Raw genomic sequence first — 55,703 nt, forward strand, 5'->3', positions numbered from 1 at the left:
CACCTTGATGCGGGTGCTGATCTTCTCCGAGAAGACCGGCTCGCAGCCCGCTGCCGCCAGGGCGTCGAGCTGGCTCTGCAGCTCCTGCTGTTCAGGGGAGCAGCGGGCGTAGCCGACCCGGGTTGGTCTGGCCCCGGCGTCTGCGAGGGCGGCCTCGCGTGCCGGGCCCGCGCTCCAGGCCCGGCCCGGACCGCGATCGACGGGCGCGCGCACCTCCAACTCGGCCCGTAGCTGGGGTGCCGGCATGAAGCGCGGCGTGTGGTACTTCGGCGCGACCTTCCCACCCCGGGTCCGGCAGGCGCTGCCCGCCGGTGCCTGGCACGTGGGACAGTCGAACGCCTCGACCGCGGCGGCCGGGTCGGCAAGATCGCTCATGTCGCAAAGCCTGTCGCGAACGCTGTTGTGAGAAAACGGTTTTGCGAGAGGTTGTGAGAACGGCGGCCAGGGACAAACCGGACAGCTCCGGGCGACGGGGCGAGGTCTGTCAGAACTCCTCATTTCTGAGAACGAGATCAGCCTGGCGCGGAGGCTCGCGGCGTCGCTCTCGTCCAGATGAGTTCGGAAGGGAACGTCACGCCAAGCCGCATCCGTGCGGCGCTCGTTGGGTACCGCTATCCACTTGCCAGCCATTAAACATACGTTTAAACTCCTAAACATGTGTTCAGCATCGTCGGACTTGACCACCCAAGCCAAGATCCGCAACGCGGCCATCGCACACTTCGCCCGGGACGGCTTCCAGAAGGCCAACCTGCGCGCCATCGCAGCCACCGCCGGAGTGAGCCCCGGCCTGGTCATCCATCACTTCGGCAGTAAGGAAAAGCTCCGGAGCGTCTGTGACGACCACGTCCTGCGCATCTTGATCCAGCGGGCCGACAACGCCCGGCCCAGCGGCATGCAGGACCTCTTTCGCGAATACCTGTCCAACCCGGAGGAATACCGCCTCCAGGTGCAGTACATGCTGCGCGCGATCGACGAGGACACACCAGCCGCGGCCACGTTCGTCAACACGCTGGTGGACGAGTCCGAGGAGATCCTGCGGGCTGGTATCGCCGACGGCTCGATGCGACCGTCCTCGGACCTGCGGGCGCTGGCGGTGCTGACCGTGCTCAACAGCGTGGCCACGCTGACCATGCCGCCGCCCCTGGCCCGGGCGCTGGGCTACGAGCGGTTCGGCCCCGACCTGCTGCGCCGCCTCGCCCTGCCCACGCTGGAGCTCTACACCCACGGACTGTTCACCGACGACACCGCGCTGAAGGCAGCCCGGACCGCGCTGGATGAGTCACCACAGAAAAGGGACTGACACGATGGCCATCACCCTCCCCGACCTCACGCCGCTGGAGAACACGCTCTGGCTGACCCTGGCCGGCAAGGCGCTCGACTACCAGGCCAAACACTCGATCCTGCACGACAAGACCGCATACGACATCGTCAGGAAGCTCGACTACGACGCCGGGCAGTTCAAGCTCTCCGCCAGCCCCGTCGTGGGCATCGCGCACCGCTCACTGGTCATGGACAACATCGTGCGCCAGTTCATCGCCAAAAATCCCGACGCCGTCGGGCTCGACCTGGGCGCCGGGCTCGACACCCGCGTCTACCGCGTCGCCCCGCCCACCACCGTCGAGTGGTACGACGTCGACCTGCCCGGCGTGGCCAAGACCAGGCAACTACTACTCCCCGAGCGCCCCCACCTCCACACCATCGGCTCCGACCTCAACGACCCCCGATGGATCAGCGAAGTCCCCGCCGACCGCCCCGCCGTGATCGTCGCCGACGGCCTGATCGGGTTCCTGTCCAAGGAGGAGCTGGCCACGCTCCTCGACCGCCTCATCCGCCACTTCCCCGCAGGCGAGATCTGCTTCAACGGCTACACGAGGTTCCACGTCTGGGCGGCCAAGAAGTACGCCGGCACCCAGTCCGTCGTCCCCTTCCTGCGGTCTCCCGGCTTCGACACCCCGCAGGACATCGAGCGCCTGGAACCCCGCCTGACGCTGGTACGCGAAATCCTGCTGGGCCGCGAGCCCGAAGTCGCCGACTACCCGTGGACCACCCGCCTGGCCAGTGCCCTGACCGCTTGGAGCACCTCCATCTCGCGCAAGGGCACCGCCATCCAGCACTACCGCTTCTAGGGACTCCAGAGGCACCGAGGTGACCGCCGAGGACCGGCGACTGCTGGAGGATCGTGTGCGCTTCCTGACGGGCGGCGGCGGGGACCGACCGAAGAGCCGCATCGCCCGGCCGGCCGATCCGACATCGACCAGGCAAGTCACAGCTAGATCAACGCTGATCTGGGCTCAGTCGGGTCGGGGCAGGGCGCGGTGCTGGTCTTGCGATCAGTCCGTTTCCTTGACCCACCCGCCTAACCAGGCATGCATGTTTCCAGGCACCGAGCTCTCCGCGTGTCTTGCCGGGGGTCAACCGCCTGCGGTGGTGGTGTCCACGGCGTCGGAATCCTGGGTCCGCGACAGCCGCTAACGCGAACTTCTCGCTCAGATACTGCTCGACATCCTTGCGGGATGGCGCCAAAGTTCGGTCCGATCCTCCCCAAAGGCCTTTCGTGATCGCCCGTTCGTCGGGGAGTGGGCACAAGATTGCAAGCGCTTGCCTACATTGTCAATAGATGATGTGAATGATGCAGGTTAGGGCACATGGTCGCGTGGCAATCGCTTGCCACTGTTGCGCATCCTCTGGGACGTCGGCGCTTCGCCGCTCCGAGCGCCCGGCAGCCACGATCCGTAACGTATTCGTCACTCGAATGACTATGGTCACGGTTGGTGATGCCTCGACAGCATTGAGTCTTCCCAAGAGTGGAGGCAGAAGTGGCCAGTGAGTTCCAGCGCAAGAAGGTCGGCGGAGTCTTCCGGGCGATGGACCTGGACGGCGACGGCCGGCTGACCCAGGCCGACTTCCAGGCGCTCGCCCACCGCTGGACGGCCGTCGCGGGGTCCGTGCCGCCGGAGCGGCTGGTCTCCGTCATGACGGGCTGGTGGCCGGTGCTGCGGGCCGCCTCCGGCCCCGACGGCGACGAGGCCGTCTCGCTCGACCAGGTGCTCCACGTCGTGGACGGGCTCGGCGACCTGGCCGACGCCGTCACCGGCACCGCCGACGCCATGTTCGAGGCCATCGACCTCAACGGCGACGGCCTGATCTCCCGTTCGGAGTACGGCGCGCTCATCGAGACGTGGAACGGCGCGCCCTCGGCGACCGACGAGATCTTCCCGCGCCTCGACCTGGACGGCGACGGCCACCTCACCCGCGACGAGTTCCGCGTCCACTGGACGGAGTTCTGGGCCGGCGACGACCCGGACGCCCCCGGCTCCTACGTCTTCGGCGCCCTGGCGGAGTAACGCGCCCCCGGTTGCCGGACGGCAGGGAAACGCCCCGGCCCCCTTCTCGGGGCCGGGGCGCGCTGTCAGCTCACCCCCGTCGCCCGGTCTCCGTCAGTGAGCGTTCGGGGGTGGGCCGCCCAGCAGGTGGGTCGCGCGGTCCGTGCGCAGGTGGAGGGCGGTGCGGCCCCTGCGTTGCGTGGACACCAGGCCGGCCCCGCGCAGCGCCCCCAGGTGTTGGGAGACCGCGCTCGGCGTGATGCCCAGGCGGGTGGCCAGCGCCGCGGTCGCCAGGGGTTCGGCCAGGGCGGCGAGAATCTGCGTCCTGGTGTGGCCGAGCACGGGGGCCAGGCCCGTCAGCGCCGGTGGGGGCGACTCCCAGAGCAGGCCGACGCCCGTCGCCGGGTAGCGGATCGACGCGGCGGTGACCGGGGCCTTGTCGACGCCCACGTCGGGCCAGTTGAAGACGCTGGGCTGCAGGACCAGGCCGTGCCCGCCGGTGTCGACCGTGTGCACGGAGTGCGGGGCGCGCCGGCCGTGCACCACGAGCTGGCCGTCGTCCCAGGCGATGTCCCGGTGCAGCTCGGTGAACAGCGCCTGCACCCCGCCCTCCACCAGGGTCAGCGCCCGCCGCCCGATGTCGGCCTCCAGAACGGCGCACATCCGGCCCCACTGTGGCGCGATCAGCAGCTCGTGGCAGCGACGCAGCGCCTCGGCCAGCCGCGGCAGCACGGTCGCGGGCTCGGGGGCGCTCTCGGCCGGCATGCCCAGGACCGCGCCGTACTCCTGCCGGAAGAAGTCCTCCGGCGTGGCCCGTACCAGGTCCAGTTCGGACGCCATCGAGGGCAGGCGCTCCCTCGGCGCGGGGAACAGGAACGACGGTAGCGGTCCGGAGATCAGCGCCCGCAACAGCGGCAGCTCGCGTTCGCCCGCCAGCGGCGGACGCGCCTGGCGCACCCAGGGCCGATGGACGGCGTGGCCGCCCGTGCCCAGCAGGATCCGCAGCGCCAGCACCGTCTCGCCCAGCGGTGAGACGGCGAATCGCACCTTGGCGACCGACGCCGCGGTGAACCTGATCTCGACCGCCATCCGACCCTCATCATGTAGCTGTGGCTAAACGATAGCCGAGCCGTGCCGGTCTCCCGCAGGCTGCGGAGCATGCACTTCTTCACCTCCTACGACGGCACCGAGCTCGCCTTTCACACGTTCGGCGGCGGCGCCCCCGTGATCTGCCTGCCCGGCGGGCCGATGCAGGCTTCCGCCTATCTCGGCGACCTCGGAGGTCTCCCGGCGCACCGGCAGCTCGTCATGACGGACCTGCGGGGCACCGGACGGTCCGCCGTGCCGGACGACACCGCCTCCTACCGTTGCGACCGCCTGGTCGAGGACGTCGAAGCCCTGCGCGAGCACCTCGGACTCGACCGGATGGACCTGCTCGCCCATTCCGCGGGCACGAACCTGGCCCTGCTGTACGCGACCCGCTTCCCGGAACGCGTCGGCAGGCTCGCCCTGATCGCCCCGAGCGTCGCCGCCGTCGGCATCCCGATCAGCGCAGACGTCCGGAAGGAGATCGCCCGGCTGCGCGAGGACGAGCCCTGGTTCCCGGCGGCGTCCGCGGCACTGGAGAGCGTCATGGCCGGACAGGCCACCGGCGACGCCTTCCGGGCCATCGCGCCGTTCTGGTACGGCCGCTGGGACGAGACGGCCCGGGCGCACAGGGCCGCCGAGGACGAGCAGCGCAACGACGAGGCGGCGGCGGTCTTCGGCTCCGAGGGCGCCTTCGACCCCGACGCCACCCGCGCCGCCCTCGCCCGCTTCACCTCGCCGGTGCAGGTGGTCGCGGGGGAGGTGGACCTGAACTCCCCTCCCGTCGCGGTGACCGAGCTCGCCGGGCTGTTCCCGCACGCGGAGCTCGTCGTCCAGGCGCGGGCCGGGCACTTCCCGTGGCTCGACGACGCCGACCGGTTCGTGGCCACCACGTCGGCGTTCCTGCGGTAGGGCCGGCAGGTGTCGCGGAGGGCGTGAAAGCAGAACACCGCATCGGATGAGTAGGGGATGTGACTGCCAATTCGACGGCTCCGGATCTCGCCGATCCGCGGGAGACGATCAGCGACGAGGCTCTGGTGGAGCTGTCACGCCGGTCACCCGACCGCTTCGGCGAGATCTACGACCGGTACGTACGCGAGATCCACGCCTACCTGGGCAGACGGCTCGACGGGCAGGCCGCTGACGATCTCACGGCCGAGGTGTTCCTGGCCGCGTTCAAGAAGCGTGGGACGTTCGATCCCCGGCGTGGCACGGTCCGTCCCTGGTTGTACGGCTTCGCCGGCGTCGTGATCGGGCTGCACCGGCGGGCCGAGGCCCGGCGGCTGGCCGCGCTGCAACGCGGCGCCGGCGTGGACGACGACCGGGAGCACGGCCACGAGGACCGCGTGGTCACCCGCATGGACGCCGCGAACGCACAGGGGCGGCTCGCGGCCGGGCTGCGGGCGCTGTCCGACGGCGACCGGGACGTGCTGCTGCTGAGCGCGCTGGCCGAGTTGAGCCACCAGGAGGTGGCCCAGGCGCTCGACATCCCGTACGGGACCGTCGGATCCCGCCTGTCGCGGGTCCGCAGGAAGCTTCGTGCCGCCCTGGGCGGTGTCAATCCGCTGCTTGGAGGGTCTGATGGATGATTACCGGGCGGTGCGGGACCTGCTGCCCCCGCCGCCGTTGTCGCCCGAGGTCGAGCGGGCCGGGCGCGAACGGCTGGCAGCCGCCTTCGCCCGGGAGCGTCCACGGCGTGGCCGCCCCAGGTGGAGTGCGCTGGCGCTCGGCCTGGCCGGGGCCGCCGCGGCGGCCGCGATCGTCGCGGTGATCGTCGCGGTGAACGTCGTGCCCGCCTCTCATGGCGTGGCCGTCCAGGCCGACGGCAAGCGGTTCCTGCTGGTCGCGGCCGCCTCAGTGGCTGCCGTGCCCGACGAAGGCGGGTGGTGGGGCAGCACGGAGGTCCGCGGCCGGCAGTTCCACGAGCCGGGCGGACGGTACGTCCTGCGGGAGAGCGAGTCGGTCGAGACCTGGATGCCCGCGGACCCCGAAGGGCTCACCTGGTACCGCTCGACCCCCCAGGGGATCAGGCCCGCGACGCCCCAGGACGAGGCGGCGTGGGCCGCCGACGGCTCGCCGACGTCCTGGACGTACGACAAGCCCTCGGAAACCGGGCGCTCCGGAGTCGTACGGTCCGGACCCGGCGAGCGGCGGACCTGGTCGACCGAGGACTGGGACTTCCGCATCCTCACGGCGGGCAAGCCCCTGACCAAGATGAGCGAGGTGCCCGACACCCCTGAAGGGCTGAAGGCGTTCTTCGCCGCCGACGACCGTACGACCATCGACACCGCGGCGCGGCTGCTGTTCTTCGCGCCGGTGACGAACGCGACCAGGGCCGCCGCGTACCGGCTGCTCGCCTCCCTGCCCGGGGTCGCCGCCGTCGGGCAGGCGACCGACGTGCTGGGCCGGGCCGGGCAGGCGGTCGAGTACGAGTCCGGCGAGTTCGCGCCGCCGGACCACCGAGGGGCGACCAGGACCCGGCTGGTGATCGACCCCGCCTCCGGCAGACCCCTTTCCCTCGAAGTCCGATCCGCCGCGGACGGCCTGCTCCTGACGTACACCGCGATCCAGGACAGCCGCTGGGCGGATGCCAACCCGTTGAAGGAGAACGCATGAGAATCACCCTTGCCGTCGCCGCCGGGCTGCTGTTCGCCGGTGTGGCCGCTGTCCCGGCGTCCGCCGACGCGCCGAAGGGGGCGTACTGGCGGGTCGAGACGATCTACACCACCACCCACCCCCGCCCGGTCGGCAGCGGCTACCACCTGACCCAGCGCAACGTCACCACCGAGTGGCTGTCGCCGAACGGCAAGGCCTGGACCGGCATGCGTGAGCTGGGAGCCAGGCCCGCGACCAAGAAGGACGAGGCCGCCTGGCGCGCCGACGGATCTCCGACCACCTGGGACTACCGCACGGAAGGCATGAAGATCCACCTGACCACCCGGCCGGGCAAGGGATCCGTCAAGGCGCAGGAGGACCGGCCCGACGGGTTCCGGCTGGGCGAGAAGTACGTTTCCTACCAGCAGCTCCAGGAGCTGCCGACGGACGCCGAGGCGCTCAGGAAGCAGCTGACCGCCGAGGTCGAAGCCTGGATCGACGAGGCCGCCGAAGAGGCGAAGACCACCGACCCGAAGGCCACGAGGAACGACTGGCTGGTCAACCTCGACCGGTATGTCGCCGAGCGGGCGGTCGAGCTCCTGTACGTGAACCCGGTGCCCGACAAGGTCCGGGCCGCCGCCTACCAGGTGCTGAAGACCACCAAGGGCGTCGGCGATCTCGGCCGGGACAAGGACCCGCTGGGCCGCTCGGGCCAGAAGCTCGCCCTGCCCGTCTCGTCCAGGAAGGGGACGGTGCTCAAGCAGCAGCTCCTTGTGGACACCACGGCCATGACGCTGCTGGCCGAGTACACCGACCTCAAGGACGGCGGCAAGGCGGTGCTCGGCAAGTCCGGCGTGACGACGTACAAGGCCGGCTGGACGGACGACAAGCCCGCCGTTCCGGCCGCGAGCTGACCGGTCCACGGCCGAAGACGTCGACGTGACGCGTCGCGGCACGCGGCGCGTCACATCAGGGGCTGTGCTGTCGGGTACCTGTGCTGTCAGGGGCTGTGCGGTCAGGAACGGGCGGCCTGCGCCTGCGTCAGGCGCGGGCGCAGCGTGAAGCGGACCTGGACGGCCGCCGCAGCCCCCAGCACCACCGCCAGGAGCGCGCCGGCGGCGAGCAGAGTGGTCCCGTCGGGGTGGATGAGCGCCTGGCCGCGCTGTGCCTGCCAGATCAGCAGCCCGGTGAGACCGGCGTAACCGAACGCGGCCACGATCACCAGCGGAACCCGGCGCACCCACAGCGCGATCAGCGGCAGCACCTGCAGCGCGTGCAGCCCGACGAAGTGGGCCGCCCGCAGGTCGCCGCCGCCGGTCGCCCAGCCGAGCAGCGGCATCCCCGCGCCGCCGTCCGCCGCGCCGACCGTGTGCGCGCCGATCGTGATCAGCTTGAGGCCGCCGGCCAGCGCCTGCGCCTGCTCCGGCGTCGGCGCGGTCATCAGGTAGCCGACCGACATGCCCGCCAGCGAGATCGCCACCCCCAGCGGGATCGCCCAGGCCATCGCCCGGTTCACCCGGCGCTGCATGACCAGGAAGATCCCCAGCGCCAGCGTGAGCGCCCAGCCCAGGTAGGCGGCCCCTCCCATCAGCATGAACACCGACTTGTCGAGCGTGGTGGCGAAGTTGAAGTGGCTGCGCACCCCGCGCACCGCCTGGAAGGTGATCGCGGAGATCTCCGGCAGCACGAACAGCGCCACCGTGACCGTGCCCAGCCACCACAGGGTCCGCTGCCACCGTTCCACCTGGCTGATCATCCAGGCGAGGGTGAGCGCGTACAGGGCGAAGGAGGCGGCGAACTTGAACGGCTTGAGCCACACCCCTTCGCCCATGACCGTCCGCCCGTCGACCACCAGGCCGACGCCGCTCACCAACGCGAGCGCCGCCATCGCGAGGGCACAGGCGACGAGCGGGCCGTGCCAGGTTCTCCAGCGCAGGGAAGTCATGACGTCTCCTTCAGATCGACTGAAGACAACCCTGCTGGCCAGGGACGACACGAACCAGAGACGTGATCATCGGCTGCACATGACATCGTCATGAATCGGGCAGACGGGTCGCGGAGACGTCCGGACCGCCCGGGCACGGGCCCGCGCCGGCAGCAACCGGCCTTGCTCGGGACGGCAGGACGTCACGAAGCCCGCCCGCCGCGCGACCTCGACCGCCCGCTGCACCAAAGGCGGCAACCGTGCGGGATCGGCGTACCCTGCCGTGCCCTCAGTGACATCGGTCAAGGCCGAGCCGGCCGACCGCCTCACGGCACTCGGCGGTCGAAGCGGCCGATCGAGGGGCCGTAGACGAACTCGCGCGACATCTCGATGAAGTTCTGCGGGAACCCGAGCGGGAAGGCGCTGGCCTCGTCGAGCCGCTCCACCACCTCCGGCGGCAACCGCAGCTCACAGGCGGCGAGGTTGTCGGTGAGCTGGTCGAGCGTCCTGGCGCCGGAGATCGGATGGATCCAGCGGCGGTGCGCCCGGGTCCAGGCGAGGGCGACCTGGGAGGAGGAGACGCCGAGCTCGTCGGCGACGGCGTCGACCTCGGCGGCGATCGCCAGATGGCGGTCGGGTACGGCGTCGCGGCTGATCCTGGACCCGGCGGTGGCGTCGGTGCGGGTGAACTTCCCGGACAGCACCCCGCGAGCCAGCGGCGCCCACGCGGCCACCGACAGGCCCAGCGTCTCGGCCATCGGCAGCAACTCGCGCTCGATGTCGCGCTCCAGCAGGCTGTAGGACAGCTGCAGTCCGATGAACGACGTCCAGCCGCGCAGCTCGGCGATGGTGTCGGCGCGCGCGATCACCCAGGCGGGCACGTCGGAGAAGCCCAGGTAGAGCACTTTGCCCGCGCGTACCAGGTCGTCGAGGGCGCGTAACGTCTCCTCGATCGGGGTGGCGGGGTCCCAGATGTGCACCCACAGCAGGTCCAGGTAGTCGGTGCCCAGGCGCCGCAGGCTCTCCTCCACCGATCGCCTGAGGCTCTTGCGGTGGTTGCCCGAGGCGTTGGGGTCGTCGCGGTCCATCGACAGCGTGTACTTGGTGCTGAGCACGTACCGGTCGCGTTCCTTGCCGATCAGCTCGCCGACGATGCGTTCGCTGGAGCCCTCGGTGTAGCTGTTGGCCGTGTCGATCATGTTCCCGCCGGCCTCGGCGTACGCGGTGAACATCCTGCGGCACTCCTCAAGGGGAGCGCCCCAGCCCCAGTCCTCGCCGAAGCCCATCGTCCCGAGGATCATCTCGGAGACCCGCAACCCGCTCGTTCCGAACGTCGTGTATCTCATGGCGAGGACTGTACATAGCGTCTAGACAGACTGTCTAGACGCTAGGATTCCGAGAATGGAGGCGAGAGCGGGCCGGCGCGCCCCACAGCCGAAGGACGACGGCCGCGACCTGCGCGAGGTGATCCTGGCCGCCACGCGCGGGCTCCTCGACGAGCGGCGCTTCGACGAGCTGAGCGTGGCCGACATCCTGGCCGCCGCCCAGGTGGCGCGCGGCAGCTTCTACTTCTACTTCGCGAGCAAGCACGAGGTCCTGGCCGAGCTCGTCCGTCGTGCCATCGCCCGTGGTCACGAGGTCGCGCAGCCCTGGCTCACGCACGACGAACCCGACCAGCGGCGGGCCTCCGTACGGCACGGCATCAGCCACGGCGCCCGCCTGTGGCGCGAGGAGGCGCCCGTGCTGCGAGCCATCGTGGAGAACTGGCGCACCGACCCCGAGCTCACCGCGCTGTGGCGCGACCAGATGGCGGGCTTCACGGCCGCCACCACCGAACGCATCACCACTGACGACGCCACCGCGCCCGGCGTCGATCCGGCCGCCCTGGGCGCGGCGCTGACCTGGCTCGGCGAACGCCTCTACTACCTCGCCGCCCTCGACGTGGCCCCCTTCGCCGACGAGGACACCCTCGTCGAGGTCCTCACCCACATCTGGATGACCTCCCTCTACGGCGAGTCGGCCCGGTAGGCGGTGCGGGCACGCGGAAATCGGGGTGCCGGAGCCGGGCGCGCATCCCTACGCTCACCCCATGCGCCACGAATCCGCCCTGCTGAACGTCATCGATGTGGAAGCCACCTGCTGGGACGGGCAACCTCCGCCCGGCTCCGTGAACGAGATCATCGAGATCGGCCTCACCGTCGTCGACGTGCCGGCCCGGCGCCGCGTCTCCCGGCACCGCATCCTGGTCCGTCCTGCCCGGTCGGCCGTGAGTGACTTCTGCACCGAGCTGACCGGCCTGACGCGATCCGAGGTGGACCAGGGCGTCACCTTCGCCGAGGCGTGCCGGATCCTCGTCGAGGAGTACGAGGCCGGGCAGCGCCCCTGGGCGAGCTGGGGCGAGTACGACCGCCGGCAGTTCGCCCGGCAGAGCAAGGCCGACGGGGTGGCCTACCCGTTCGGCCATCCGACGGAACGCACCCACACCAACGCCAAGGCCGTGTTCGCGGCGGCGTACGGGCTGCCCAGGAAGCCCGGCATGGATCACGCCCTGCAGATCGCCGGACTGCCCCTCGAAGGACGCCATCACCGCGGCGAGGACGACGCGTGGAACATCGCGGCACTCGTCCTCGACCTGCTGGACCGCGGGGCATGGCCCCTCGCGGCCACGGTCATCTAGCGGCTTCTAGCGGTGCGCCCGGCCTTGGCATGATGAGAGACGTGACTGCCATCGACGGCCCGGACGTTCCTCTTCGGAGTCGGCTGACCGAGTTGCTGGAGGGCGTCGTCCCCTGGGACGAGCAGGAGCGCGCGCACCTCACCACGGCGGCGGAGTGGATCGCCAGCGGCGCTCCGCTGTACCGGCTGCGGAAGCCCGATGTCCCGCCGATGCACCTGGTCAGCTACTTCGTGGCCCTCGACGAGGCCCGCGCGGAGCTGCTGCTCGTCGCCCACCGCAAGGCCGGCCTCTGGCTTCCCAGCGGCGGCCACGTCGAGCCGATGGAGGACCCGTGGGACACGGTTCTGCGCGAGTGCAGAGAGGAACTGCACACCGAGGCCCTCCCGTCGGCGGTCTCCGGAAACAGGCCGTTCTTCCTGACCGTCACTCGAACCCGCAGGTACGAACAGCACACCGACGTGTCGTTGTGGTACGTCCTGCGGTCCACGGCAGGGGCCGTCACCTCCTTCGACGAGGGTGAATTCGAAGCGATCAAGTGGCTGCCGCTGCGACAGGTCCTCGCCGAGCCCGGCGACACCCTCGACCCCCACATGCACCGGTTCACCGGCAAACTCATGGCTGCCCTGGCCCGGTAGCCGTCCTCTCCCCGCGGCGCCGCCTCAAGGTCGCCGTGAAGAGCGCTTGAGCTGGAGTGAATAGACTTGTCGTCATGTTCGACGACAAAACGCAGGAGACCCTGCGGCGCCTGCTGGACCTCGCCGAACACCCTTCCACCCCGGACGCCGAACGGGCGCTGGCGTTCACGCGGGTCCGCGCCCTGGTCGCCATGCCGGCCGACGACACCCGCCGCAGGGCGCCCGTGGCCGGAATGGACGCCCAACTGCTCGGCAAGCTCAAGCCCCTGCTCCGGCACGTGGACGAGGACCTGGTCGACGACGTGCACGGCGACCTGCACTCCTTCGGCATCCGCTACCGGGTGGTCTCGGAGGTGGCCGGGGAGCTGGCCCACATTCTCGACCTGCGCTCCCGCCTCGCCCCCGACAAGCGGCACCGGCACGACGACGGCGTACGCCAGACGGCCGCCCGGCTGACCTTCCTGCTGGAGCGCTCCGACGGGTTCCGCACCTCCCGCTGGCGCACCAAACGAGGCTGACCGGCCTCCGCCCCCCCACGAGCCACGCTCGGGGAGCGGAGGGCCTCAACGTCGCGCCCTCGGCGACGGTCTCAGGCGGTCAGAGGCTGTTGGTACGGTCCCCGCAGTGCGGGTCCTTGCCGCTGCGGTCGAAGACGAAGTTGAAGTCGACGTGCACCTTGTCGCTCCGCTTGACCCTGAGGTTGGGGACCGGCCTCCCGCCGCTGCCGGGCGACACGTTGTCCCCGGACGTGTACGACCAGATCGTCTTGTCCGGCAGTCCACGCCGCTCCAGCCGGATCCGCAGCCGGACGTTGTTCTTGTTCCGCAGGCCGGGACCGCCGAGGAACCAGTTGATCCGGTTGAAGTAGTCGTACTTGCCCTGGGTGTAGTAGTAGGCCTTGATGTTCCCCCAGTTGCTCTTCGCGGCCTGGCAGCCGCCGGCCAGGGAGGCCGCGGCGCTCGCGGTGACGCTGGAGACGCGCGCGGTTCCGACCCGCTCCGACGCCTGCGCGGTCGTGCTCACCATGCCCATGGAGAGCGCTGTCACGGCTACGGCGGTGGTGAGCTTCATGATCGGTTTCATGTCCTGCTTCCTCCGGTCGAGATCTTCCGTTCGAGCTGGTGAAAGGAAGGTAGGACGGCGGCTGTTGACGTCCTGTTGAGGATCTGTGAGGAACGGCGAAGACAGGTTCCACACAGGTCGGGGGCTCGGGTCCCGTGCCAGGCGAAGTCCGAGTTCTTCTTCCCGCGGCCGCCCGCAAATCCAGCGCATGGCGGCAATCCCGTGCCTCCCGGGGCCGGTTCAACGGCCGCACAATCTTCGAGCAGCACGGGCTCTTCGGCCGCCTGACCAGGATGGGAGGTCCCGTAGATGACAACGTCCCCCGCCCTACCGGCGCCGAGAATGAAGTGCCACGAAAACGGAGATGAGGAGGTGCCGATTTCTTGATCGCGATGTCCGGTGGGTAAAGAATGAATTGATATGACCACCCCTATGAAGGCAGGGCAGTGATCAAGCTCGCTGTCGTGGACGATCACCCATTCATGCTTGAAGGCATCACCCGCTTCTTCGAGCAGTCGTCGCAGGTCACCGTCGTGGCGAGCACCGCGGACCCGGCCAAGGTGCCCCATGAGGCGGATGTCCTGCTGCTGGATCTCTATCTGCAGAACGGCAGGCCATCGGTACCGGTCATCGCCGACTGGTCGGCCAGGTCCAGAGTTCTGGTGATGTCGGTCTCGGGCGAGCAGGCCGACGTGGTGGCGGCCATCCAAGCGGGGGCCAGCGGTTATCTGACCAAGAGTTCCGAACCCGCTGAGTTCCACGCCGCCGTGGTGTCGGTGGCCTCAGGGGGGTTCGTGCTCGGCAGCGGGCTGGCCGGCATCCTGCACGGCCAGCTCGCCACTCCCTCCTCGCTGCTGGCGGGCAGGCCGGCGTTGTCGCCGCGGGAAGCCGAAGTGCTGGCTCATCTGGCCAAGGGGCGGACCCGCAGGCAGACCGCCAGCAGAATGGGCGTGGCGGAGTCGACCGTCGACACGTTGATCAAGCGCATCAGGGTCAAGCTGGGGCTGGGGGCGATGGCGGACCTCGTTCGCGCGGCGGACGAACTCGGCCTGCGTCCTCCGGGGGAATGAGCGGCGCGGCCGGCCTCGCCGGTGGCGTGGCGGCCGCCGAACGCTGGCTGCTCGTGGCGTTCACGGTCGTCAGGACCACGTCGGCGGTCATCGTCGTGGCCATGGCGTTGAGCGGCGAGTCCCGCCACTGGCTGATGGCGGTCGCGCTGGCCGAGAGCGCGGTGGTGACCGGGCTGTCGTGGCGGGCGGGCAGGCTGCCGCCGGGCTGGGCCGTGCTGGCCGACGGGCTGTTCCTCGCCGCGATGACGCTGGCCGTGCTGACAGGCAGCGCCCGGCCGCACGCATGGGACAACTGGCCGTTCGACTACGCGGTGCCGTACGTCATCGGGATCGGATTGGGCGGCGGCGGATGGCGCGTCTCCCTGCCCGCGCTGGCGCCGATGCTGGCCGCGGTCACCGCGGCCGCGCCGATGACCGGCAATCCTCTTCCGGACGCCTCCTTCGACCTGGCCACGCTCACCGTCAACACGATGGTGGGGGTTCTCGTGGCGCGAGCCGTACGCAGAAGGGGAGCGGAGGTGGACGCGGCGCGCCAGGAGGCGATGACCGCGGAGGCCGCGGCCGCGATCGTGAGGGAGCGGGCCGCGCACGCCCGCGTCATCCATGACCAGGTGCTCCAGACCTTGGAACTGCTCGGTCACCAGGGACGGGTCGCGGGGCCGGAGTTGCGGGATCAGGTCAGGGCCGAGGCGGGGCGGCTCAGAACGCTCATCGGCTCAGGCGGGCGGGGCATGGCTGGGGACGGTGGAATGGGCGCGGTCGTGGACCATGCCCGCCGCCTCGGTCTCGCTGCCGAGCTGACATCGCCGGACGGGCCGGCGGTGCCGGAGGAGATCGCCACCGCGGTCCGCGAATACGTCACCAGGCTGGCCGCGGCGGAGCGGGTCCCGGGCAAAGTCGTGATCTTCGCTGAGGTCGTGGACGCAGGCCCGCTGGTCACGATCACCCACCCGGGGCCGCCCGCCCAGGAGGGGGCACATCCCGGGGTCGAAACCGAGGTGATCTTCACACCGGGCGAGGGCAGCGACATCGAGTTCCGGGTGGCCCGGCCATGAGGCCGTACGCGCTCGGCAGGAAGGGCACCGAGCACTCGCTGATGCTGGCCCTCGTCGCCCTGCGGGCGGGGTACGGCGTGCAACTGGTGGCGGCGGCCGTCAGCGGCCGTCTCGACGGGTTCCCTCTCTTCCTCGCCGCCGCCGTTGTGGAGGCGACGGCGCTCGTGGTGTGGGTCGCCCGCCGTCGTGCCCTCTCACCGGGGTGGATCTTCGTCGCGGACGCGGTCTTCGTCGCGGTCACGGCCGTGTTCTGCAGTCCCGCCACCGGTCAGTGGTGGACCTACCCCTACGCCTATGTGGTCGTCGTCGGCGCGGGTCTCGCCCTGGCTTCCGCTCCGCTCCTCGTTGGCTCGATCACGCCGCTGACGGTGGCGGTCTCGGCCGGCGTGCCGCAGCCCGAGCGCCCCGCCGTGGCGGTCGGCCTGCCCGTCATCGCCGTGATGTCGTGGTACGTGGCCAGGACCCTGCGGAACTACTCCGACGAGGTGGACGCCGCCCGGGAGAAGGCGGTCGAGGCGGCGGCGGACCTGGCCGCGCAGCAAGAGCGCGCCGCCCACGCCGAGCTGATCAGCGAACGGGTGCTGCGGCTGTTCGACCGGCTGACGGGGGAGCATCAGGTCGCCGATCCGCAACTGCGTGGACACGTCGCCGACCAGGCCGTTTGGCTGCGTCGATACCTGGAGGGGGAAGACGGTCCCTCGACCGTGCGCGAATCCCTGACGGCGGTGATCACGCGTGCGCGGGCACTCGGCCTGGAGGTGGTCTCCGACCTCGCTGACAGCCCGCCGTTGCCTGCCGGCAGCGTTGCCGCGATGGCTGGAGCTGTTCAGGAGGCCCTGGCCAACGTGGTCAAGCACGCCGGCACCAGGCATGCCCAGGTGACCGCGCGACTGTTGGGTGGACGGCTCGTGGTACGGGTGGCCGACGACGGGTGTGGCTTCACCCGCGGGCACGGGCCAGGTTTCGGTCTCGGGCAGTCGATCGAGGGCCGGATCGAGAGCGCGGGCGGAACGGTGATCATCGACTCCGCACCGGGGCGAGGCGTCACTGTGGAGATCGTCCTTCCTCTGTCCCCCGAAATGGGGACAGGGGCCGGGACAGACGCGAGTGGTGCCGTACGTCCATGATCTGGATGTGAGTACGGCACCACGGGAAGCAGGGGCCTGCTGGACGTCGGGAGGCGCCTCGTGAACCGGATGGAAGAGACCTTCGAACGGGCGCTGGAGCTGTACACGCGATCGGAGCACGAGTTCGCCGGCGGACACCTCAGGCTCGCCCTGGACACGACGACCGAGGCGATCGTGCTGCTCCGCGGCCTGACGCCGGAGCAACCACGCCTGCTGGCCCGCGCGCTGCACGGGGCCGCCCGCTACCTGCTGGCCCTGGACCGGGCGGCCGAGGCCCTGCCCCTGGCCCGCGAGGCGGTCGAGCTGGCCGCCTCCGTCGGCGCGGAGCAGCTCCGTCTGGCCTGCGCGGCCACCCTGGCCGCCTGCCACCGGGCCATGGACGACGTTCGCTAGACCGGCTCGGCGGCACCACACGTGCGGCGGATCGTGTCCCCCTCTGTCCCTGTATTTCACGACTGTCGGGCCAGGTGGCCGGGTGCGATAAATGGTCCACGACGACCACCCACCCCCCCTCCGGGAGAGAACATGTTCTGGAAACGAAGCACCGTTCTGCTGGCGCTCCTCCCGCTCGCCACCGCCCTGGCCGGCCAGTCCGCGGCCGACGCCGCCGTCGTGACCGGCGTCGTCCGCGCCGTGCCCGACGTGGGCCTGCGGTCGGAACCGCGCGTCGATTCGAAGGTGCCCGCACGGATCCCGACCGGTCACCGGGGCACGGTCAGTTGCTACGTGCGCGGCAGCCAGAGCATCAGCGGGTGGGGCGGTACCAACCCGTACTGGAACTACACCGAGATCGACGGCAGGACCGGGTACATTCCCGACGTCTGGCTCGACACCGGCGGCGACATCACCACCCAGGTGCCCGAGTGCGGCAGCAGGCGTACCAGGGAACCGGACGACACCCGCGAGGGCCGGAAGGGCACGCCCGACGCCGAGGAGCCCCTCAAGACAGGGCAGGCCTGCGTCTTCCTCGCGCCGAAGCGCCCGGCGGTCGGCCCGGTGACGCTGGGCCATGTCGGCTGGGGATTCCAGGTCGGCCGGGACGAGTACGTCTACGGCGCCACGGAGAACCCCACGGCCCAGTGGAAGATCGACCCGGGCAAGGACAACGGAGCCTGGCGGGGCTCGGGCAACCTCACCACGATGCGGGAGGCGTTCCGCAAGGCCGAGGGATACAGCCAGTACAAATGCGCCGAGGTATCCGCGTGGAAGGAGTCAGCCGCCAGAGCGGCCGTCTCCGCCGCGGAGAACGGCGGTTATCTCATCCTCGCCAACAACTGCATGGACCACACCTACAAGATCCTCACGGCCTACGGCGCCGCCCTTCCCAACCCGGGCCCGAGGGAGAAGCGGACCTATACCAACCTGGTCCATGACGCGAACGTGCCGAGCTGGATCCCCCGGCTCTGGTTCGCCTCGATTCCCTGGGACCAGAAGTCCTTGTGACCCTGCTGCCCTCCCCCCGATTCCAGCCACGGACAGGATGTCGGATGAAATCGCGTGATGATCGTCCAGAGCGTCATGACGACCAGGTGAACGCGGCACGAGAGGCTGACGCCGGAACGCCGGCCGGCCCGAAATGGGGCAAGAAGTTCGCATGGCTGGCGACGGGGTGCACCGCGATCGCGCTCGCGGTGAGCGGAGGCTGGTCCACGACGCTGTTCGGCGTGGTTGCCGACGCGGGTGCGGCCGGCGACCACGTGAACGACGCCCTCGGACGCCCGGCCCTCGGCGTGACCGTCATCGAGTTGCGCGGGCAGCTGCCCACCATGGCGCTCGGGACGAGCCCGCGCGGGGCCGACAGGAGCGTCCTCCTCGGCGGACAGACCGAGGAGGGACAACTGCTCGGCCTGGTGTGGCGGCACGAGGGCGCCGTGGTGGGCAAGGCCGTGGTGCGGGTGGAGCTGACCGGCGGGCGCAAGGCGGTACGAATCGTCGGCGCCCGCCCGATCGTCAAGCGCGTCGGCAAGCCGCTGACCGCCGTCCTCCTCGCCTGCGAGACGCAAGGGGAGGAGGACACGGTCGAGATGGTGGCGCGTCTCGATCCGTTGTCACCGGCCTTCCTGGGCGCGCCGCCGAGCAGACGCCCGTACTTCGAGACCAGGACCATCTCGCTGAAGCGGGACGAACAGCAGACGCTCGACATGACGGTGATCCCGGGACGCGGCGTCTACGACTTCACCATCCTGATCGACTACGCGTACGACGGCAGGACGGAGACCAGGGAGGTCTTCGACGCCGACGGCAGGCCGTTCCGGGTGACGAGCGCCGTCACGCCCGGGACGTACGGCACGGTGTACGTCCCGGCAGGAGGCTCGCGAGGCTACCGCGCCCTGCGCGCGCCTGAGGTCGCAGCCCGGTTCGCGCGGGGCGCCAGGGGGCCGGGATGCTGAGCGTGCGGCGTCTCCTGCCGGTGATGGCGCTGGTCGCGGCGGCGGCCATCGCCGTCGCGGCGAACTTGTCACCGCTTTCCGCCTGGTGGGCGACGCCGCCGACGCCGCCCCTGCCCACCCGGATCAGCCAGACGTGGTCGTTCGCCTCGCCCAGGCTCGCCGGTGGCCTGCCCGCGCGTCTCGCGGCGGTCGTGGGCACCGAGGTGATCCTGCCGAGCGGGCCGACCCCGTCGCTGTCCGGAGACCTGGAGGCGCACGATGTGGCCACCGGGCGGACCCGGTTCTGGCGGCAGGACTTTCCCCTCGACGACGACCTGTCGGTGATGGCCGGCTCCGTCCTCGTCCAGGCGGGGAACCGGTCGGGCCCCGGCGTCGTGACCGGATTCGGCGTGGGCCGGGACCGGAACCTGTGGACACGGGTGCTGCCGGTGCACGCGAACGCCCTGGTGGTCGCCGGCGGCAAGGCGGTCCTGACGTGGGGTTCGACCATTCAGGCGCTGCTGCCGGACAGCGGGCGGACGGCGTGGGAGAAGCCACTGGACTGCGCCCCCACCGGTCTTGAGTCATGGGGACGGTACGCCGTCCTGGACGAGCAATGCGGGGTCGAGCCCGGCTACAGGCGTCTGGTCCTCGACGCGCGCGACGGCACGCAGGTGCTGGAGGAACGCGTCGGTGAGGGGAAGACGACCGCGTTGCGCGGGGCGCTGGGGGAGCTGGTCGTACGGGAGTCCTCCGGCGGGCTGGAACTCGTCGGAGCCGGTGGCGTCGTACGGCACCGTGTCCCCGGCTCCGGCCTCACGGTGGATCAGGTGATCTGGCGTCCGGAGGGCGGCCTGGTCATCGTGGCGGCCGAGGACGGCCGGTCGCTGACGGCCTATGACGGGACGGCGAAGCCGCTCTGGAGGCAACCCGGCGTGGCGGGATTCGACATCGACGACGAGGACTCCGTGGTGAGCCCGGATCACCGATTCGCCTATTCGCTCCTGAACCCGAACACCGACGACGTCGTGACGTTCCTCGACGTCCGCTCGCTGGCGGACGGGCGACGCGCGATCTTTCCGCTCCCGGTCCATCGACAGGGTGCCACGATTCTCGGCGTCTCGGGCGACTCCGTGGTCGTCAGAGCGGTCGGCGCGGACGGGCCCGCGGTGACCGTTCACCGCCTGGAGGGGGCGGACCGCGAGGAGAAGGCGGTCCAGGTGTACGGAACGCGCTTCGACGCCTGGCCGGACCCGTGCACGCTGCTCCCGGAGAACACGCTGCCCGGTGGCGGCAGGCCGTACGACCGCCGGCCGGCGGCCCGGTTCTCCGCCCCACACGCCACCTGCACGCTGATCCCGCATGACGAACACGAGCATGTCGTCCGGATCGGCGTCGCCTGGCTGTCGTCCACGCCTTCGTTCGCCGACCGGATCCTGGCCGCCGTGCGCGCGTCCGACGAGCAGTACGGTCCCCTCATGCGCCGCCCGCCGGACCTCGGGAAGGGCGCGTACCTGCGGCCCGACGTGAACGTGCACAACCAGCGGGATCAGGCCCTCGTGGCAGCGGGCGGGCTCGTCGTCGTCCTGCGGGTCGAGGACGACGAGCAGGCGACCATGAAGTACGCGAAGATCCTGGCCGCGCGCCTGCGCAACGAATGAGGCCGGCGTCTGATCGCGCCCGAGCACAGGTCCTTGCATTGTCCCGAACCCTCATGAGCCGGTGCAGCAGTCGGCGAGAGGTCTTCACTGCGAGAAATGCACGGTGATGGACAAGCCGCCTTCGGGGCGTGCGCGGACGGCAAGGCGGGCGCGGTGGGCCTGCGTGACGGCGTTCACGATGGCGAGGCCGAGGCCGTAGCCGTCGCTGAGGCCGCGACGATCGGGCGCCAGCTTCTGGAAGGGCTGGAAGAGGCGCTGGAGGTCGCCTTCGGGGATGACCGGCCCGCTGTTGGTGACCGTCAGGGCCACCTGCGTGCCGGAGGTCTGGGTGGTGATCTGTATCTGCCCGTCCGGGTGGTTGTGACGGATGGCGTTGTCGATGAGGTTGGCGACGAGGCTTTCGACCAGTCCCGGGTCCCCGGCCGTCACCGCCGGCGTCAGGTGTTCGGCGAGGTCGATGCCTTGTTCCGTGGCTTGACGGCGGCGGGAGGCGAGCACTCCCTCGACGACGTGGGCCAGGTCGAGGGTGACCCGGCGGGCGACGCCGCGCTCGCTGGTGGCCAGGGCGAGCAGTGCCTGCACGAGCCGCTCCTGGTGCTCGCCGAGAGCGAGGGCCTCCTGGCAGGCCGAGCGCAGGGTGCCGGTGTCGGCATCGGGGTCGGCGAGGACGACTTCGAGCAGGGTGCGCAGGCCGGCGAGAGGGGTGCGCAGCTCGTGGGAGGCGTTGGCGACGAAGTGGCGTTGGGCGTCGAAGGAGGACTGAAGGCGGGCGAACAGGTCGTCGAGGGTGTGGCCGAGTTCGGTCAGCTCGTCGATGGGCTCGCCGAGGTCGAGGCGCCGGTCGAGGCTTCCGGTCGAGATGATCTCGGCGGTCGCGGTGATGGCGCGCAGCGGGCGCAGGAACCGGCCGGACACGAACCAGCCGAGCGCCAGGGCGACGGGAACCAGAAGGACCAGAGCGACGGCGGATCCCGTGAGGAGCTGGGTCAGGCTGATCCCGGGCCCGGTCCCGGTGATCGCACTCGATGAGGGGCGCCCTACGGGTGTCGCCGCATCGATGCCGGCGAGCGGGACGGCGACGAGGACGAGCACGAAGACCTCGGCGGCGTAGAAGCCCGCCGCGTAGGCGAGTGCCAGCCGCGTCTGAAGGGATCTTCTGGCGCGCCGCTGCGAGGTCATGACGGCCCGATGCGGTAGCCGCCTGCACGGACGGTCTCGATCACGGGCGGATCGCCGAGTTTGGCGCGCAGCCGGTGCATGGTGTGCTTGACGGCGCTGGTGAAGGGGTCGGCGGCCTCGTCCCAGACGCGTTCGAGCAGCTCCTCGGCCGAGATGACCAGGCCGGGCACGGCGAGCAGGCATTCGAGCAGGGCGAACTCCCTGGGGCTCAGCTCAAGCCGCCGCCCGGCCCGTGACGCGACACGGCGGGCCGGATCCAGGGTGATGTCCCCGCACGACAGGGTCGGCGGCAGCGGCGGGGTGGCGCGGCGGGCCAGGGCACGGACGCGGGCGACCAGCTCGGCGAACGCGAACGGCTTGGGCAGATAGTCATCGGCGCCGAGGCTGAGCCCGTCGACGCGGTCCTCGATCGTGCCGGAGGCGGTGAGCATCAGCACGCGGGTCGTGCCGCGGCTGTGGGCGAGTCGCCGGCAGATCTCGTCGCCGTGGACGCCGGGCAGGTCGCGGTCGAGGATCACCACGTCGTAGCGGGTGGCGGCCAGGCGGTCGAGGGCGGCGGTTCCGTCCAGGACGACGTCGACGGCCATGCCCTCGCGGCGCAGCCCGGTTCCGAGGGAGCGGGCGAGGACCTCGAAGTCCTCGACGACGAGGACCCTCATCGGCGCTCACCGCAGGTCGTCGTGCGGGCGGGGCCGCCGGGTCGGGGTGCCATGGGCCAACGATGCCAGACGCCCGGTCGCAGCCGGGTCGCGGCGGCCGCGACCCGGCTGGAACCGGGGGCCGCGTACAACCGTCGGCATGAGTTCGTTCTCGCCTCACCGATCCGGCCCGCCGTCCGGGCGCTTCCTCCAGATGTCGCGCGCGGAGTGGGTCAGGTTCCGCTCCGCCCGGGGCAGGGTGCTCGCCGTGGCGGCCTCCGTGCTGGTCACCGTGTCGCTCGGACTGCTGATCGCCGGGGGCGCCCACAGTGCCTGCGTGACCGGGACGGGCGAGGGCCCCTGCCCCCCGCCCTTGGTGGGACCCGACGGCACGGCGGTGAGGGACAAGTACTACTACGTGCACCAGCCGCTCAAGGGGAACGGCAGCATCACCGCCCGCGTGTCGGACATGACCGGGCAGATCCGGCTGCCGGACGTCGTACCCGGGGTGCGCAACGTCAAGGAGGGGGTGGTGCCGTGGGCCAAGGCCGGCCTTCTGGTCAGGCAGAGCCTCAAGCAGGGGTCACCGTATGCCGCCGTCATGCTCACCGGGGAGCACGGCGTGCGGATGCAGTACGACTACGTCCACGACGTGCCCGGCGGTCCGCACAACGGCCCGCAGTGGCTGCGGCTGACCAGGTCGGGCGACACCATCACCGGCTACGAGTCGGACGACGGCAAGACGTGGACGGAGATCGGCACGGCCGAGTTGACCGGGTTGCCGGAGACGGTCGAGATCGGGCCGTTCGCCACCTCGCCAGGCGCCTTGTGGGACATGGCGCAGGCCTTCGCCCAGACCACCGCCACCTTCGACCGGATCGAGCTGCGGGGCGCGAACGGTTCGTGGCGCCACGACGACGTCGGCGTCGTCCTGGAGTCCGACGGCACGACCCCCCATCACCCGGGCGGGGTCGTCGAGTCCGGCGACAAGCTCATCGTGACCGGGAGCGGTGACATCGGGCCCGCCACGGTCGAGGGTGGTCTGCGCGCCGACCTCATGCTGATCGGCGGGGCCGTGGGACTGATTCCGCTGCTCGTGGCAGCGGTCACGTTCGTCACGGCCGAACACCGTCGCGGACCGACCAGGCCCGGCCCACCGGCCGAGCCGCATCAGGGTGAGCCGCGTCGGGGCGAGCCGCATCGGGCGCGGCTGCTGGCGGCCAGGGCCGCGGTGGTCGGCGTGGTCGCGTTCGTGGCGGGGCTGGTGAGCTCGGGGGTCGTGGTCCCGGCCGGTCTGGCGATGTTGCGTGCGAATCGGAACCCGGTCCAGCCGATCACGCCGGGCACCGAACTGCGGATGATCGTCGGCTACGCGGCGCTGACGGCGGCCGCCGCCGTGCTGGCTCTGGGCCTGGCCGCGCTGGTCAAGCGGGCCGTCGTCGCCGTCGGGCTGGCCGTCGTGCCGGTCGTCGTGCCGTACCTGCTGGCGACCGCGGGTCTGGCGCCGTGGCTCCTGATGATCACCCCTGCCGCCGGCTTCGCGATCACGCAGAGCGTCCCTACGTTCGCGCATGTGGACGTGAGCCCGTCACTGCTGGCCGGCTATTACCCGCTCCCACCCTGGGCGGGCTTGGCCGTGGCCTGCGGATACGCCGCCTTCATCCTTGGGTCGGCGATGGCCGCCTCCCGCACGGGTGAACCCACCGCCCGTACCGATTAACCCGATGTTTGCGTACGTCCCACACTGAGGGATCCGCCTAAATGCGGACAAAAGCGCCCGTGGGACGGCGCGACTCTCGTTGCGAACCCGTTAAAGATGGGCTTATTGACACCGTCTCGCTGCTGAGCATACGGTGCTGCTACCCGCAAACATCGGGTCGATTTGACGAAGATCTCGCGACGTAGGTAACAACTCGATGATCACTCGCGGCGACGTCCCCGACGATCCGCCAAGATGGGAGGCGCGCAGGAGAGGAGCCCAGTGACGCTCACGGACGATGCCGTGGACAGGATCCGTCAGATGATCATCACCGGCGAGCTGCAGCCTGGTGACCGTCTGCCGGCTGAGAAGGAGCTGGCCGCCCGGCTCGGCCTGTCGAGGAACTCGCTGCGGGAGGCGGTTCGCGCGCTCACCATGATGCGCGTGCTGCACACCCGCCGCGGCGACGGCACGTACGTGACCAGCCTGGACCCTGAGCTGCTGCTCGGCACCATGAGCATGGTCGTCGACCTGCACCAGGACAGTACGATCCGGCACTTCCTGGAGGTGCGCCGGCTGCTGGAGCCGGAGGTCACCGCCATGGCGGCCCTGCACATCGACAGGGACGCGCTCGGCGAGCTGGCCGCGCTCCAGGCCGAGGCCACCGAACTCGTCGCCGCCCATCCGGCCGACCGCGCGCGACTGCGCGAGAACGGCCAGTCCTTCCACGGGGTCATCGCCCGCGCGTCGGGCAACCCCGTCCTGGCCACCATCGTCGAGACCATGTCGGGCAAGACCCTCCGGCCCCACGCCTGGTGCGGGATGACCGGCGAGTCCGACCTGCACCTGACCCTCACCGAACATCAGGCGATCTACGAGGCCCTGACCGCCGGTGACAGCTACCGTGCCCGCATCAGGGCGGCCGCGCACATCGCCGGCATCGAGGATGCCATTCTCACCGCTCACTGACCGTCCTCCCTCCGTCCTCCCTTTCCCTGCCACGCCGTGGCGGAAGCCTGCCCGAAAACACCCCCCGTCGAAAGGACGATGCGTCATGCCTGCCCTGTCCCTCGGAGGCCGTGATGGCTGAACCGCTGCTGGAGGCCCGCGGCATCCGCAAGCGGTTCGACCACGTCGACGCGCTGAGAGGAGCCGACTTCACCGCCTACGCGGGCGAGATCGTCTCGCTCATCGGCGACAACGGCGCCGGCAAGAGCACGCTGGTGAAGGTGCTGTCAGGCGCGGTACGGCCGGACAGCGGCCGGATCCTCCTGGACGGAGAGCCCGTCGCCTTCTCCTCGCCGACCGACGCCCAGACGGCCGGGATCGAGACCGTGTACCAGGATCTCGCCCTGGCGCCCGCGCTCGGCCCGGCGGCCAACCTCTTCATGGGCCGTGAGGTGACCCGCCGCGGCCCGCTGGGCAGGCTCGGCTTCCTCGACAAGGCGAGCATGCGCGACAGCACGATCAAGGAGCTGGCCTCCCTCGGCGTGCGCCTGGCCGATGTGGACGGCCCGATCTCGACCCTGTCCGGCGGGCAGCGGCAGAGCGTGGCGATCGTCCGGGCGGTCACCTGGGCCAAACGGGTGATCTTCATGGACGAGCCCACGGCCGCGCTCGGCGTCGTCCAGACCAGGCGCGTGCTGGACCTGATCCGCCAGGTGCGCGACCGCGGCATCGCGGTGGTCCTGATCAGTCACAGCATGCCGCAGGTCCTTGAGGTGTCCGACCGGATCGAGGTGCTCAGGCTCGGCGCCAGGGTCGCCCGGTTCACCACGGGTGAGGCCAAGGCCGAGGACCTCGTCGCCGCCATGACCGGCCTGCTCACTCACGGCGTGACTCTGGAGGAGACGGCATGACGTCGGTATCGATCGAGGAGGCCCTCAGGCCGTCGGCGGGGCTGCGCCGCAGGCTCACCGCGTCCCCGCTCACCTACCTGTCCGCCTCGCTGGCGGCGATGATCGCGGTCTTCTCGGTCGCGGCGCCCGAGGCGTTCCTGTCCGCCTACAACATCCAGACGATGCTGACGGTCACCTCCGTGTTGCTGGTGTTGTCGGTCGGCATGACGTTCGTGATCGCCACCGCGGGCATCGACCTGTCGGTGGGCTCGGTGCTGGTCTTCTCGGCGGTGATGTCGCTGCGGACGATGACCGCGCTGGGCGGCTCCGGATTCGGCGTCGTGCTGGCCGGGTTCGCCGTCGCCGTGGTGTCCGGCGTCGTCTGGGGCACGCTGAACGGCCTGCTCGTCGCCAAGGCGAAGGTGCCCGCGCTGATCTCGACGCTCGGCACGATGGGCGCGGCCCTGGGCATCGCGCAGCTCGTCACCGGCGGCAACGACCTGTCCGGCGTGCCCAAGGCGCTGTACGAGACGGTCGGCCTCGGCAAGCTCTTCGGCGTCGTGCCCTGGCTGGTCGTGATCGCGCTCGTGGTGACCGTCGCCGGGGCGGTGGTGCTGAACCAGACCAAGTTCGGCCGGTACACGCTGTTCGTCGGCTCGGGCGCCGAGGCGGCCCGCCGGTCGGGCATCAACGTCGACCTGCACCTGATCAAGGTGTACGGCCTGGCCGGGCTGCTCGCCGGGGTGGCCGGCTTCCTCGACCTCGCGCTGTTCGCCAGCGCCAACATCGCCGGCCACTCCACCGACAACCTCCAGGCCGTGGCCGCCGTGGTGCTCGGCGGGACCAGCCTGTTCGGGGGCGTGGCCACCATCCCCGGAACCGTGATCGGCGTCTTCATCCCCGCGGTGCTGCAGAACGGCTTCGTCATCCTCAAGGTGCAGACCTTCTGGCAGGAGGTCGCGATCGGCGTGGTCCTCGTCCTCGCCGTCTACATCGACCAGCTCAAGCGCAAGTCGCGCGAGAAGTCGTAACCCCCTCGTCCCGGACGAGAGACACCCCCCTTTCGAGAAGAGGTCATGTCAGCATGCGCACAAGCGTCCTGTCACTGTCGGCCGCGGTCCTCGCCCTGGTCGCCGGCTGCTCCGACACCGGCGGACCGGCGGCCGGCGGCGCCGAGCCGTACAAGATCACATATGTCCAGGGGATGGCGGGGAACCCGTTCTTCACCTCGCTGACCTGCGGCGCGCAGGAGCGCGCGAAAGAGCTCGGCGTGCAGTTCGACGCGCAGGGCGGCAAGGACTACAGCCCGCAGAGCCAGACCCCGATCCTCAACGGCGTCATCGCGCAGAAGCCCGACGCGATCGTCATCTCGCCGATGGCGGGGGAGGCCATGGTCCCGGCGCTGAGCAAGGCCAAGGCGGCCGGCATCAAGCTGGTCTTCGCCGACTCGGTCGCCGACGACGCGACCCTCGCGGTCTCGCAGATCGCCTCCGACAACTACGCGGGCGGCGTGCTGGCCGCGCAGACCCTCGCCAAGCAGGTCGGCGAGAAGGGCAAGGTCATGGTGATGGGCGCCAAGCCCGGCATCTCCACGACCGACGCCCGGCAGAAGGGCTTCGAGGACGAGATCGGCAAGCACGCGGGGATCACCTACCTGGGCCCGCAGTACAGCGAGAGCCAGCCGGCGACGGCCACGTCCAAGTTCGCCGCCGTGTTCGCCGCCAACTCCGACCTGGCCGGGGTGTTCGCGGTCAGCACGCAGGAGGTCGAAGGGGTCGCCACCGGCGTGCAGAACGCGTCCAAGTCGGGGGCGGTGCACATCGTCGGCTTCGACACCTCCGACCCCATCCTGGACGACGTCAGGAACGGCGTGGTCGAGTCGCTGATCGTCCAGCAGCCGCTGCAGATGGGCGTGGACGCCGTCACCCAGGCCGTCGCCGCGCTGAAGGGCGAGACGACCACCCCCAAGATCTCCACGCCGTTCGTCGTGCTGACCAAGGACAACATGACCCAGCCCGACGTCGCGAAGTTCATCTACAAGACCACCTGCGACTGATCGACGGGCGACCCCCTCAGGAGAACACCCATGCGCTCACCATCCGGACGACTCATCACGTTGGCCGTCGGCGGCCTGCTGGCCCTGCCCGCCGTCGTCGTCGAGATCCCCGCCCAGGCCGCCGACGCCTTCACCGAGAACTTCGAGAGCGGCACGCTGCCCGCGGGCTGGCGGATCGTCTCGGGCTCCTTCGGTCAGCTCGTCACCGGCCGGGCCGTCAACCACAACGACAGCAGGCCGTACAACAGGGAGGGCGCCTACCACCTGTCCACCCTGGAGAGCCCCACCCAGACGCCGGACGACGGCTACCGCGGCGTGGTCGTCTCCGGGGCGTTCACCATCGCCCAGCCGGTCGTCTCCATGCTGGTCGGCGGCGGCAGCGGCGCGAACACCTACGTCGCGGTCTGCGCCTACGACGAGACCAGGCCCGACGGCTGCGGACAGGAGCTCGCCGCCGCCCGGGGCAACAGCGCCGAAGTCATGGCCCGGCGCCTGCTCGACGTGTCCGCGCACATCGGCCGACGCGCGATCATCAAGGTGGTGGACGACTCCACCAGCGGCTGGGGCCACATCACGGTCGACGACATCCGCAACGACCTGCCCGCCACCCCCGGCGAGGTACGGGTGGCCCGCACGGTCGGCCGGACGACGCTGACCTGGGACCCCGCCATCGGCGGAGCCGTCTACGCGGTCTACCGCTCCACCGAGCGCGACTCCGGTTTCACCAGGCTCGGCGAAGTCTCGGGTACGAGCTTCACCGACGGGACGACCGGCCCGGACACGGCCTACTACTACGCCGTGTCCTCGCTCTCGTCGGGCGCCGAGTCCGGCAAGGTGTACGCCTACGCCCGGCCGTACGCCGACCTGCGGGCGCGAGGGGAGACGGTCACCTACGCGGGACGGAACCTCACCGACACCCGCTTCCCCGTGGGCCCGCTCGGCTCGGCCGGCATCGTGCACGACGGCACAGGCGCCCGGCCGACCTGGTGGATCTTCAACAACCTCGGCCGCGGCGGCTGGCATCTTGAGTCCGACACCTACCAGAAGGGCAAGCTGCCCAACAGCTTCTTCGCGGTGCGCGCCAAGGCCGCGGGCGGACGGCCGGTGGTGCGGGCGCTGCAGACGACCGGGGTGGGCGCGTTCGAGCCGATGAAGTCGCTCACCCAGCAGGGCGAGTATCCGATCCTGAACTATCAGTACAAGGACGAGTCGCTGCCGGTCGAGGTCTCCACCGAGGTCCTCAACCCGATGATCCCGGGCGACGTCAAGGACTCGGCCATCCCCACGGCGATCTACAACATCACCGTCAAGAACTCGGGCACTCGGCCCGCCGAGGTGTCGGTGCTGGCTGCGCAGCAGAACGCGGTCGGTTTCAACGGCTACGACACGATCGGCGGCGCGAACCACCGGGTCGTGGCGGGCTACGGGGACAACCGCACCGTGGTCGACGGCAGGAACCTGCGCATGACCGGCAAGCAGGGCGCGGGCGGCATGAACCTCGCCGCGCTGACCGGCGGCGTCACCGGCACCGCCGCCTGGACCACGCTCGACGCCCTGCACGACGACCTCACCGACGACGGCACGCTCACCGGCCCCGCCGACGCCGGCAGCCCGGCGGCGAACACCACCGTGGACGGCGCGCTGGCGGCCACGGTGACGCTCCAGCCCGGTGCGTCCAAGACCATCCCCGTCGTGCTGAGCTGGCACTTCCCCGACGCCCAGAACTTCAACGGCGGCCCGGGCCGGCAGTACGAGAACTGGTGGACCGGCGCCGACGCCGTCGCCGGTTACGTGAAGGACAATCTCGACCGGCTGGTCGGCCGGACGAGGCTCTACCACGACACCGTCTACGACTCGAACCTGCCGCAGTACCTGCTCGACCGGGTCACCTCGGCCACCGCACTGCTGCACACCCCGACCGTGTGGTGGGCCAAGAACGGCTTCTTCGGCGCCCGTGAAGGCTGGGGCTGCTGTCCGGGCATGCCCACCCACGTCTTCCACTACGCCCAGAGCCAGGCGTGGCTGTGGCCCGAGGTCGGGCAGCGCTGGACCCAGCAGTGGCTGGACAACATGGACGCGGCGGGCAGGATCCCGATGCGGTTCGACAGTGACGCCACCTTCACCCTCGACGGGCAGACCGGCGTGATCCTCTCGGCGTACCGGACCTACCAGACCACGGACCGGGCCTGGCTGACGGCGAACTGGCCGAAGATCAAGTCGGCGATGGAGTACGTGGTCGCCCAGGCCGACCCCGACCGGGACGGCGTGCTGACCGGCATCCACAACACCACGCTCGACGGCGGCGAGACCGGCGACGGATCCTGGCTCGGCTCGCTCTACCTGGCCGCCGTCAACGCCTCGGCCAAGATGGCCGAACTCGCCGGCGACGGCACGGCCAGGGCCGGCTACGACGCGATCTACGCCTCCGGCCGGACGAAGCAGAGCGAGCGGTTCTTCAACGGCGAGTACTTCCACGAGGTCTACTCGCCCCAGGGACACTCCTACGGCGACGGCGTCGAGATCGACATGCTGCTCGGCCAGTGGTGGTCCACCCAGCTCGGCCTCGGCGACATCTACCCGTCCGCGGACATCACCACGGCCGCCAGGAACCTGTTCCGCTACAACTTCAAGGAGCACTTCCTCGGTTACGACGACAGCCACCAGTTCCGGCAGTACGTGGAGGAGACCGACGCCGGCCTGCAGATGATGACCTGGCCGAAGAACCCCAAGCCGGGCAACAGCCCGCTCTACTTCGACGAGGTCATGTCCGGATTCGAGTACTCGGCGGCGGCGCTGATGCTCCAGCGCGGCCTGCTCGACGAGGGCCTGCGCGTGGTCAAGGCGGTCTCCGACCGTTACGACGGCCGGGCCAGGACCGAGCACATCAGCGCGGACCCGTGCTCGACGGGTGACGGCACCGGCAGCCCGTTCGGTGACGACGAATGCGGCAAATGGTATGGCAGGACCCTCTCGTCCTGGTCGTTGCTGACCGCGATGCAGGGTTTCACCTTCGACGGGCCCGCCCAGAAGGTGACCTTCGCCCCGACCTGGAAGCCGGAGGACCACCGCTCCTTCTTCAGCACCGGGGCCGCCTGGGGCACGTTCGCCCAGAAGCGGGCCGGTGTCACCCAGAACGACGTCCTCACCCTGAAGTACGGCACCGCGACGGTGCGGACGGTCGGCCTGGAGCTGGCGGCGGCCGGGACGCCCAAGCACGTCAAGGCGTACCTCGACGGCAGGCCCGTGACCGCCACCGCCACCGCCGAGGGGCAGCGCCTGACCGTGAACCTCTCCCGGCCCGCCACCCTCAAGGCCGGTTCGACCCTGCGGGTCCACGTCGTGCGATGAGCGCCGGTGAGGCCCTGTGCGCGCACAGGGCCTCACACCATGGCAAATGCCGGGAGAGCGGCCCGGATCGGCGGTGAGGATGCTCCTGCCGGGGCGGGCATGTTGACGCCCTTGGTCCGGCATGTTGTGATCCACATATGCGAATTTCGTACTTATTTAGTAGGAAATGAGGCGCTTGTGGGGTTCCTCCAGCGTGCCGCCGCGGTTGTCATGCTCCTGGTGAGCGCGGCGGGCATCCAGGCCGTGCAGAGTGGACCGGCGCAGGCGGCCCTGCCCACCACCGCCGTAGCGCTCGGCGACAGCTTCATCAGCGGGGAGGGCGCGGGGGACTACCAGCCCGTCGTCGACGCCTCCGGTACGGCGCAGGCCTTTCCCGGCTGGTCGGCGGCCAACAGCAACGCCTACTTCTGTCACCGGTCGGCGAACGCCTCGGTGTTCAAGGCGTCGCTCCCGGGCATCCAGCAACGGTTCAACCTCGCGTGCTCCGGCGCCCAGCCCGCCGACATCGCCAACCCCGCCAGCGCCCGGGACGAGGGCCGCACCGTCGCCTCGCAACTCGATCAGCTGCGCACCCTCGCGCAGACGCACGACATCGACGTCGTCCTCGTCGGACTCGGCTCCAACAACACCCAGTTCACCTTCGGCGACGTGGCCACGCTGTGCGCCAACCGCTTCATCGCCGACGCCTGGACGGGTTGGTGGGAGTTCTGGGCCTATCTGAAGGGCGAGGTGCCGCAGAAACCCTGCACCGCCTCGGACCTGGCCACCGACACCGAGGTCGCCGCCGCCACCACCGAGACGGCCGCGGCCCTGCGCCAGATCCTCGACACCCTCGACCAGATCGACGCCGACGGCACCCACCAGGTGATTCTGCAGACCTACACCAACCCGCTGCCGCCCGACGTCGCCCCGCAGTACTACGACGAGGACGGCCGCACCGACACCCGCGACAAGTTCCGCGCCCTCGGCGCCGAGCGCTACGCCGCCGGGTGCCCGATCCACCGTGCGAGCCTCGCCCCTGGACACGTGTTCTCCCAGAACCTCGGCTCCCTGGTCAAGAACGCGTACGCCACGCTGGCGGCCGAACGCCCGGCGGCCGACCTGCGCGTGCTGGACGTCCAGAAGGCCTTCGACGGGGCCAGGCTCTGCGAGAACCCCGACAGCCCGGCGGGCGCGCTGGCGACGCCGGTCCGGGTGCAGGACGGGCCGTCCGGCACGTTCATCACGAGCCTGTCCGGCTGGGACAAGATCGGCATCCAGCGGGCGGCGAACACCTGCGTCACCTACTTCCAGACCTGCCAGGAGTCGTGGCACCCCAACGCCGCGGGCCACACGGTCCTCGGCCAGTGCCTGACCGGCGCCTTGGCCGCGGCGCCCCGCACGATCGTCACCTGCGCCCGCAACACGAACGGCACCCTCACCATCTCCTGACCTCTCCCCGCTTCCCGTCCGGCTCCCCGGAGCCGGACGGGAAGCCCGGGATCCGGCCGGCGGCTATGCGTCGCGCATCCGTAGGAGCAGCCCGCCGCCCAGGAGCGCCGCGGTGGCCCAAGCGGCGAGTACGCTCAGGCCGGCCCAGGGGCTGAGCGGGAGGCCGGCGAGGTCGGTGGTGGCCTGGATGGCGAGGCCGGCGTTCATCGGGGAGATCTGCCAGAGGAGCCGCTGCCAGTCCTCGTCGGCGATCACGAGAATGAGGGCGGGGAAGAGGTAGAGCAGGCCGAGCACGACCCCGATGGCGGTGGCGGAGTCTCGTACGGCGGTGGCGACCCCCAGGCTGAACAGGGCGATCAGCGCCAGGTAGAGGACCGAGCCGACGGCGGCGCGCAGCATGGGACCGCTGGTGAGGAGGAGCGTGTCGGCGGGGAACCCGTTGTCGAGCAGGATGCGCCGCGCGGCCAGCGCGGAGGCGAGCACGGCGACGCTCCCGGCGATCAGGGTCAAGCCGGCCAGAATGATCGCCTTGGCGGCCAGGACGCCGGTCCGGCGCGGCATGGCGGTCAGGGTGAGGCGGATCATGCCGGTGCCGTATTCGTCGGTGATCGCCAGGACGGCCAGGATGGCGACGACCGCCTGGCTCACCTGGACCCCGAACAGGCCGATCTTGGCGGGGTCGTAGCCGCAGTCCTCCGAGGCGCAGGACACGACGGCGGAGGCCGCGACGCTGACGGCGACGGTCAGCACCGCGACCGCGAGCAGCAGCCGGCCGGTGCCGGCCAGGGTACGGAGTTTCGTCCACTCCGCATGCAGGTGCTCTCTCACGCACTCCTCCCGCGACATCGGAGGAGGTCCCCATGGGGATGTCTCATGCGTCCCTCCTGCGGAGTCGAAGGACGGCCGATCCGAGGGCGAGCGCGGTATAACCGGCCAGCACGGCCAGACCGGCCCACGGCGGCAGCGGGTAGAACCCGGCGATGGGCGCGTAGTGGCCGAGCACGTGCGCGTACTGCGGGATGCTCTGCTGCGTGGCGAAGCCGGCCGCCGGGGTGACGCGCAGCAGCCATTGCGCCGCGCTGTCCGGCAGGACCGAGGTGGTGGCGAGGACATGCGGGACCACGATCACCGCGATGGCGGTGATGACCGCCGCGACACTGCGCCGCAGGAGCGCGCCGAGGGCGAGGGCGAGCACGGCGGCCAGCGCGAACAGCGCCGCCATGCCGACCACGATGCGCACCTGGGTGAGCCCGGACACCGGGAGGACGGCGTTGCCGTTGTCGCGCAGGATCCGCCCGCCGACCGTGAAGGTGATCGCCGTGGCGGGCAGGGCGGCCGCGAAGGTGACCAGGCCGAGTGCCAGCGCCTTGGCCGCCAGCGTCCGGCCGCGGCGCGGGCCGGCCAGCAGGGTGAGGCGGATCAGGCCGTGCCGGTACTCGGCGGTGACGAACATGACCGCCACCACGATCACCAGGATCAGGCCGGTCAGCGCGCTGCTGAGGGGACGTTCGAGGGTCGGGCCCTCGATGGCCGGCGCGATGTCGCCGACGCCGGTGACGGAGAAGGCGCCGCCGGACCAGCCGGCGCGGCCCGGGTGGTGCTCGGCACCATCGGGACCGATGGTGACGCCGATGTCGTCGTTGCGCCACGCGCCAGGCGTGCTGCCCTGCAGCGTGACCTGGTCGAACTCGCCGGTGGCTTCGGTGAAGCGGGCCGCCGCGACGGACCCGCCGAGATCCCCCTGCGTGACCGTCAGATCCCCGGGGGAGGTCGCGAACAACCCGACCTGGACGGTCGCCGGTAGCCCGGCCAGGGCTGCGGTGCCGATCTCGGTCCAGTGCGTGCCGTCGGCGGACTCGTACCCGGTGAGGGTGTCGCCGGCGCGGGTCAGCCGCAGCCAGCGCGGCGACTGCCGGGAGACGCCGCCCGGCCGGCCGGCCGTGTCATGGGTGAAGTTGTGCTGCATCCGCACCCCGTGCGCGCCGGTCATCATCACCGCCGCGTAGGCGGAGCCCTGCTTGGTGCTCTCCTTGATCATGACTCCGGCCTTCGCCCACGGCACGAGCCCGGCAACCTCGTTGCGCGCCCCTGGGGTGACGTCGGGCTTACGGATCCTGCCGGTCATGGAGGTGAGGCGGACGGTGATGCCGCCGTCCCCGGCCAGCGGCCGATGCACGAAGGAGAACTTGTCGTCCACCGCTTCGCCGTCCGGCCCCGTCAGAGGCGGTGGACAGGCGACCTCGACCGGACCGGCGCTGCACGAGGCGTGGTTGCTGGACGCCGACAGCAACCCGAGCAGCACGGTGACCAGCGCCGCCGCCGTCAAGGTGACCACCCAGCCGCGCACCGTCCTGAACTTGGTCCACTCGGCGCGCAGCAACCGCCCGAACCTCCCGCGCCCGGTCTGCGGTTCCGAGCGGTGTGAAAGGGCGCTCATCGTGCCGTTCCCCGGTACTCGACCGCATCGGCGGTGAGGTCCATGTACGCCTGCTCCAGCGTCACCCGACGCGTCGCCACCTCGGAGAACGGCACCGCGTTGGCGTTGAGCACGGCCACGACGTGCTCCGACGGCAGCCCTGAGACGACGATGGTGTCGCGATCGGTGACGGCCGTCGTGGCGCCGGCCTGGCCCAGCACCGACATCGCCGCCGAGGGCGCCGCCGTCCGCAGCGTGACCCGGCCGCGGGAGGCGGTCGTGATGAGATCGGCCACGCTGGTGTCGGCGATGACGCGGCCCCTGCCCACCACCACGAGATGGTCGGCGGTGTCCTCCAGTTCGCTCATCAGATGGCTGGACACCAGCACGGCCCTCCCTTCGCCGGCCAGCGACCGCAGGAAGCCGCGCATCCACACGATGCCCTCGGGGTCAAGGCCGTTGACCGGCTCGTCCAGCATGAGCACCGGCGGATCCCCGAGCAGCGCGGTCGCGATGCCGAGCCGTTGGCGCATGCCCAGCGAGAAGCCGCCCGCCTTGCGCCGGGCGGCGGAGTGCATCCCCACCTGCTGGAGCACCTCGTCGACCCGCCTGCCGTCCAGGCCCTGGGAGTGGGCCAGCCACAGCAGGTGGTTGCGCGCGGTGCGGCTCGGCTGCAGCGCCCCGGCGTCCAGCAGCGCGCCGACGTGGGTGAGCGGGTCGCGCAGGCTGGTGTACGGCCGTCCGCCGATCAGCGCGTGGCCCTCCTGGTGCTCTGCTGCCCAGTGCGCGCTGTACCCGCAGGGCGTCCAGGGCGGTGGCTCCCCGTCCTTGGAGGGCGGTCGGCGCCAGCAGCCCGGGGCCGTCAGGGTCGCGGAAGAGCTCGATGCCGGGGCTGTTCGGGCCTGCCGGCTCCATGAGGGGTACCGCCCGCAGGCTCTCGTCCAGCTCCGGCAGCAGCTTCGCCATGGTGGCGCGTTCCCGTTCCAGAAAGCGCATGTCCTTCCCCGCTTCCCTGAACTACGCGGCGGAAAACCTGGGAGTTCTGACAGCACAGCCTTGGCTGGACGTCGCCACGCCCCTGCCGACGTTAACGATCACCGGTCGACATCCCAACCGCCGCTGGGTGGCCGGGCCGGACGGTCTCAGGTGGTGGGGTGCGGGCAGTGGTTCATGAACCGTCGCGTCCGGGGCCGAGGAAGTGGCGGATCACCGCGGCCACGCGCTCGGGGCGACCGCGCTGGGCGGCGTTCGCGGTGGCGCTGTGGTCGAGCCCTTCCAGGAGCGTGCGCCGGGCGTGCGGCAGGACCCGTTCCAGCCGCTCCAGGGCGGCACGCAGGTAGGCGGGACTCTTGCTGCCGCCGAGCAGGAGCACCTCGGGCCGTACCGTCCCATACTCGGTCAGGTCGCCCGACGCGTCCGCGGCCAGCCGGATGTCCTGGCGCAGTGTCGGAGCGAGCTGTTCGAACGTCGGTGGCCCGCCGGGCACGGCGTCCTTGCCCTCGCCCTTCAGCATCAGGCCGGTCAGCAGTTCGAGCACCCGGCGCGGCAGGACCTGGAAGATCGGCGGCCCGAGCCGGGCGGCCTTCATGCCGGTGACGAGCGCCGCCGCGGTCCGGCCTTCGGCGATCTCCCGGTCGAGGCGGGGCAGGCAGGCGGCCGGGGCCGACCCGTCGGTCAAGAGCGGCGGCTCGAAGACGACGGCGCTGTCCAGATCGGGGCGGACGAGCAGGGTGCGCAACGTGATGATCGCGCCTGAGCTCACGCCCGCGACGTGGCGTGCGCCGGTGGCGTCGATCAGCGCCTCCAGGTCCTCCACCTCCCGGTGCAGGCCGTAGCCGGGGCCGACGGGACCGCTGCGGCCGCGGCCGCGACGGTCGGGCAGGTAGCAGGTGAAGTCCTGGGACAGGGCCTCGGCCAGTTCGAGCTGGCTGTCTCCCGTCTGCATGGCGCCGTGCAGGATCACCAGGCCGGGGCCGTGCCCGATCTCGCGGTAGCCGATCGTGGTGCCGTCGGCCGACGTCACCGAGCCGATGGTGGTCGTGGTCATGATGGCTTCCCTTCGTTGCGGTACGGGAAGGGAGCCCGGCTATCGTTGTTCGTGGTATCTCGTGGCCGGGGCTCCGCTTCGCGGTTTCTTCGGTTCCCGAGGTCTCCCGGCGGTGGTGTTGCAGCACCGCCGCCGGGATCTTTCACTCTTCGGTCGTGTGGAAGGCGCGCCAGGCGTCCAGGTCGGGGAACGTGCCCTCGGACAGTTCCGTCAACAGCGAGCGCACCCAGGCGGCCTGTGCCTCCAGCATCGCCAGCGCGTACTCCGACTCGATGAGGAAGAGCCTGGGCACTTCGCCCCGATCCTCCGCCAGGGTCCGGCGGGCGTCCTCGATGCGTTCCGCAAGCAGCCGCGACCGCCGCCGTAGCAGCGTTGCGACCTCGTCGGGACGGAGGCCGCCCATCACCGACAGCCCGGCCTCGAACGACGACGGCTCCCGTCGGGGGGTGGACAGCAGTTCGCGGGTCCAGTCCTCGGCCTCGCGGCGTCCGGCTTCGGTGACGCGGTAGACGGTCCGTTCGGGGCGGCCGCCCTGCCGGCCGCTCTCCACCGCTTCCAGCAGTCCGTGTTTGGCGAGGTTCCGTACGACGGTGTAGAGCGAGCCCCACTTGATGGGCATGTCCTGGTCCTTGCCCCGGGCCCGCAGTACGGAGGCCATCTCGTAGGGATGCATGGGCCGCTGGACGGCGATGGTGAGCACGGCCAGCGCCAGCAGATTCCTCACCGGTCGCCGCTCGGCCATCCTCATCACCTCCTCACTCGCACACGATTACTCGTAGACGAATATACGTATGCGAGCATCGAGCCGCAAGAGGCATCCGCAAGGCGCGGCCGTAGCCGTGCGTTCATCGAAGGTCGGTGAGCGGCCGGTAGCGGCGGGGGACCGGGGGGCGGGTCGCCCTGAAGCGCCACAGGCGGTTCTGCGCCTGCCGACAATCCTGTCCGGCCAGGTCATGGCCTTGCGAAGCCCGGACTGGCAGAGGCGGTCTCCACCCGTCCAGGCAGGAAACTCCGAGCGGCATGATGATCGTTCGTGCTTCTTCGCCCGGCGTGTTTCACCGTCACGAACGCGTTCGCCGCACTGCGGCTACTGCCGATATGTGATCGTTGGCCGCGCTCCTGACCTCACCGCCCCGAGCGGTCCTGCGTCGGCTGCGGCTTGTCGTCCGCCCGGACACCATCCTGCGCCGGCACGCGAGATCGTGAAGCAGCAGCATGCCCGCACCTTGCCCGCCAGCTCGGCCTCGGCCGAACCTCCAGCGGATCAGCGCCATCTGACGTGACTGTAGGGAGATCGATGTCGCGCTGTGCAACCGAACGGAATCCGGCGTGAGCCGCGTTCGGCGACAGGGAGACGCTCGGCTCGCTGACCAGCGGGAACGCCGCGAACGCCGGATTCCGTTACCAATCTCTCTGCCTCCCGAAACGGGTCCCGCCTTCGAGGTGTACGGGTCCAGGGTGCTCGGCCCCGTCTACGGAGCCGGTGTGACCTCGTCGGCCAACCCGGCCTGCCCGCCGCAGAACACTTGCCTGAGAAGGTTCGGCAGCGCCTTCGAGAACGCCTGTGCCAGGTCGGGTGCGACGTCCCCGAAGGTGATCGAAGCGGTCAAGGTCTTCTTTCCATCGGGCGTGCTGAGCATCGCCGTCGAGTAGCCCCCCGTGGCGCTGCCGTTGTGGTTGAGGACGATGCCGCAGCCCGGACCCAGGTCCTGCACGTACATCCCGAGGCCGTAACTGCCGAAGATGCCGGCGCTCTTCGGGTGCGGCTCGCGCATCTCGGCCAGCAGCCGGGCCGGCAGGAGCTTGCCGCCGTTCAGCGCGGAGAAGAACGTGCGGAGATCCTTGGTGGTCGAGATCATGTCACCGTTGCCGGCCTGCAGGGAGGGGTTCTGGCGGGTGACGTCGACCACCTTCCACTGGCCGCCCTCGTCCTGGTAGCGGTAGTAGCCGTGGGCGTGCGGGGCGGGGAGATCCGTGGTGCCCGGCACCACGGTGCCTCGCAGCTTGAGCGGCCGCAGGATCCGTCGCTTCATCTCCTCGGCGATCGAGTGGCCGGTGACCTTCTCGATCAGCAGCTGGGCCAGTGTGTAGTTGGTGTTGGAGTAGCTCCAGCCCTTTCCCGGGTCGAACCGCGCCGGCCTGGACATCGCGAAGCGCACCAGCTCCTCCGGCTGGTAGGTCTTGAACCGGTTGTCCACCCACTCCTTGCCCGCCGCGGGGATCCCCGGCTCGACCGAACCGTCAGGGCGGAACTCGCCGGTGTAGGCGTACAACCCGCTGGTGTGCTGCAGCAGCATCCGCACCGTGATCCGCCGGTCCAGCTCGAACTCGGGCAGGTAGTCCGCCACCGGCGCATCCAGTCCGATCTTGCCGTCGGCCACCAGTTGCAGTACCACGGTCGCGATGAAGGGCTTGGTGGCGCTGCCGATCCGGAAGTGCCCGTTCGTCGGCGGCTTGGCGCTCGCACCCAGCTTGCGCTGCCCGGCGCTGCCGACCCACTCGCCCCGCTCATCGTTCACGCGCGCCTGCATCCCGAGGAAGCCGGCATCGACGAACGCCTGGATGGCCTTCTGCAGTTCCGGGCGGTCTTGTCCGGCAGCGGCCTTCGGCACGGCCTTGCTGTCCGCGGCGGCCACGGCCGGGGCGGCCGCCCCGGCCAGCAGCGCGGCCGCCAGCGCCGTGACCGCCACTCGCGGGGAGACCCGCGGCCTCCGCACCCTGGTGCTCTTGACGGTATGGAGAGATTGATCCATGACCACTCCTCGCTTCGCGATAGTACGTGTCTTGCGCAGCTTGAAAGCTACGTTGCATTCAGAGATGGGTCAATCCGAGGAACAACGTTTTCCCAGGTGAATGGCCACAAAATCGACGCAATGACCCTGCGCTCGAAAGCAACACCATGTTGCAATGAATGGCGGCTAAGGCAACACTGGCGGCATGCCAGGACGACGATTGACCCAGCAGGACCGCCAGCGCATCGCGGCCGGACTCGCTGACGGACTCTCCTACCGCGAGATCGCCAGGCGGCTCGACCGGCCGACCTCGACGATCACCCGGGAGCTCGCACGCAACGGCGGCCCCGCCGGCTATCGGCCCCAGCAGGCACACCAAGCGACGATCCAGCGGGCCCGGCGCGGCACACCGGCCCCTCCGCTCGAGGCCACACCGCCGGTCGCCACGATGGAACAGGAGATCATCGAAATGGTGGTCAGAGCGGGGATGCCGAGGACGGCCGCGCGCGTGCACCACGACCTGATGCTGGCCGAGGACGGCAGGCGCACCGCCGCCGAACTGGCCCACCGACTGAAGGTCAGCCCGGCCTCCGTCTCCGTGGCCGTGAACTTCCTGGCCCAGCAGGGATTCGTCCGTCGCGAGCGCGATCCGCGGCGGCGTCGCGACATCTACGTGATCGACGACGAGGCCTGGTACCACGCGATCATGATCAGCGAGCGGCGGACGCTCGAGACAGTGCGGGCCGCGACGGCGGCGGCGGAGACGTACGGGCTCGACAGCCCCGTGGGGCGACGGCTGGCCAAGACGGCGGCGTACCTGGAACACGTCAGCCTGGACATCATGGAGTCAGCCGGCCGCTGGCGCCACCTCCTGACGTGACGGGTCTCAGCCGAACCACCTGGCGAGAGCAAGATCAAAGTTCGGCGACACCCTCTTGGATCAAGGCGCCGGACACGGCCATGGAAGGTCGTCGTCTGCATCCAGAATCCACCGCGCCCGGATCCGTCAGGCGGCGTCCAGCGCGGGCCCGTACTACCGCCTGGCCGGACGTCGTCGGTGGTATCGAGTGCGACAGAGATCGCGTGTCTGACCGGCTGGGCGAAGCTCAAGCACGTCGAGGATGTGACGGTGGAGGGGGCCCGGTACTGACGCCACTCGGTCCTCAGGGTCGCCACCATCGAAAGACGGCTCACCGCACCCCTGCCCATAGGTACAGCCCGCCTCCGCAAGGCGATCACAGTCGGATCAGGTCGGCGACCTCCCCGGGCAGGCCGGGTGAAGTCAGGACATGCCCCATCCTGGCACGACGTGCAGTACCGCTCCTGGAATCGCGGCAGCCAGGGTCTCGCCATGGCCGAGCGGATAGACCGGATCCTGGTCGCCGTACAAGGTTGGCGCGTTGATCAATGACAGTGGGCAAGCAGGTCAGGGGGCGTACCGCCACGTCCCATCTCTCATCCGGGGCCGTCAGGACGCCCCGCTCCAAGGTGTGCGCCCGCCAACGCCCAGGACATCCGTGCACTGTCGGAATTACTCCGCACTTTCGGTGCTCGGAAGCGTACGGAGGTAGAAGACCTCAGGATCACCTTCATCGAGGCCGTGCACCATCCCTACCGGCCGCCAGCCGACCCGCTGGAGCAGCCTCTGCATGGGATGGTTGGACAGGTTCGTTGAGGTGAACAGCTTCGCGGTCCGGCATGAAGCTGCTGCGGCGCGCAGTAGCCTCTCGCCGGCGCCATGCCCCCGGGCGGGCTCAGCCACCATAAGCATCGTCACGAAACCCTGCTCGAAGAAGGTGTACTCGACGACGCAGTAGCCGACCAGGCCGGCCGGAGTGCCGGCCACAAGGACGGACCCGTCGCGACACCAACGTTCGATGCTGCCGCGCCGCTCGCCTTCATCGGATCTCGCGACCGAATCAAGGATGACGAGGGCCTCGGCATCGACCGCTCCGCCGGCTCGAACAGACAGCGCACGGAAGTTGTCGGTGTTCACAGGAGCGATCTTCCTCTACTGACAAGATCCCTCCTGGTGCAGGGATGCATACGGCGCCGCCACCGTGGCGATGGTCTACAGCGCCGGCCCCGCCAACGGGTGTACTGGGGCGTACTGTCGGTGTTCGCGCTGCGAGGCCTTCACCGCCGGCCCACTGTGCACATCCAAGACATCCCCGGCCCCCACCACAGCGTGATCGCTGATCCGACGGCCAGGACGGCATGTTCCATGCCCTCGCCAGCAGCGCAAACCGGGCCCCGTCGCCGCATGTCCGGGCTGGACACCCTCGCAACCGCACTCCATGTGAGGGTCGACGATCTGCTGAAGAGTGCGCCGGAACTGGCCTCGTGGCGCCCCCGGGTGGGCATCGTGCCGAGGTTGAGTGACGCCGAGCTGGTGACATTGGCGGTGCTGTCGGCCTTGCTGGGCTACCACTGTGAGCGCCGCCGGCTGCGGTACGCGCACGCCGAACTGCGTGGCATGTTCCCCTGCCTGCCGCAGCAGTCGGGTTACGGCAAGCGGCTGCGCACGTCGATCCCCCTGGTAGCGGCGGTGATCCGGTTCCTGGCCTGCGACACCTCGCTGTGGAGTGATGAGGTGGGGGTGGCCGACTCCACTCCGGTGGAGTGTGGCCGCTCGGCGGAGACCGCGCGGCGCAGCGCCCTGGCCGGGTGGGCCGAGCACGGCTACTGTGCCTCCCATTCCCGCTACTTCTGGGGGCTGCGCCTGCACCTGGTGTGCACCCTGGGCGGGTTGCCGGTGCTGTTCGCGCTGAGCGGTGCCAAGGCCGATGAGCGCGAGGTGCTGTTGGGCATGCGGGCCACCGCTCCCCGGGTACTGGCCGAGCATCGGCATCCGACGCTCGTCGCCGACCGGCAGTTGGCCTGGTCGGCGCAGTCGGAGACCAGGCCGCAGGGGGCGGCGTCGGCCGCTAGGTTCCGGCGGCGCGCTCGCGTTCGTATTCGGCGTTGATCCGCAGCGCCTCGGCGAGCTGGTCTTCCAGGATGATGATCCGGCAGGCTGCTTCCACGGGAGTGCCCTGATCGACGAGCTCTCGGGCACGCGTGGCCAGGCGCAGTTGGTAACGGGAGTAGCGGCGGTGGCCGCCGCCGGAGCGTTTCGGCTCGATCAGGTGGGCGGCGCCCAAGGCCCGCAGGAACGTGGGAGTGACGCCGAGCATTTCGGCGGCAGCGCCCATGCTGTAGGCGGGGTAATCCTCATCGTCGAAGCGGTCTTCGGCCGTGCGTTCGGCCGTTGTTTTCGTAATCCTGCCGCGAGCCAGTGTGTCACCCTCGGCAGCCGAGCGACGTTGATCCATATATTCCCTTCTCGTCACGCGTACAGGGGCCCCGGCGCCTGTTGCGCCGGGGCCCCGAAAGAGTTCAACACCATCTACCGGCCATCCGGCCGGCTTACTGTTGTGCGCATCCGCCGCAGACAGCGGCGGTGATGCGCGGATCGCGGATGCGTGACCGTAGACCACCTTCCAATCCCGTGGAACTGCGGTACCCGAGCGGCGGAACTTCAGCCGGCAACGGGCGATCCCGATGGCGTCAACACTCCCTTCTTCTTCTCTTCCGGATCACTTGCCAACTTCACCTTCGGCAGCGCGTCCACGATCAGGGCCCCTATCCACTGCGCTGGCCCGTCACGTCCGACCTTCTGCCGTCAACCTCTGACTTCGTCTTGCTGCGGGCAGTTCGTCGTGATGCCAAGGAACTACTTCGCTGCCCGGTGGATCCGTTTCTTGCGATGTCAGAAACCATAATGCCCACACTCGCGAATGTCTACCACCACCACTACAGATTTTCGGCTCCGGGCGTGGCAGCCTTCCGGCCGGCCGGCGGCGAGGGCGGCTGGGATGGGTCTCCAGCTGGGCGGCATTGGACGCGTCGTCCTCGCCGGCCATACACGACAGGCGGCCAGGGCCGGACAAGAAGCGGCCGCTCCGCGCGGCGCATCCGACGGTGTTCGACGACGGCACGGCGGCTTACGCGCGCAGGCGTCGGCTGATGTGGCGTTCGTCGATCCGGGCAAGGGGTGGAGCGCTTCGCCGTACAGGGTGTAGGTCTTGGGAAGGATGAGGCACTCGACGGCGGCGTCGTGGTCTTCGAGGGTGACGATCGCCCAGGGGCTGCCCTGCTTGGTGATCTTGCGCTGCAGACCGGAGACGATGCCGCTGACGCGGACGGTCGCGTCCTGCCGCCCGGAGGACTGCAGCTCGGCGATGGTGGTGTCGCGGTTGGCGTCCAGGACGTGTTCGGCTCCGTCGAGCGGATGGCTGCTGACGTACAGGCCGAGCATTTCGCGTTCGAGGGCGAGCATGGTGGCGTGGTCCCATTCGCCCTGCGGGATCACGGTCGAGAACGCGCTGCTCCGGCCGGGCTCGCCGAACAGCGAGTCCTGGCCGTGGGCCTCGTTGCGCTTGAGGTCGACGACCGCGTCGACGGCCTGCTCGTGCACCGCCACCAGGGCCTGGCGGTGATGGCCCAGGCTGTCGAAGGCGTCGGAGCGGATCCGGGCGACGTTGCGGGCGGCGCTGAACCGCGCGGTACGTGAGGACCTGATCGCCGTCGATCCGGCGCAGGGCGTCCGGTTGCCCGCGCCGGTGCGGACGCATCCGGTGGTGTGGACGGCTCGTTGGAGACGGCCTGGCGGCGCGGGGAAGTGGCCGGACTACGTTGGCCGGAAGATTGGCAAGCCTAGGGAGGCGACGTGACTCACATGTGGCTCACCGTGACTCACGATCGGCTGACGCGACTACGGATCCGCGTGAAGCCGCAGGTGGGCGTGGTAGGGCGGGTGGGACTTGAACCCACGACCCACGGATTATGAGTCCGATGCTCTGACCGGCTGAGCTACCGCCCCTGGATTCAGTTGTGGCGTGCGGTGTGCGGCGGGTGGATCTTGGTGAGGCTCGCGCATGTCAAGGCTAGAGCATCGGATCCGGGTGTCGCACGGCCGGACGGGGACAGTGTCCCGCGGACATCATTCCATGCCCGGCAAGGTTGGTGGAGTCGTGTCGATCATATTCGGGTCTCGGTTACGGGTCGTGTTTGCTGTGGGCGGAATGAGGGGGCTTGAGGGCGGAGGTACGGTGCCGTCATGGCGGTCAAAGTGGTGTACGAGACCCATTCCATCACTGTGGACAACGAGATCGGGGTTGCCACCGGGTGGCTTCCCGGGGAGTTGTCCGAGCGGGGGCGGGAGCTGGCCGCCGAGCTCGGGATGCGGAGGCGGGGAGTGGACGTCGTCTACTGCTCCGATCTGCGCAGGGCGGTCGAGACGGTGGAGGTGGCGTTCGGGGGTGGGAAGGAGGTCCGGCTCGACGCGCGGCTCCGGGAGTGCGACTACGGCAGTTACAACGGGCGGCCCGTGAGCGAGGTCGCGGCCCTGCGCAGGGGGCACATCGACACGCCTTGGCCTGGTGGGCAGAGTTATCGGCAGGTCGTGGCGGAGACGGCCGCATTCCTGGGGGAGCTGCGGGAGGAGTGGCAGGGGGCCACGGTGCTGGTGGTGTCCCATTCGGCCAATCGGTGGGCGTTGCAGAACCTGCTGGAGGGGACTCCGCTGGAGGATCTGGTGGATGCGCCGTTCGCGTGGCAGGAGGGGTGGGAGTACCAGGTGGAGTAGTGCCTCGCCTGGAGGTGGGTCCCCGGGGGCCGGGGTGCGGGGTGCGGGGGCCCGATCGGAGGTGGGCTCGTCGATGAGGTGGACGTGGGTGTCGGCGGGGTCGCCAGGGCGCCGGGGCTCTTCTGGGCGCCGGGGCTTTTCTGGGCGTACGTCGGCGGCGTTCGGTGGACATGGCTGATGCGCCGATCGCGTTCGCGATCAGCGCCGGCGGGTCGAGCTGGTTGTCTCCTTGCCGCCGGGGGTGTCGCCACGCCACGTTAACGGCGGGCCCGGGAGACGAGGAGTACTACTTCCCTCCTATCAGGGTGTTATGGAGCGGTGCCGTACGCCGGGTTGCGTACGAGCCAATCGGAGTAGACCGGACTGCGACGTACGGCCTCGGTGTGCGCCTGTTTGGCCTGGGCGACGACCCAGGTGGCGTCGGGGGCGGTGGGGTGGCGGCCGAGGAGCTGCCGCCAGCGCAGCGGCGCGCCGGAGAGCGGGACCATGGCCAGCCCGGGCAGGGCCTGGTGGGTCGCCTGGCAGAGCACCACGGCGCGGCCCACCTGGGCGAGGTGGGTGCAGGTCGGCACGTCCGTCTCGTAGATCGTCTCGGGGGTGAATCCGGCCCGTGCGCACGCCATGGCGAAGCAGTCGGCGAAGCAGCCGTCGCCGGGCGTGACCGCCCATTGTTCGCCGGCCAGGTCGGCCAGCTCCACCTCCTTCTCCTTGGCGAGCGGATGGTCCTCGCCGACGAGGCAGAAGACCGGGTCGAGGCTGATCGTCTCCCACAGGAGCGTTCCCGTGGGGGTGCCGGAGTCGCCGCAGGCGCCGGTCAGCACGTAGTCGAGGCGGCCGAGCTCGACCATGTTGATCAGCTCGTGCGTTGACCAGGACGTGAACGTGGTGACCGTGCGCTCCGCGGCCAGCCGGTCGACCAGGCCGCCGAGTATCGGGCCGTTGGTGGCGCCGATGCGGAAGCCGGGGGAGGGGGTGTGGGCGAATCGTACGGCTTCGTCCTGCAGTTCCTTTGCCGCGGGGAGCAGCACGCGCGCCCGGGCGAGAACCAGCTCGCCGAGTCGCGTGGGCCGGGCCCCGTGACGGTCACGTTCGAACAGGGCGCCGCCGAGCACCCTCTCGATACGTTTGAGCTGGGCGGTGAGGGCCGGCTGCGCCAGCCCGAGCAGGGACGCGGCCTTGCTCACACTTCCCGCGTCCGCTACCGCGCGGACGATCCTGAGGTGCCTGAGCTCGAGGTCCATAACGGGAAGGTAAGGCGACGAATCGCTCCCAAACAATGGCTATATGTCAGGAATTGTGACAGATATTGTCGGGGGTGTCTGGGGTAGAGGGAACCCATGACGACGATGGGAATAGATCCGGCCCAGCTCAGCGACGAGGATGTGGTACGCGAGCTGCGGCAACTCCATGCCACTCGTAGTGACACATTCTTCCATGGATCAGACGATGCTCTGGCACGTCACACTTCCCGTACCAATGAGCTAGAGGCAGAATACCTTCGCAGGTTCCCCGACCGCGAGGTCGATCCGGCCCGGCTGCGGGAGGGGGCGAGGCAACGTTGATGTCCGAGGGGCATGACGTGCAGGAACTGTCGGACGTCGACATCCACGTCTACGAGGCGGTGGCCTCGCAGGCGATCGAGTCCGACGGCGTGGCCGGCCTGGAGGCGGTGATCCGGGCGACCGGCCTGGAGGGGGACGAGGTGCGCGAAAGCCTGGCCACCCTCGCGGGCCAGGGGTACGTCGTCCCGCGTGGCGACGGGTACGGCCTCGGTCCCCACACTTTCGAGGTCGAGTACTGACGCTGAGGTCGGACGCCGAGGTTCCGAGGCGGGGGCGCGTACCGGATCCGGGTTCGGAGGGCGAGGGCCGAGCACAAGAACGGGCGCGGGCGGCTCCGGCGCCGGTGCCACAGCGGCGCCGGCGCCGAGCCCCCGGAACAAAACCGGACCATCGGCCCCCGCACGGCCCCCGCACGGGCCCGGAGTGGGCTCAGAGGGGCCTCGGGCAGGGGAGGGGTTGGGAGGGTCAGATCGGGCGGATGCGGGCCCAGGCGACGAAGGCGGCGCCGAAGACGGCCATCGGAAGCCCCGTCCACAAATTGACCACGTCCCCGAGCACCCCCGCCACGATCAGGATCACCCCGTACAGCAGGAACAGCCCGCCGATCACCATCCGGATGTCACTCACAGGATCACTCCGTACAAGAGGGCGGCCAGAATGACGGCGCCGGTGCCGAGCAGCACCGGCGAGCGGTACCAGCGCCGGTCGCCGGCGAGGGCGTCGTCCTCCAGGTCCACGGCGCTCAGGCCGTACACCAGGCCGCGCAGTTCCGCCTCCGGCTTGGGCGTGGTGACCAGCGTGACGATCACCGACACCAGCACGTCCACCACGAAGGCCACGCCCGCGCCCCAGAAGCTGGCGTTCAGCTCGGTGCCGAAGTTCACCACCCCGGCCTTGTACGCGAAGTACGACGCGAAGGCGCTCACCGTCCCCGCCAGCAGCCCCCAGAACCCGGCCCACGGCGTCATCCGCCGCCAGAACAGCCCGACGACGAACGTCGCGAACAGCGGCGCGTTGAAGAAGCTGAACAACGCCTGCAGGTAGTTCATGATGTTCGAGTAGCCGGCCGCGATGAACGCCGTGCCCACGCCTAGCGCCACCCCGGCGACGGTCGCCACGCGTCCCACCCTCAGGTAGTGGACGTCTGGGCGGCCGGGCCGTACGTGCGCCTGCCAGATGTCGTTGGTGAACACCGTGTTGAACCCGCTGATGTTGGCCGCCATCCCCGCCATGAACGAGGCCAGCAGCCCGGTCACCGCGACGCCGAGCACGCCGTTCGGCAGCAGGTCGCGCATGAGCAGCGGGATCGCGTCGTTGTAGTCCTGGCCCTTGCCCAGGTCGCCGAAGAGCACCAGCGCGATCATCCCCGGCAGCACCGTGACCAGCGGGATGAACAGCTTGGGGAAGGCCGCGATGATCGGCGTCATCCGGGCCGCGTTGGTGTTCCTGGCCGACAGGGCGCGCTGCACCTCGGCGAAGTTCGTCGTCCAGTAGCCGAAGGAGAGCACGAAGCCCAAGCCGAAGATGATCCCGATCCAGTGGGCCTGCATCGGGTTGGAACCCGCGGTCCCGGCCCAGGTGTGCAGGCCGCCCTCGCCGAGCGCGCTCCGGCGCACCTTGTCGAACAGGCCGGACACGCCGCCGACCTTGATCAGGCCGAGCACGGTCAGCGGGATCAGCCCGGCGAGGATCACGAAGAACTGCAGCACCTCGTTGTAGATCGCCGAGGACAGGCCGCCGAGCGTGATGTAGGAGAGCACGATCAGCGCCGAGACGACCACCGACACCGGTAGCGGCCAGCCGAGCAGGGCCTCCATGACCAGGGCGAGCGCGTACAGGTTCACGCCGGCGATGAGGATCTGCGCGACCGCGAACATGAGGGCGTTCAGCAGCTGGGTGGCGCCGTTGAAGCGCCTGCGCAGGAACTCCGGGACGCTGCGCACCTTCGAGCGGTAGTAGAAGGGCATCATCACGATGCCGAGGAACACCATCGCGGGGACGGCGCCGATCCAGTAGTAGTGCACGGTCATCGCGCCGTACTGGGCGCCGTTGGCCGCCATGCCGAGGATCTCGATCGCGCCCAGGTTGGCCGACACGAACGCCAGCCCGGTGATCCAGGCGGGCAGCCCCCGGCCCGCGAGGAAGAAGTCGAGGCTGGAGCTGATCCGGCGGCGGGCGGCGAACCCGATCGCGAGCACGGTGGCGAAGTAGACCGCGATGAGGAGGTAGTCGAGGAGGTTGACGTCTAATCGCACAACCGGCCCGCTACCCGGAAAACACCGCGATAGCCGCGTTGTGGACCGCGTGCACCGGCCGCCATAGTGTCGAAGGGTGGACGTCGCCACCTTGAGCCCCGCGCAGGCGCGGGCGCGCTTCCGCGCCGGTGAACGGGTGCCCACGGCGGGCTGGTGCCGCGGCTGGACGCAGGCCAACCTGATCGCCGTGCCCGCCCGGCTGCGGTACGAGCTGCTGCTGTTCGCCCACCGCAACCCCAAGGCCTGCCCCGTCCTGGACGTGGGCGAGCCGGGCGCCTGGTCGACCACCCTGTTCCGCGGCGACCTGCGGACCGACCTGCCCGGCTACCGCCTCTACCTGGGCGGCGAGCCGGTGGCCGACCTGGACGAGGTGACCGGCCGGTGGCGGGCCGACCTCGTGCCGTTCCTCATCGGCTGCAGCTTCACCTTCGAGGGGGCGCTGCTGGCCGCCGGGGTCCCGGTACGGCACCTGGAACAGGGCCGGAACGTGCCGATGTACCGCACGAACGTGCCGTGCGAGTCCACCGCCACGCTGTCGGGCCCGCTCGTCGTCTCGATGCGGCCGGTCCCGCAGGAGCTGGTGGAGACCGCTGTCGAGGTGACCGGCAGGTATCCGCGGGTGCACGGCTCGCCGGTGCACGTCGGCGACCCGGCCGCGATCGGCGTCCTCGACCTGGACCGGCCCGACTTCGGGGACCCGGTGGAGGTGCGGCCCGGCGAGGTGCCGCTGTTCTGGGCCTGCGGGGTGACGCCGCAGGCGGCGGTCATGGCGAGCGGCGTGGAGTACGCGATCGGCCACCTGCCGGGCCATATGGCCGTGCTGGACGCCCGGGATGACGACTATCGAGTGACTTGATCAGATATTTCGCGGTATAGGTGGATGCTTCGGTCAGTTCGGCCGGAGTGCCCTCGAAGATCACCTCGCCGCCGTGCCGGCCCGCCTCGGGGCCGAGGTCGATGACCCAGTCGGCGTGCTTGACCACGTCGAGGTCGTGCTCGACGACGACGACCGTGTCGCCCTCGTCCACCAGCCGGTCGAGCAGGGCCAGCAGCGTGTCGACGTCGGCCATGTGCAGCCCGGTCGTCGGCTCGTCGAAGACGTACACCTGGCCGCGCTCGCGCATCCGGTGCGCCAGCTTCAGCCGCTGCCGCTCCCCGCCGGACAGCGTGCTGAGCGGCTGCCCGAGCGTCAGGTAGCCGAGCCCCAGCGCGCCGAGCCCGCCGATGCCGGGCAGGTCGAACAGCCCCGTGGCCTCCTCGGCCGTCATCGCCAGCACCTCCGCGATCGTGCGGCCCGCCACCGTGTACGACAGCGCCTCCTCGCTGTACCGGCTGCCCCCGCAGGCGTCGCACACGCGGGTCACCGGGTCCATGAACGCCAGGTCCGTCCGGATCTCGCCGCGGCCCTTGCACACCGGGCACGCGCCGGCCGAGTTGAAGCTGAACAGCCCCGGCCGCACCCCGTTGGCGTCGGCGAACAGCTTGCGCAACGGGTCCATGGCCTCCAGGTACGTCGCCGGCGTCGAGCGCGGAGACCCGCCGATGGCCGACTGGTCGATGAGCACCACGTGCGGATGGCGGGCGACCAGCTCCCGGCGCATCAGCGTGCTCTTGCCCGACCCCGCCACGCCGGTGACCGCGGTGAGCACGCCGAGCGGCACGCGTACGGTGACGTCCTTGAGGTTGTGGGCGTTCGCGCCCTCGACGGTCAGCCAGCCGGACGGCGCGCGGACGGCGTCCTTGAGCCCCGTGACGCGCCGCATCATGCGGCCGGTCAGCGTGTCACCGGACGCCAGCCCGGCCACCGTGCCCTCGAACACGACCCGGCCGCCCCGCGTGCCCGCGCCCGGCCCCATGTCCACCACGTGGTCGGCCAGCTCGATCAGGTCGCGGTCGTGCTCGACGACCAGCACCGTGTTGCCCTTGTCGCGCAGCTCCACCAGCAGGTCGCCGAGCAGGTGGACGTCACGCGGGTGCAGCCCCACGCTGGGCTCGTCGAAGATGTACGTCATGCCGGTGAGGCTGCTGCCCAGGTTCCGCACGGTCTTGAGCCGCTGCGCCTCGCCGCCCGACAACGTCGGCGTCTCCCGGTCGAGGCTGAGGTAGCCGAGCCCGATGGCGTCGATCCTGCGCAACGCCTCCACCGCCGCCTCCGCCACCGGGTCGTCCAGGCCCTCCAGCAGGCCGATGAGGTCGGTGACCTCCATCGCGCAGTGGTCGGCGATGGACAGCCCGCCGATGAGCGAGGCCAGCGCGGCCGCGTTGAGCCGCCGGCCGCCGCACTCCGGGCACGTGCCCTGGCGCACGTACGGCGCCGCGGCCTTGTCGAGCCGGTCGAGGTCGCGCTTGAGGTGGACGCGCTCGAACCGGGTGACCAGGCCCTCGTAGGTGTTGGTGTACTCGCCCCTGCTGACCTTGAAGCCGCCGCCGTACAGCAGCAGGTCGCGCTCCTCGGGCGTGAAGGCGCGCACCGGCTTGTCGGGGTCGAACAGCCCGGACCTGGCGTAGAGCTGCCACACGTACGACCCGGGCGGGGCCATCCGGATCGCGCCCTCGTTCAGCGTCAGCTCCTCGTCGAGCAGCCTGCCGAGGTCGGCCTCCACCTTCTTCCCCAGGCCGTCGCAGACCGGGCACATGCCCTGCGGGTCGTTGAACGAGTACGCCGTCGCGGGCCCGGCCGACGGCTCGCCGCGCCGCGAGAACAGCACCCGCAGGATCGCGTGCACCTCGGTCATCGTGCCCACGGTCGAGCGCGCGCCGCCGCCGACCGGCCGCTGGTCCACGATCACGGCCGCGGTAAGGCCGGACATGCGCTCGGCGCGCGGGCGCTCGTGCTTGGGCAGCCGGTTCCTGACGAACGCGCTGAAGGTCTCGTTGAGCTGCCGCTGCGACTCCGTGGCGACGGTGCCGAACACGATCGAGGACTTGCCCGACCCCGACACACCGGTGAACACGGTCAGCCGCTCCTTGGGCAGCCGCAGCGTGACGTCCTTCAGGTTGTTCTGCCGCAGGCCGATCAGCTCGATGTCGCGCGACACGTGCCACACCTCCCATAGCTTTGGCTACTACCTATAGCTTAAGCTAATACACATGGCGGACATTCCCGACCGGCGAGCGCGACGGCGAGCCGAGACACAGGCCGAGATCCTCGCCATCGCGCTCGACGTGATGGCGGAGGAGGGCGTCGCCGGGCTGAGCCTGGCGACCGTGGCCAGGCGGCTCGGCATCCAGCCGCCCTCGCTGTACAAGTACTTCCCGTCCCGGCACGCGGTCTACGACGCCCTGTTCAGGCGCGGGCAGGAGGGCTACCTGGAGGCCGTGCGGCGGGGGGCCGAGCCGCACGAGCCGGGGCTGGCGGCCATGGGCCCGTCCCTGGAGGCCGGGGCGCGATGGATCATGGAGAACCAGGTGCTGGCCCAGCTGATGTTCTGGCGGCCGGTGCCGGGGTTCGCGCCCTCGCCCGAGGCGTACGCGCCCGCGCTGGCCGTCCACGAGCACTTCGCCGTCCTGATCAGGGCCGCCGTCGAGCGCGGTGAGCTGCGTCCCGACGCCGCGGGCGAGGACGGGCTCGCCCTGGCCGCGAGCCTGATCGCCGGGCTCGTCTCCCAGCAGCTCAGCAACGAGCCCGGCGCCTCCTACGAGGAGGGGCGGTTCACCCGGCTCGTCCCCCGGCTGCCGGCGGTGTTCGCGGCGGTATACCCGCCGCCGTGAGCTGGTCGCCGACCGATGGCGCGCCCGGCCGGTTGTCGATCTCCAGGTGCGGCACGACGGGCGGCTCGTCCACGCGGATGTTCCGCAGGTAGTCGGCGAAGGCGGCCAGTTTGCCGGCGTCCCTGCCCAGGCCGCGCGCCTCCAGCCGGGCACGCAGCGTCGGCCCGTCCGAACGCACCCACAGCAGGCGCACGGGCGGCCCGCCCAGCTCCCCGGCCCACCGCGTCCAGTGCGCCGTGTCGTGCACCTGCGCGGTGAACGGGCCGTCGAGCAGCACCGGGCAGCCGTGGCCGCGGATCTGCGCGGCGAGCCTGGTCAGGCCCTCGTACTCGTGGCGTTTGACGTGCCGGTCGTACCAGGGGCCCTCGCGCTCGCCCTGGTCGCGGCCGTGCGCCCGCAGGACCTCCGCGACGAGCCCGCCGTAGACGGTGTCCTTGTCGAGCAGCGCGGGCACGGGCGACAGGCGGGCCAGCAGCTCGGCCGCCACGGTGGACTTGCCCGCCCCCGGCGGCCCGCTGATCACCCACACGGTCGTCATGCGATCAACCTACGCGGATCTGCGTACACGGGTGCCTCGCCTGGACGGACGACGTCCGGCGCGCCCGCCGACAGACTTCCTGCTCATGCTGACCGTCTTCGCCAGAGCCTTCCGGGTGCCGGAACTGCGCAGGAAACTGCTGTTCACCCTGGGACTGATCGTGCTGTTCCGCCTCGGCCAGATCATGCCCGCCCCCGGCGTGGACGTCGTGGCCGTACGGCAGTGCGTGGGTTCGGCGAGCGGCGGCGTCTTCGACATGATGCAGATGCTCAGCGGCGGCGCGATGCTTCAGCTCTCGGTGTTCGCGCTGGGCGTCATGCCCTACATCACGGCCAGCATCATCATGCAGCTGTTCGCCGTCGTGGTGCCGCGCCTGGACGCGCTCAGGAAGGAGGGTTCCAACGGGCAGGCCCGGATCACCCAGTACACCCGATACATGACCGTCGGCCTCGCCGTGCTGAACGCCACCACCATCGTCGCCATGGCCCGCTCGGGGAACCTGCTGCCCGGCTGCGCCCGTCCGCTGCTGCGCGACCAGGGGCTCTTCGCGGTGTCGGTGATCGTGACGACGATGGTCGCGGGCACCTGCGTGGTGATGTGGATGGGCGAGCTGATCACCGACCGGGGGATCGGGAACGGCATGTCGATCCTGATGTTCACGCAGGTCGTGGCGGTGTTCCCGGGGTACATGGCGAAGATCTTCGTGCTCACGCCGTTCGGGTTCGGGGTGATGCTGGCGGCCGGGCTGTGCCTGGTGGCGGCGGTGGTGTTCGTCGAGCAGGCACAGCGGCGGGTGCCCGTCCAGTACGCCAAGCGCATGGTGGGGCGGCGCATGTACGGGGGGAGCAGCACGTACATCCCGCTCAAGGTCAACCAGGCGGGGATCGTACCGGTGATCTTCACCTCGTCGCTGCTCTACGTGCCGACGCTGGCCGCGCCGCTGCTCGGCGCGGAGGCGGGCGCGTGGGTCTCGCGCAACCTGACCGCCGGCACCCATCCGCTCTACATGACCGTGTACGTGCTGCTGATCGTCTCCTTCGCCTACTTCTACGTCTCGATCACCTTCAATCCCGTCGAGGTGGCCGACAACATGCGGCGGTTCGGGGGGTTCGTACCGGGGATCCGGCCGGGCGTGCCGACGGCCCGCTACCTGGCGTACGTGTTGTCGCGGCTGACCGCGCCCGGAGCCGTCTACCTCGGCGTGCTGGCGCTGCTGCCGCTGGTGGCGTTCGCGATCCTGCGCGACCCCGGCACCCAGCAGAACTTCCCGTTCGGCGGGACGAGCGTGCTCATCATGGTCGGCGTGGGGCTGGACACGGTCAAGCAGATCGAGGCCCAGCTCCAGCAGCGCAACTACGAGGGCTTCCTCAGGTAGCCCCCGGCCCTGCCCGATGCCGCTCAGGCCGACGCCGCTCAGGTCGGCAGTGCGAGGCCGGCCCGCATGGCGAACACCACGAGCTGGGCCCGGTCGCGGGCGCGCAGCTTGACCATGGCCCGGCTGACGTGGGTGCGCACGGTGTCGGGGCTGATCACCAGCTCCCCGGCGATCTCGTCGTTGGACCGGCCCGTCGCCACCCACGCCACCAGCTCGCGCTCGCGCGGGGTGAGCGTGTCCAGGCCCTCGACGGGCTCGGCGCCGCTGCGGCCGAACAGGCCGATGACCTTCCTGGTGATGGACGGCGACAGCAGCGCCTCGCCCGCGGCCACCACCCGCACGGCGTTGACCAGCTCGTCGGGCGCGCTGTCCTTGAGCAGGAAACCGCTCGCCCCGGCCTGGAGGGCGGCGAAGACGTACTCGTCGACGGCGAACGTGGTCACCACCACGATCCGGGTGCCGCCCAGCGTGGGGTCGGCGGCCACGGCGCGCAGCGTGGCCAGGCCGTCGGTGCCGGGCATGCGGATGTCGAGCAGCAGCACGTCGGGACGGGTGCGGCGGATCAGGTCGAGTGCCGCCGCGCCGTCGGCCGCCTCGCCCACGCACTCCATGCCGGGCTCCCGCTCCAGCAGCGCCCGCAACCCCATCCGCACCACGGCCTGATC

At 70.3% G+C, this 55,703-nt stretch carries 54 protein-coding genes, 1 tRNA gene and 1 pseudogene (1 of these 56 running past the window's edge); 33 read left to right on the forward strand and 23 right to left on the reverse strand.

Annotated elements, in window-relative coordinates:
* Positions 1-375, reverse strand: a pseudogene (locus tag ACIA8R_RS14825) (recombinase family protein); the annotation flags it as partial.
* Positions 376-676: 301 nt separating this feature from the next.
* Between ACIA8R_RS14825 and ACIA8R_RS14830 the strand changes: the two are divergent.
* The 3 genes from ACIA8R_RS14830 (at position 677) to ACIA8R_RS14840 (ending at position 3,344) form a co-directional block, all read left to right on the forward strand.
* Positions 677-1,300 carry a TetR family transcriptional regulator gene (locus ACIA8R_RS14830; RefSeq protein WP_397038690.1) on the forward strand — a complete coding sequence of 208 codons (624 nt, stop codon included), beginning with the start codon at positions 677-679 and terminating at the stop codon, positions 1,298-1,300.
* A gap of 4 nt (positions 1,301-1,304) precedes the next feature.
* Positions 1,305-2,126 carry a class I SAM-dependent methyltransferase gene (locus ACIA8R_RS14835; RefSeq protein ID WP_397038692.1) on the forward strand — a complete coding sequence of 274 codons (822 nt, stop codon included), beginning with the start codon at positions 1,305-1,307 and terminating at the stop codon, positions 2,124-2,126.
* 690 nt (positions 2,127-2,816) lie between these two features.
* Complete coding sequence (locus ACIA8R_RS14840) at positions 2,817-3,344, forward strand: EF-hand domain-containing protein (protein ID WP_364093530.1); 528 nt, start codon at positions 2,817-2,819, stop codon at positions 3,342-3,344.
* 93 nt (positions 3,345-3,437) lie between these two features.
* Here the strand turns inward: ACIA8R_RS14840 and ACIA8R_RS14845 are convergent, their stop codons facing one another.
* The gene (locus ACIA8R_RS14845) at positions 3,438-4,412 is read right to left on the reverse strand and encodes a DUF5937 family protein (RefSeq protein WP_397038694.1); all 975 of its coding nucleotides are present in this window, start codon (positions 4,410-4,412) and stop codon (positions 3,438-3,440) included.
* A gap of 69 nt (positions 4,413-4,481) precedes the next feature.
* Here ACIA8R_RS14845 and ACIA8R_RS14850 point away from each other — a divergent pair, with 69 nt between their 5' ends.
* The 4 genes from ACIA8R_RS14850 to ACIA8R_RS14865 are packed head-to-tail and all read left to right on the forward strand — an operon-like array spanning position 4,482 to position 7,918.
* Positions 4,482-5,321 (forward strand): alpha/beta fold hydrolase, encoded by an 840-nt coding sequence (locus tag ACIA8R_RS14850; RefSeq protein WP_397038696.1) that lies wholly within the window; start codon positions 4,482-4,484, stop codon positions 5,319-5,321.
* Positions 5,322-5,380: 59 nt separating this feature from the next.
* A complete protein-coding gene (locus tag ACIA8R_RS14855) occupies positions 5,381-5,998 on the forward strand; it encodes an RNA polymerase sigma factor (protein WP_357703531.1) in 618 nt (205 codons plus the stop codon).
* On the forward strand, positions 5,991-7,025 hold the full coding sequence (locus ACIA8R_RS14860; RefSeq protein ID WP_397038698.1) for a hypothetical protein: 1,035 nt from the start codon (positions 5,991-5,993) through the stop codon (positions 7,023-7,025). The genes ACIA8R_RS14855 and ACIA8R_RS14860 overlap by 8 nt, the downstream gene beginning before the upstream one ends.
* Positions 7,022-7,918: a hypothetical protein gene (locus ACIA8R_RS14865; RefSeq protein ID WP_397038700.1), complete on the forward strand. Its 897-nt coding sequence runs from the start codon at positions 7,022-7,024 to the stop codon at positions 7,916-7,918. The genes ACIA8R_RS14860 and ACIA8R_RS14865 overlap by 4 nt, the downstream gene beginning before the upstream one ends.
* Positions 7,919-8,019: 101 nt before the next feature.
* Here the strand turns inward: ACIA8R_RS14865 and ACIA8R_RS14870 are convergent, their stop codons facing one another.
* Positions 8,020-8,949 carry a hypothetical protein gene (locus tag ACIA8R_RS14870; RefSeq protein WP_397038702.1) on the reverse strand — a complete coding sequence of 310 codons (930 nt, stop codon included), beginning with the start codon at positions 8,947-8,949 and terminating at the stop codon, positions 8,020-8,022.
* A gap of 305 nt (positions 8,950-9,254) precedes the next feature.
* The gene (locus ACIA8R_RS14875; RefSeq protein ID WP_397038704.1) at positions 9,255-10,274 is read right to left on the reverse strand and encodes an aldo/keto reductase; all 1,020 of its coding nucleotides are present in this window, start codon (positions 10,272-10,274) and stop codon (positions 9,255-9,257) included.
* A 55-nt stretch (positions 10,275-10,329) separates the two neighbouring features.
* On the opposite strand from ACIA8R_RS14875, the gene ACIA8R_RS14880 reads away from it, so the two are divergent.
* From ACIA8R_RS14880 to ACIA8R_RS14895, 4 genes are all read left to right on the forward strand, one after another.
* Positions 10,330-10,956, forward strand: a complete 627-nt coding sequence (locus ACIA8R_RS14880) for a helix-turn-helix domain-containing protein (RefSeq protein WP_364093552.1) — start codon at positions 10,330-10,332, stop codon at positions 10,954-10,956.
* A 61-nt stretch (positions 10,957-11,017) separates the two neighbouring features.
* A complete protein-coding gene (locus ACIA8R_RS14885; protein ID WP_397038706.1) occupies positions 11,018-11,605 on the forward strand; it encodes an exonuclease domain-containing protein in 588 nt (195 codons plus the stop codon).
* A 41-nt stretch (positions 11,606-11,646) separates the two neighbouring features.
* Positions 11,647-12,240 (forward strand): NUDIX domain-containing protein, encoded by a 594-nt coding sequence (locus tag ACIA8R_RS14890; protein WP_397038708.1) that lies wholly within the window; start codon positions 11,647-11,649, stop codon positions 12,238-12,240.
* Between the two features lie 74 nt (positions 12,241-12,314).
* Positions 12,315-12,758, forward strand: a complete 444-nt coding sequence (locus ACIA8R_RS14895) for a hypothetical protein (protein ID WP_364093561.1) — start codon at positions 12,315-12,317, stop codon at positions 12,756-12,758.
* 79 nt (positions 12,759-12,837) lie between these two features.
* Here ACIA8R_RS14895 and ACIA8R_RS14900 read toward each other — a convergent pair whose 3' ends face one another.
* Positions 12,838-13,323, reverse strand: a complete 486-nt coding sequence (locus ACIA8R_RS14900; RefSeq protein ID WP_397038710.1) for a hypothetical protein — start codon at positions 13,321-13,323, stop codon at positions 12,838-12,840.
* A gap of 425 nt (positions 13,324-13,748) precedes the next feature.
* On the opposite strand from ACIA8R_RS14900, the gene ACIA8R_RS14905 reads away from it, so the two are divergent.
* The 7 genes from ACIA8R_RS14905 (at position 13,749) to ACIA8R_RS14935 (ending at position 20,584) form a co-directional block, all read left to right on the forward strand.
* The gene (locus ACIA8R_RS14905; RefSeq protein WP_357703505.1) at positions 13,749-14,372 is read left to right on the forward strand and encodes a response regulator transcription factor; all 624 of its coding nucleotides are present in this window, start codon (positions 13,749-13,751) and stop codon (positions 14,370-14,372) included.
* Complete coding sequence (locus ACIA8R_RS14910; RefSeq protein ID WP_397038712.1) at positions 14,369-15,427, forward strand: hypothetical protein; 1,059 nt, start codon at positions 14,369-14,371, stop codon at positions 15,425-15,427. The genes ACIA8R_RS14905 and ACIA8R_RS14910 overlap by 4 nt, the downstream gene beginning before the upstream one ends.
* Positions 15,424-16,554: a sensor histidine kinase gene (locus tag ACIA8R_RS14915; RefSeq protein WP_397038714.1), complete on the forward strand. Its 1,131-nt coding sequence runs from the start codon at positions 15,424-15,426 to the stop codon at positions 16,552-16,554. Before ACIA8R_RS14910 ends, ACIA8R_RS14915 begins: the two co-directional genes overlap by 4 nt.
* Before the next feature lie 60 nt (positions 16,555-16,614).
* Positions 16,615-16,947 carry a hypothetical protein gene (locus ACIA8R_RS14920; protein ID WP_364093571.1) on the forward strand — a complete coding sequence of 111 codons (333 nt, stop codon included), beginning with the start codon at positions 16,615-16,617 and terminating at the stop codon, positions 16,945-16,947.
* 132 nt (positions 16,948-17,079) lie between these two features.
* Positions 17,080-17,997 carry a hypothetical protein gene (locus tag ACIA8R_RS14925; RefSeq protein WP_397038716.1) on the forward strand — a complete coding sequence of 306 codons (918 nt, stop codon included), beginning with the start codon at positions 17,080-17,082 and terminating at the stop codon, positions 17,995-17,997.
* A gap of 86 nt (positions 17,998-18,083) precedes the next feature.
* Positions 18,084-18,944, forward strand: a complete 861-nt coding sequence (locus ACIA8R_RS14930) for a hypothetical protein (RefSeq protein ID WP_397038718.1) — start codon at positions 18,084-18,086, stop codon at positions 18,942-18,944.
* Between the two features lie 2 nt (positions 18,945-18,946).
* The gene (locus ACIA8R_RS14935; RefSeq protein WP_397038720.1) at positions 18,947-20,584 is read left to right on the forward strand and encodes a hypothetical protein; all 1,638 of its coding nucleotides are present in this window, start codon (positions 18,947-18,949) and stop codon (positions 20,582-20,584) included.
* An 84-nt stretch (positions 20,585-20,668) separates the two neighbouring features.
* Here the strand turns inward: ACIA8R_RS14935 and ACIA8R_RS14940 are convergent, their stop codons facing one another.
* Together ACIA8R_RS14940 and ACIA8R_RS14945 are read right to left on the reverse strand one after the other, a co-directional pair.
* The gene (locus tag ACIA8R_RS14940) at positions 20,669-21,763 is read right to left on the reverse strand and encodes a sensor histidine kinase (protein WP_397038722.1); all 1,095 of its coding nucleotides are present in this window, start codon (positions 21,761-21,763) and stop codon (positions 20,669-20,671) included.
* A complete protein-coding gene (locus ACIA8R_RS14945; protein ID WP_364093587.1) occupies positions 21,760-22,422 on the reverse strand; it encodes a response regulator transcription factor in 663 nt (220 codons plus the stop codon). Before ACIA8R_RS14945 ends, ACIA8R_RS14940 begins: the two co-directional genes overlap by 4 nt.
* Before the next feature lie 139 nt (positions 22,423-22,561).
* On the opposite strand from ACIA8R_RS14945, the gene ACIA8R_RS14950 reads away from it, so the two are divergent.
* The 7 genes from ACIA8R_RS14950 (at position 22,562) to ACIA8R_RS14980 (ending at position 32,773) form a co-directional block, all read left to right on the forward strand.
* Positions 22,562-24,121, forward strand: a complete 1,560-nt coding sequence (locus ACIA8R_RS14950) for a hypothetical protein (protein WP_397038724.1) — start codon at positions 22,562-22,564, stop codon at positions 24,119-24,121.
* Between the two features lie 282 nt (positions 24,122-24,403).
* Positions 24,404-25,069, forward strand: a complete 666-nt coding sequence (locus ACIA8R_RS14955; RefSeq protein ID WP_364093593.1) for an FCD domain-containing protein — start codon at positions 24,404-24,406, stop codon at positions 25,067-25,069.
* Between the two features lie 113 nt (positions 25,070-25,182).
* A complete protein-coding gene (locus tag ACIA8R_RS14960; RefSeq protein ID WP_364093596.1) occupies positions 25,183-25,959 on the forward strand; it encodes an ATP-binding cassette domain-containing protein in 777 nt (258 codons plus the stop codon).
* Entirely contained in the window at positions 25,956-26,969 is a 1,014-nt protein-coding gene (locus ACIA8R_RS14965) for an ABC transporter permease (RefSeq protein ID WP_397038726.1), read from the forward strand. Before ACIA8R_RS14960 ends, ACIA8R_RS14965 begins: the two co-directional genes overlap by 4 nt.
* Before the next feature lie 53 nt (positions 26,970-27,022).
* Positions 27,023-27,994, forward strand: coding sequence for an ABC transporter substrate-binding protein (locus ACIA8R_RS14970; RefSeq protein WP_364093602.1), 972 nt, complete (start codon positions 27,023-27,025; stop codon positions 27,992-27,994).
* A 30-nt stretch (positions 27,995-28,024) separates the two neighbouring features.
* Positions 28,025-31,342 carry a GH116 family glycosyl-hydrolase gene (locus ACIA8R_RS14975; protein WP_397038729.1) on the forward strand — a complete coding sequence of 1,106 codons (3,318 nt, stop codon included), beginning with the start codon at positions 28,025-28,027 and terminating at the stop codon, positions 31,340-31,342.
* Between the two features lie 177 nt (positions 31,343-31,519).
* Positions 31,520-32,773, forward strand: coding sequence for a hypothetical protein (locus ACIA8R_RS14980; protein WP_364093608.1), 1,254 nt, complete (start codon positions 31,520-31,522; stop codon positions 32,771-32,773).
* A 63-nt stretch (positions 32,774-32,836) separates the two neighbouring features.
* Here ACIA8R_RS14980 and ACIA8R_RS14985 read toward each other — a convergent pair whose 3' ends face one another.
* The 6 genes from ACIA8R_RS14985 to ACIA8R_RS15010 all read right to left on the reverse strand — a co-directional run bounded on the left by ACIA8R_RS14985 (position 32,837) and on the right by ACIA8R_RS15010 (position 39,989).
* A complete protein-coding gene (locus ACIA8R_RS14985) occupies positions 32,837-33,601 on the reverse strand; it encodes an ABC transporter permease (protein ID WP_397038731.1) in 765 nt (254 codons plus the stop codon).
* Between the two features lie 43 nt (positions 33,602-33,644).
* On the reverse strand, positions 33,645-35,210 hold the full coding sequence (locus ACIA8R_RS14990; protein WP_397038733.1) for a hypothetical protein: 1,566 nt from the start codon (positions 35,208-35,210) through the stop codon (positions 33,645-33,647).
* Positions 35,207-36,241 (reverse strand): ATP-binding cassette domain-containing protein, encoded by a 1,035-nt coding sequence (locus ACIA8R_RS14995; RefSeq protein WP_397038735.1) that lies wholly within the window; start codon positions 36,239-36,241, stop codon positions 35,207-35,209. The genes ACIA8R_RS14990 and ACIA8R_RS14995 overlap by 4 nt, the downstream gene beginning before the upstream one ends.
* A 116-nt stretch (positions 36,242-36,357) precedes the next feature.
* Positions 36,358-37,236 carry an alpha/beta fold hydrolase gene (locus ACIA8R_RS15000; protein WP_397038737.1) on the reverse strand — a complete coding sequence of 293 codons (879 nt, stop codon included), beginning with the start codon at positions 37,234-37,236 and terminating at the stop codon, positions 36,358-36,360.
* A 142-nt stretch (positions 37,237-37,378) separates the two neighbouring features.
* Positions 37,379-37,978, reverse strand: coding sequence for a PadR family transcriptional regulator (locus ACIA8R_RS15005; RefSeq protein WP_397038739.1), 600 nt, complete (start codon positions 37,976-37,978; stop codon positions 37,379-37,381).
* Between the two features lie 730 nt (positions 37,979-38,708).
* A complete protein-coding gene (locus ACIA8R_RS15010) occupies positions 38,709-39,989 on the reverse strand; it encodes a serine hydrolase domain-containing protein (RefSeq protein ID WP_397038741.1) in 1,281 nt (426 codons plus the stop codon).
* A gap of 184 nt (positions 39,990-40,173) precedes the next feature.
* Here ACIA8R_RS15010 and ACIA8R_RS15015 point away from each other — a divergent pair, with 184 nt between their 5' ends.
* Positions 40,174-40,848 (forward strand): helix-turn-helix domain-containing protein, encoded by a 675-nt coding sequence (locus ACIA8R_RS15015; protein WP_364093621.1) that lies wholly within the window; start codon positions 40,174-40,176, stop codon positions 40,846-40,848.
* A 651-nt stretch (positions 40,849-41,499) separates the two neighbouring features.
* On the opposite strand, the gene ACIA8R_RS15020 is transcribed toward ACIA8R_RS15015, so the two are convergent.
* Complete coding sequence (locus ACIA8R_RS15020) at positions 41,500-41,964, reverse strand: GNAT family N-acetyltransferase (RefSeq protein ID WP_397038743.1); 465 nt, start codon at positions 41,962-41,964, stop codon at positions 41,500-41,502.
* A 369-nt stretch (positions 41,965-42,333) separates the two neighbouring features.
* On the opposite strand from ACIA8R_RS15020, the gene ACIA8R_RS15025 reads away from it, so the two are divergent.
* The gene (locus tag ACIA8R_RS15025) at positions 42,334-42,936 is read left to right on the forward strand and encodes a transposase (RefSeq protein WP_397038745.1); all 603 of its coding nucleotides are present in this window, start codon (positions 42,334-42,336) and stop codon (positions 42,934-42,936) included.
* Here ACIA8R_RS15025 and ACIA8R_RS15030 read toward each other — a convergent pair.
* The 3 genes from ACIA8R_RS15030 to ACIA8R_RS15040 form a co-directional block, all read right to left on the reverse strand.
* Entirely contained in the window at positions 42,896-43,162 is a 267-nt protein-coding gene (locus tag ACIA8R_RS15030; protein ID WP_357703728.1) for a MerR family transcriptional regulator, read from the reverse strand. The two genes, ACIA8R_RS15025 and ACIA8R_RS15030, sit on opposite strands and share 41 nt — an antisense overlap.
* A 557-nt stretch (positions 43,163-43,719) precedes the next feature.
* Positions 43,720-44,427, reverse strand: a complete 708-nt coding sequence (locus tag ACIA8R_RS15035) for a hypothetical protein (protein WP_397038747.1) — start codon at positions 44,425-44,427, stop codon at positions 43,720-43,722.
* A 328-nt stretch (positions 44,428-44,755) separates the two neighbouring features.
* A tRNA-Ile gene (locus ACIA8R_RS15040) sits at positions 44,756-44,832 on the reverse strand.
* A 237-nt stretch (positions 44,833-45,069) separates the two neighbouring features.
* Here ACIA8R_RS15040 and ACIA8R_RS15045 point away from each other — a divergent pair.
* Entirely contained in the window at positions 45,070-45,597 is a 528-nt protein-coding gene (locus ACIA8R_RS15045) for a histidine phosphatase family protein (RefSeq protein WP_357700932.1), read from the forward strand.
* 308 nt (positions 45,598-45,905) lie between these two features.
* Here ACIA8R_RS15045 and ACIA8R_RS15050 read toward each other — a convergent pair whose 3' ends face one another.
* Complete coding sequence (locus ACIA8R_RS15050; RefSeq protein WP_357700930.1) at positions 45,906-46,838, reverse strand: LysR family transcriptional regulator; 933 nt, start codon at positions 46,836-46,838, stop codon at positions 45,906-45,908.
* A 105-nt stretch (positions 46,839-46,943) separates the two neighbouring features.
* Here ACIA8R_RS15050 and ACIA8R_RS15055 point away from each other — a divergent pair, with 105 nt between their 5' ends.
* Both ACIA8R_RS15055 and ACIA8R_RS15060 read left to right on the forward strand, forming a co-directional pair.
* Positions 46,944-47,159, forward strand: coding sequence for a DUF6158 family protein (locus ACIA8R_RS15055; RefSeq protein ID WP_260477503.1), 216 nt, complete (start codon positions 46,944-46,946; stop codon positions 47,157-47,159).
* Between the two features lie 17 nt (positions 47,160-47,176).
* A complete protein-coding gene (locus ACIA8R_RS15060; RefSeq protein ID WP_397038750.1) occupies positions 47,177-47,398 on the forward strand; it encodes a hypothetical protein in 222 nt (73 codons plus the stop codon).
* A 226-nt stretch (positions 47,399-47,624) separates the two neighbouring features.
* On the opposite strand, the gene ACIA8R_RS15065 is transcribed toward ACIA8R_RS15060, so the two are convergent.
* Both ACIA8R_RS15065 and ACIA8R_RS15070 read right to left on the reverse strand, forming a co-directional pair.
* On the reverse strand, positions 47,625-47,786 hold the full coding sequence (locus ACIA8R_RS15065) for a hypothetical protein (RefSeq protein ID WP_357700926.1): 162 nt from the start codon (positions 47,784-47,786) through the stop codon (positions 47,625-47,627).
* Complete coding sequence (locus ACIA8R_RS15070) at positions 47,783-49,414, reverse strand: sodium:solute symporter family protein (protein WP_397038751.1); 1,632 nt, start codon at positions 49,412-49,414, stop codon at positions 47,783-47,785. The genes ACIA8R_RS15065 and ACIA8R_RS15070 overlap by 4 nt, the downstream gene beginning before the upstream one ends.
* Positions 49,415-49,490: 76 nt before the next feature.
* On the opposite strand from ACIA8R_RS15070, the gene ACIA8R_RS15075 reads away from it, so the two are divergent.
* Positions 49,491-50,270: a putative hydro-lyase gene (locus ACIA8R_RS15075; RefSeq protein ID WP_397038753.1), complete on the forward strand. Its 780-nt coding sequence runs from the start codon at positions 49,491-49,493 to the stop codon at positions 50,268-50,270.
* On the opposite strand, the gene ACIA8R_RS15080 is transcribed toward ACIA8R_RS15075, so the two are convergent.
* Positions 50,179-52,452, reverse strand: a complete 2,274-nt coding sequence (locus ACIA8R_RS15080; protein ID WP_397038755.1) for an excinuclease ABC subunit UvrA — start codon at positions 52,450-52,452, stop codon at positions 50,179-50,181. The genes ACIA8R_RS15075 and ACIA8R_RS15080 overlap by 92 nt on opposite strands.
* 52 nt (positions 52,453-52,504) lie before the next feature.
* Here ACIA8R_RS15080 and ACIA8R_RS15085 point away from each other — a divergent pair, with 52 nt between their 5' ends.
* Complete coding sequence (locus ACIA8R_RS15085) at positions 52,505-53,125, forward strand: TetR/AcrR family transcriptional regulator (RefSeq protein WP_397038757.1); 621 nt, start codon at positions 52,505-52,507, stop codon at positions 53,123-53,125.
* Here the strand turns inward: ACIA8R_RS15085 and ACIA8R_RS15090 are convergent.
* A complete protein-coding gene (locus ACIA8R_RS15090) occupies positions 53,067-53,663 on the reverse strand; it encodes an AAA family ATPase (protein ID WP_397038759.1) in 597 nt (198 codons plus the stop codon). The two genes, ACIA8R_RS15085 and ACIA8R_RS15090, sit on opposite strands and share 59 nt — an antisense overlap.
* Before the next feature lie 85 nt (positions 53,664-53,748).
* Here ACIA8R_RS15090 and secY point away from each other — a divergent pair, with 85 nt between their 5' ends.
* Entirely contained in the window at positions 53,749-55,038 is a 1,290-nt protein-coding gene (gene secY, locus ACIA8R_RS15095) for a preprotein translocase subunit SecY (protein WP_357700914.1), read from the forward strand.
* A gap of 38 nt (positions 55,039-55,076) precedes the next feature.
* On the opposite strand, the gene ACIA8R_RS15100 is transcribed toward secY, so the two are convergent.
* Positions 55,077-55,703 carry the 3' portion of a response regulator transcription factor gene (locus tag ACIA8R_RS15100; RefSeq protein ID WP_357700912.1) on the reverse strand. Its footprint extends 63 nt past the window's final position, so the window shows 627 of its 690 coding nt (coding positions 64-690); its start codon lies off the right edge, out of view; the stop codon is at positions 55,077-55,079.

Source organism: Nonomuraea sp. NPDC051191, from assembly GCF_044455665.1.
In the GTDB taxonomy this organism is placed as follows: Bacteria; Actinomycetota; Actinomycetes; order Streptosporangiales; family Streptosporangiaceae; genus Nonomuraea.

Coding starts and splice junctions, on each gene's coding strand:
- ACIA8R_RS15010 (WP_397038741.1), bottom strand. CDS start 39,989: ATGGATCAATCTCTCCATACCGTCAAGAGCACCAGGGTGCGGAGGCCG.
- ACIA8R_RS14960 (WP_364093596.1), top strand. CDS start 25,183: ATGGCTGAACCGCTGCTGGAGGCCCGCGGCATCCGCAAGCGGTTCGAC.
- ACIA8R_RS14900 (WP_397038710.1), bottom strand. CDS start 13,323: ATGAAACCGATCATGAAGCTCACCACCGCCGTAGCCGTGACAGCGCTC.
- ACIA8R_RS14880 (WP_364093552.1), top strand. CDS start 10,330: ATGGAGGCGAGAGCGGGCCGGCGCGCCCCACAGCCGAAGGACGACGGC.
- ACIA8R_RS14945 (WP_364093587.1), bottom strand. CDS start 22,422: ATGAGGGTCCTCGTCGTCGAGGACTTCGAGGTCCTCGCCCGCTCCCTC.
- ACIA8R_RS14975 (WP_397038729.1), top strand. CDS start 28,025: ATGCGCTCACCATCCGGACGACTCATCACGTTGGCCGTCGGCGGCCTG.
- ACIA8R_RS14875 (WP_397038704.1), bottom strand. CDS start 10,274: ATGAGATACACGACGTTCGGAACGAGCGGGTTGCGGGTCTCCGAGATG.
- ACIA8R_RS15085 (WP_397038757.1), top strand. CDS start 52,505: ATGGCGGACATTCCCGACCGGCGAGCGCGACGGCGAGCCGAGACACAG.
- ACIA8R_RS14835 (WP_397038692.1), top strand. CDS start 1,305: ATGGCCATCACCCTCCCCGACCTCACGCCGCTGGAGAACACGCTCTGG.
- ACIA8R_RS15030 (WP_357703728.1), bottom strand. CDS start 43,162: ATGGGCGCTGCCGCCGAAATGCTCGGCGTCACTCCCACGTTCCTGCGG.
- ACIA8R_RS14885 (WP_397038706.1), top strand. CDS start 11,018: ATGCGCCACGAATCCGCCCTGCTGAACGTCATCGATGTGGAAGCCACC.
- ACIA8R_RS14990 (WP_397038733.1), bottom strand. CDS start 35,210: ATGAGCGCCCTTTCACACCGCTCGGAACCGCAGACCGGGCGCGGGAGG.
- ACIA8R_RS14970 (WP_364093602.1), top strand. CDS start 27,023: ATGCGCACAAGCGTCCTGTCACTGTCGGCCGCGGTCCTCGCCCTGGTC.
- ACIA8R_RS14925 (WP_397038716.1), top strand. CDS start 17,080: ATGTTCTGGAAACGAAGCACCGTTCTGCTGGCGCTCCTCCCGCTCGCC.
- ACIA8R_RS15045 (WP_357700932.1), top strand. CDS start 45,070: ATGGCGGTCAAAGTGGTGTACGAGACCCATTCCATCACTGTGGACAAC.
- ACIA8R_RS14860 (WP_397038698.1), top strand. CDS start 5,991: ATGGATGATTACCGGGCGGTGCGGGACCTGCTGCCCCCGCCGCCGTTG.
- ACIA8R_RS14865 (WP_397038700.1), top strand. CDS start 7,022: ATGAGAATCACCCTTGCCGTCGCCGCCGGGCTGCTGTTCGCCGGTGTG.
- ACIA8R_RS14965 (WP_397038726.1), top strand. CDS start 25,956: ATGACGTCGGTATCGATCGAGGAGGCCCTCAGGCCGTCGGCGGGGCTG.
- ACIA8R_RS14915 (WP_397038714.1), top strand. CDS start 15,424: ATGAGGCCGTACGCGCTCGGCAGGAAGGGCACCGAGCACTCGCTGATG.
- ACIA8R_RS14895 (WP_364093561.1), top strand. CDS start 12,315: ATGTTCGACGACAAAACGCAGGAGACCCTGCGGCGCCTGCTGGACCTC.
- ACIA8R_RS14950 (WP_397038724.1), top strand. CDS start 22,562: ATGAGTTCGTTCTCGCCTCACCGATCCGGCCCGCCGTCCGGGCGCTTC.
- ACIA8R_RS15015 (WP_364093621.1), top strand. CDS start 40,174: ATGCCAGGACGACGATTGACCCAGCAGGACCGCCAGCGCATCGCGGCC.
- ACIA8R_RS14845 (WP_397038694.1), bottom strand. CDS start 4,412: ATGGCGGTCGAGATCAGGTTCACCGCGGCGTCGGTCGCCAAGGTGCGA.
- ACIA8R_RS15055 (WP_260477503.1), top strand. CDS start 46,944: ATGGGAATAGATCCGGCCCAGCTCAGCGACGAGGATGTGGTACGCGAG.
- ACIA8R_RS15090 (WP_397038759.1), bottom strand. CDS start 53,663: ATGACGACCGTGTGGGTGATCAGCGGGCCGCCGGGGGCGGGCAAGTCC.
- ACIA8R_RS15050 (WP_357700930.1), bottom strand. CDS start 46,838: ATGGACCTCGAGCTCAGGCACCTCAGGATCGTCCGCGCGGTAGCGGAC.
- ACIA8R_RS14850 (WP_397038696.1), top strand. CDS start 4,482: ATGCACTTCTTCACCTCCTACGACGGCACCGAGCTCGCCTTTCACACG.
- secY (WP_357700914.1), top strand. CDS start 53,749: ATGCTGACCGTCTTCGCCAGAGCCTTCCGGGTGCCGGAACTGCGCAGG.
- ACIA8R_RS14940 (WP_397038722.1), bottom strand. CDS start 21,763: ATGACCTCGCAGCGGCGCGCCAGAAGATCCCTTCAGACGCGGCTGGCA.
- ACIA8R_RS15000 (WP_397038737.1), bottom strand. CDS start 37,236: ATGACCACGACCACCATCGGCTCGGTGACGTCGGCCGACGGCACCACG.
- ACIA8R_RS15005 (WP_397038739.1), bottom strand. CDS start 37,978: ATGGCCGAGCGGCGACCGGTGAGGAATCTGCTGGCGCTGGCCGTGCTC.
- ACIA8R_RS14870 (WP_397038702.1), bottom strand. CDS start 8,949: ATGACTTCCCTGCGCTGGAGAACCTGGCACGGCCCGCTCGTCGCCTGT.
- ACIA8R_RS14910 (WP_397038712.1), top strand. CDS start 14,369: ATGAGCGGCGCGGCCGGCCTCGCCGGTGGCGTGGCGGCCGCCGAACGC.